Below are 56890 nucleotides of genomic sequence, written 5' to 3'. Positions count from 1 at the left end.
CTCCTTCCCCAGGGTTCGGGCAAGATCATCAACATCGGCGCCGTCGGTGGACGCATGCAGCACCGCGGGCTTGTCGTCTACAACTCGGCCAAAGCCGGTGTCATCGGATTCACCCGCAACCTTGCTCATGAGATGGCGCCGCGCGGTGTCAACGTGCTGGCAGTCGCCCCCGGAATCATGATCAAACCTGATCTGGTCGAGCGCTTCCTCAATCCGCAAAGCGATCAGGACTACGCCGCCCGCGACGCCATCGCCGAAGCACTCGAGACCTACGTCCAGCTCGGTCGCGGCGCACTGCCGGAGGAGGTGGCCAACATGGTTGCGTACCTCGCCACCGACGCCGCCAACTACATGTGCGGCCAGACCATCGACGTCGCAGGCGGACAGTTCATGAATTGACGGGAGATCGACCACTTCCTGTTCTACTCAACTGATTTCAACCCCGGAGGTCACGATGTCTCCCATCGACGACGTAATGGACGCGGCAACCAAGAGCACCGGACTCACCGACTTCGGTGATGACTCTTTCCGCGAGGGTCTCGAAATACTGTTGGCGTCGGTACGCGACGAAGCCAACCTGAACGCGACGGGCGAAGTGTTCATGCGCGACCGCATCGTCGGATATCTCGGCCAGCGGTTGCAGGTTGAGAACTGGTATCGCCGTCACCCCGAGATCGACGAGATCTCCATCGTCACCCCGCTGATCGGGATCGGCCTGCCGCGCACCGGATCGTCGGCACTGTCGAGTTTGCTCTCGCAGGACCCAGACGTGCGGTACATCAGGCGCTGGGAGTCGTCGCAGCCCTGCCCACCGACATCGACTGTTGTCGGGGTTGATCCGCGCATCCCGCCGGGCATCGGCGAGATGCTCGGGTCACGGCATCACGTCCCGAGCGACACCCACGGTCCCATGGAATGCCACGACCTGATGGCGTTGGACTTCAAAACCCACTTCTTCCAGTCGCTGGCCCAGATTCCGACGTACTCGGAATGGTTTGTGAACAAAGCAGATCTCACGTCCACGTTCGAGTACCAGCGCAGAGTGATGAAGCTGATGCAATGGGGTGAGCCCACACGGGAGTGGCGACTCAAGTGCCCGTCGCACATCTTGGTCCTGGACGCCCTGGACAAGGCCTTTCCCGATGCCCGCTACGTCATGACACATCGGGATCCCACCGACGTCATCTTGTCGGTTGCCGACCTTTATGCCGACATCATCACCAGGTTCACAGACACCATCGACAAGCCATACATCGGCAAGCTCAATGTGGATCATTGGTCGCTGGGTATCCAACGTGCCATGCAGTTCCGCCGTGATGGCGCCGACGATCGTTTCTACGACATCGACTTCCGCGCGATGCAAAGCGATCCCGTCGGCGAGGTCAAGGGACTGTACAGCTGGCTCGGAACCCCGGTCAGCGCACAGTTCGAGTCGCAGATGCGAAGTTGGTGGGAAAAAGCGGCCGACCAACGTGAACCGAGTTCACACGCCGACCCGGCCGAGTTCGGCATCGACCTCGCCGAGGTCCGCCCACTGTTCAACGAGTACGTGGCAAGTGCCCAGCACTGGACCAACCATTCCAACCTAAATGTGAAGTGAGAGAAACGATGTCGATTGATCTGACCGGAGGCCTTGATTCAACTCGCGAACACGTCTTCGCCGAGCGGCCCGAAAATCCGGAAATGCGGGATTCGGTGAGTTTCTGGGTGGTCGATGACCGCGGCGAGGTGGGACTGCCGCGCATCGGCGTGGAAGCCGTGTCCTCCAACTGGGATACCCACGACCTGCAGGTGAATGTCACCTTTCCGGATGGCCGCGTGTACCGACTGCGTTCCACCGAACCCGCGGCCTCGCCCATCGGACCCGAAGGCAAACCCACCGTGCTGGGCGCCGGCGGACTGAAGTTCCGTTGCGTCGACGAGTTCGACACCTGGACAATGACATACGACGGAAAGGCCGTACAGACCACGTCCGCCGGACTCATCAAGGGTGACACCGACGGTCCGGTCGTCAACGTCAGCTTCCATGTCGAAGCGAAGATGGCCGTTCCACCATGGATCCAGGGCACCATGGGCAAAGACGCCCAGGAAAAGCTCAAGGACGACGCCATCTCGGGCATGATGGGTGGACCTCGCTATGAGCAGCTGTTCCGGGCCACCGGCCGGGTCAGCATCGACGGAGCCGAAGACCACACCTTCACCGGCTGCGGCCTGAGGATTCGACGTCAGGGCGTCCGCAACCTTGCCGGATTCTGGGGTCATTGCTGGCAGTCCGCTGTCTTCCCGAGCGGCAAGGCCTTTGGCTACATCGCCTATCCTCCGCGCGACGACGGACAGGACACCTTTGCCGAGGGCTTCATCTACAAGGGCAACGGAGATCTCATCCCGGCACGGATCGTGAAGGCTCCCTGGCTGACCCGTCTTGTTCCCAAGGGGGACGACGCAACACTGGTCCTCGAGACCGACACCGAGACCGTGACCATCGAAGGTGAAGTCCTGTTCGGCGCCCACGATGTCTTCCACAAAGACAACGCCTATTCGACAAATGCACTCAAGGCCGAGATGCCTGCCTTCCCCGCTGTGCACCAATCCGGTGTGCGTTATCGGTGGGACGGCGAGGAAACGGTGGGAATGATGGAGCGCTCGAACCCGCTCGACAAGATCGAGCAGGACTCGTGACCACGTCATCGCCAACTGTCTCCTGAAAGGCCACAGCAATGCTGAACACACGCTACGAGCTCTCACACCTGGCCGCGCTCGAAGCGGAATCGGTCTACATCTTCCGCGAGGTGGCCGCCACTGCACAACGCCCGGTGCTGCTGTTCTCTGCAGGCAAGGACTCGGTGGTGATGTTTCACCTGGCACGCAAGGCTTTCTGGCCGGCACCGATCCCCTTCCCGCTCATGCATGTCGACACCGGACACAACTTCGACGAGGTCATCGAGTACCGCGATCGCGTTGTCGAGAAAACCGGTGTCCGACTGATCGTTTCGAGTGTCCAGGACGACATCGATGCGGGACGGGTGGTTGAGCAGACCGGACCGGGAGCCAGTCGCAATCGACTCCAAACCGCCGCGCTGCTCCGCGGCATCGGAGAAAACAAGTTCGACACCGTCTTCGGTGGCGCCCGACGCGATGAGGAAAAGGCCCGCGCCAAGGAACGGGTGTTCAGCTTCCGCGACGAGTTCGGCGCATGGGATCCGCGGGCGCAGCGCCCGGAACTGTGGAATCTCTACAACGGACGCCACCACAAGGGTGAGCACATCCGGATCTTCCCGCTCAGCAACTGGACCGAACTCGACGTCTGGCAGTACATCGCCTCCGAGGAGATCGAACTGCCAAGCATCTATTACTCGCACCGGAGAGAGGTCGTTCCTCGCGACGGAATGCTGCTGGCCAAAACCCGTTTCGTGGACTTGGCACCCGGCGAGGAAGTGATCACCGAGACGGTTCGATTCCGGACAGTGGGCGATGCCACCTGCACCGGATGTGTGCTCAGCGATGCCGTCACCGTGCATCAGGTGATCGACGAGGTCTCCTCGACCCGGATCACCGAGCGCGGCGCCACCCGCGCCGACGACCGGATCTCCGAGTCGGGGATGGAAGACCGCAAGAAGGAAGGCTACTTCTGATGACTCTTGCACGTCCCGCCACCGAATCCACCACGACCGAGAGCAATCACCCCATGCAGACCGGCAAGCAGATGTTGCGCCTGGCGACCGCGGGCAGCGTCGACGACGGCAAGTCGACACTCATCGGAAGGCTGCTCTACGACTCCAAGAGCATCTTCACCGACCAGATGGAGTCCATCGAACGCACCAGCGTCGAGCGCGGAGACGAGTACGCCAACCTCGCGCTGCTCACCGATGGACTCCGTGCCGAGCGCGAACAGGGCATCACGATCGACGTCGCCTACCGCTACTTCGCAACGCCCAAGCGGAAGTTCATCATCGCCGACACACCGGGACACGTTCAATACACCCGAAACATGGTGACCGGCGCCTCCACTGCGGATGTCGCCCTCATCCTCGTCGACGCCCGCAAGGGCGTCCTCGAGCAGACCCGCCGCCACGCGTTTCTGTCATCCCTGTTGGGCATCGCCCATCTGGTGCTGTGTGTGAACAAGATGGACCTGGTCGACTGGTCCGAAGAACGCTTTATCGAGATCCGTGACGAGTTCAGCGCTTTCGCCGGCAAGCTGAACGTCCACGACCTCAGCTTCATACCGGTGTCAGCTCTCCTCGGCGACAACGTGGTGGATGCCTCGCAGCACATGCCCTGGTACACCGGCACCTCGCTTCTCGGGCACCTCGAAGACGTCCACATCTCGTCGGACAAAAACCTGATCGACGCGCGCATGCCCGTGCAGTACGTCATCCGCCCGCAGGTCTCCGATGGCTCCGACCACCGCAGTTACGCCGGGACCATCGCCAGTGGAACGTTCAAGCCCGGTGACGAAGTTGTTGTGCTGCCCAGCGGTTTCACCACCACGGTGTCAGAGATCTGGGGTCCCGGCGGGGCCAAGGTCGACGAGGCGTTCACATCGATGGCCGTCTCGCTCTCATTGGCCGACGACATCGACATCACTCGCGGTGAGATGCTGGCCCGGCCGGGCAACCGCCCACACGTCGGCCGCGACATCGACGCCATGGTCTGCTGGTTCTCCGACGACACCACCCTGGCACCCGGGAACCGCTATACGATCCAGAGCTCGACCCGTGAGTCCAAAGCGGTCATCAGCACACTGACCTACCGGCTCGACGTGAACTCCCTGCACCGCGACGAGGCCTCGGAATCGTTACAGCTCAACGAGATCGGCCGAATCACGCTCCGGACCCAGCAACCGCTGATGTTCGATGCCTATCAGCAGCACCGTCACACCGGCAGCTTCATCCTGATCGACGAGGCCACCAACAAAACTGTGGGTGCCGGGATGATCAACGGCCCGGTCAGCAAAGACTCGCACGTTGTCTGGCACAGCTCATCGGTCACCCGCGAACAGCGCGCCACCACGGGTGCCACCATCTGGATGACGGGACTTTCCGGCTCCGGAAAGTCCTCTATTGCAGCAGAACTCGAGCGGTCCCTGGTCGCTGAGGGACGCCCCGCCTATCTGATGGACGGCGACAATCTACGGCACGGCCTCAACTCCGACCTGGGCTTCGGCGACGACGACCGCCGCGAGAACATACGCCGCACCGCAGAGATTGCCGCGCTCTTCGCCGATTCCGGTTCGGTGGCGATCGTCTCTTTGATCAGTCCTTTTGCGGCAGAACGACAGCGGGCCAGAGAGATCCACGCACAGCGCGGAATCCCCTTCTACGAGATCTTTGTCGACACGCCACTCGAGGTCTGCGAGGAGCGTGACCCCAAAGGCCTCTATGCCAAGGCCCGCACGGGTGAGATTCCCCAGTTCACCGGGATCAGCTCACCGTACGAGCCTCCAACCGCGGCCGATATCGTCATCACGCCCAGCGACAGTCCCCTGCCGCGCGTCGCCGAAGCAATCCGCCGCGACCTGGGAATCTGAGCCGTGAGCTTCGATGATGCGGACACCGCGCTTGCCGCCGAGTTGGCCACTGCCGCCGGAGAGTTCCTGCTCGAACTGCGGGCCACATCCGGTCTGGCAGGCAAGGATCTCGGCAAGGCAGGCGACCTGGGCTCGAACGAGTTCCTCCTGAAGGAACTCGCTCGCCTGCGGCCCGACGATGCGGTCTTGTCCGAGGAATCCTCCGACGACCTGGCCCGACTCGACGCTCCTCGGGTCTGGATCATCGACCCGGTGGACGGCACCAAGGAATATGGACTCGGTCGCAGCGACTGGGCAGTTCACGTGGCACTGTGGGAGCGCAACCGGCGAGGTGATGGGGGCGGCCTGACGGTCGGCGCGGTGGCGTTACCCGGGCTGTCGGCCACCTACGTCAGCGACGGTGCCGCGGTTGAACCCGCGACCGGACTGGTCGCAACACCACGTGGCTCCAACGCACGCGTTGTGGTCAGCGGCTCGCGGCCACCGGCATTCTCGGAGGCGGTGGCCTCGGCGCTCGGCGGAGAGTTGTTGCCGATGGGTTCGGCCGGTGCGAAAGCGATGGCGGTGGTCCGCGGCGAGGCCGATGCATATGTGCACGCCGGTGGTCAGTACGAGTGGGATTCGGCCGCCCCGGTGGCCGTGGCCAGATCACAGGGATTGTGGTGCAGCAGGATTCATGGCGATGCCCTGCGCTACAACCAGCGCGATGTCTACCTACCGGACCTTGTCATCTGCCGACCCGAACTCGCTCCGACAATTCTGGCGGTCATCTCAGATGCCGACCGCGCCGCCGAACGACCGAACAGCCGTACCGTCTTGAGCTAGGTGGCAGACTGGGACCGTTATGGATACCCATCGCCTCAAGTACTTCCTGCGCATCGCCGACGAGGGGTCGATGACGCGTGCGGCAACTGTCCTTGGGATCGCCCAGCCTGCCCTGAGTCGTCAAATCCACCGTCTGGAGGAAGAACTCGGCGTAACGCTGTTTCGCCGCACGTCACGCGGCATGGAGTTGACGGAGGAAGGCGAACAGCTCCGAGCAAGTACGGCCGCGCCACTGCGCCAGCTCGAGCTCGCCGTCCAGTATGCCGGCTCGCCACTTGCACGACTCGAGCGGGGATTTCGCCTCGGTCTCCTGGAGACGACCGTGGACTTGTTGGCCAAACCACTACTCGGCAGCCTCGCGTCGGCGTTCCCGAAAATGAGTTTCGATATCACAGCCGCGAATACCGACCTTCTCATCGAGAGCCTACTGAAGGGAACACTCGACACCGCCATCATCAATCCGATACCTGATGATCGCTTGTTCTCCAGCGACTTACTGATCGAAGACCTTGTTGTCATGGGCGGGGCGACAAGCGATTTCACTCCAGATCGGCCAATGCGTTTCATCGACATAGCCGAGCTTCCGCTGGTGATGCCCAGTACCCCAACCGGCCTCGCCAGCACCATCGAGAACGCAGCACTGCGACTCCAGATCCACTTGCGGTCCCGGTTTGCCACCGACTCACTGCAAGTCGCGAAAAGTCTCATCCGGGCCGGAACCGCCTACGGCATCCTGCCGATGTCCGCGTGCACCGCAGAGATCGAATCAGGACGGATTCGTTGGGCTCCATTGACAGAGCCCACCGTCAGTCAAAAGCTGATCATGGCGTCCACCGGCCGGCTCGAGTTGCCCCGCGGATTGGCCATCCGAATCGGCAACATCATCCACGACGAAATTGCCCAGCTGATCAACTCCGGCAGCTGGCCGGCGCAGATCCTCCACTCGCGCCACACGCATGAGTCCAAAGGCCGGTCGGGCGTCTAGTGCGGCGGCGACGCGAGCCGCGCTTCCGCCGACACGGTGGTGACGCCATCGGCAACGATCGCCCCTTGCACCTGCCGCCCGGACAGGTCGCTTCGCTCCGCCGAGATGTGTAACTCCGTGAGCAATGGGGTCGGCCGGTGATAGCGCACCGACAATTCCTGCACCACAGCCGGTTCTCCCTGCACCGCGCCGGCCGCTGCCAGGACATGACTGAGCATCAGCGCCGACATACCGCCATGCACCAACGCTTTCGGTCCCTGATACTGCAGCCCGAGAAGACCAGTCGCCGAGACGTTTCCGTCGTCGTCGACGTCCATGTCAAGTGGCGGCGCGAGCGCATTGCCGGTACCCGACACCGGATCCCGATCGCCGGTCACCCCGGCGCAGTCGTCCATCACCTGCGCGATCCGGTCGAGTTCTTCGGTGACCGCGCGCAGCCCCGGGTCCTCAGCTTCGACCCGAAGGAGCAGATCGGTGAGCCGGCGCAACCCCGCGGCAGCCGACTCGATGCCATCGGACTGTTCAACACCGTCAGTTCGCATGCGGCATCCGCTTTCTCGAGGCGATGAACAACCCGTCGGCGCTCACGCACAGTTCGTCATTCAGCCAGATCTCTGCGCTCGAGTAGGCCTTCCGGCCGTCGACGCGATCGTGTCGCGATCTGATCGTCAGCTCCCGCCCGGACGGCACCGGCCGGTGGAACCGAATGTTGAGTTGCGCCGTCATCCCCGCCGCTCCGGCCACCGCGTTTGCGTTGGCCAGCGCCACGTCGAGGATCATCGCCACGGCGCCCTCGTGAACCACACCGGGAGCGCGCTCGTAGGCGACCGAAAACGTCACCACGCCATTCGCACCATCGTCGGTCGCCCCCAAGTCGACGGGTGGAGCGATCGCGTTGTGCGCACCCACCACCGGACTGTAGAGCGACCCCCTACCCTCACGCTCCATCGCTTGTATCCGATCGCGTGGCGACGGCGCGCGCGTCTCGAGATCATCGGCGAGGGCGTGGACCCGGCGGGCGATTTCCGAGAGATCCGCCGCACCGCGAGCAGCGCCCGTCAGCGCCACCGTGGCCCGGCGCACGGCCGCGACCGCCTGCGCAGTCAGATCGCCGCCCTCGCCATCACCGTGGTCGACGTGGCGTTCCGCATCGGCGGTGTAAGTCACGTTTGATCCCCTCCTCGACACACGTCTGCGGGCCGTTGAAGTGAAACGCTACCCGGCAGCGGCCAGGTCGCGGAGCAGGTCTCGGCTGCGCCGCATCGACCCACGAGGGTCGGGACCCACCGGGGTGATCGCCGCCCAGACATCGGTTGCGCCCGCATCGATGAGGTTCTGCAGCTGCAGGCGTACCGATTCTTCGTTGCCGACAATGGCGATATCAGCCGCATCGGTGGCACCACCGGCACTGATGACGCGCTGGTAGTTGGGCATACCGGCATACATGCCCGACGTTGCGGCAACCGCGGCGCGCGCCTCGTCGACGTCGTCGTGCACTGCCACCGGCAACCCCGCCACGATCCGGGGAGTCGGACGGCCCGCCTGCGCGGCCGCGGCGTGAATGGCTGGGGCGATCTGTGATTCGATGACCTTCGCCGAAGCCATCCACAGCACGGTTCCGTCGGCGAATTGTCCTGCCACCCGCAGCATCCGGGGCGACATGGCGGAAAGAAGCACTGGCACCTGGTGTTTGACCGCTGTCATCCGGCCTGCACTCTTGGTGGTCCAGTCCTGTCCGTGGAAATCGACGTCCTCGCCGTGCAGCAGCGCCGTGATGATCTGGATGTACTCCTCGGTGTTGCGGCCGGGCCGCTCGTACGAAAGCCCATATACATCTTCGATGAGGGGCCCGTGGGAAGGACCCAAACCGAGCGTGAAGCCGGGCCGTCCCATCGCCTCTGCGACTGCGGCGGCCCTATTGGCCTGCAGCAGCGGATGAACGGGATAGGTCTGCAGGACGGCAGTTCCCAGCTCGATCGTTGAGGTGGCCCGGCCCGCCACCGCAAGTGCGGCAAGCGGGTCACCCGCGACCGTGCTGGCGTACCAGAGCGAGGTGAATCCGTCGGCCTCGGCGCGCTCGGCCTGCTGGACGATCTTGTCGGTCGACGAAGCGCCGCCGGTCAATCCGATTCGCATGTTGCAGTTCGCCCTGTCTTCGTATGTATGGTTGTTCATGCAGCCTATACGACTGTATGGCAATACGGATCAGCGTAATGAGGGAGCGACCATGTTCGACACCGCCACACCGATCACACCGTCGATCGGCATCGAAGTCACCGGCGTCTCCGGCAGCCGCCTCGCGGAAGCGGACGCGGCGACATGGTGCCGAACCGCACTCGAACGACACGGTGTGGTCCTGTTCCGGGAATGCCATATCAGCGACAGCGACCTGGTGGCGTTGAGCCGCCTACTCGGAGAGGTCGTGGTCCCTCCGATGGGCGGACAAAAGGATCATCCCGAGGTTTCAGCGATCAGCCTCGATCCCGCGAAGACAGTCCTGGCCTCGTACAACACCGGCACATTCCACTGGCATATCGACGGTGCCACCGACGCCATCCCACAGATGGGCACCCTGCTGACGGCACTCGAGGTCTCTGCCGAAGGTGGCGACACAGAGTTCGCCAACACCTACGCCGCCTATGACGCCCTGTCCGATGAGGACAAAGCTCTGGTCGCAGACCTGCAGGTGGTCCACAGCTTCAGCACGGCGCAACTGCTGGCCAATCCGGACCCCACAGACAAGCAGCGGGCAGCGTGGGCCCGGGTTCCCACCCGAGTCCACCCGCTGGTGTGGACACGCCGGACCGGACGCAAGTCCCTGCTGATCGGGGCCACCGCGGGTGAGGTGGTCGGGATGTCACCCGAGGAAGGACGGGCACTGATCAGCCGCCTGCTCGAATGGTCGACGCAGCCGCGATTCGCCTTGCGCCACCACTGGCATCGCGGCGATCTGGTCCTATGGGACAACACCGGCATGCTCCATCGGGCGATCCCCTACACCGCCACCTCACGCCGGCTCATGCACCGGACCACTCTGATCGGCGAAGAAGCAGTCGCCTGAACCCTCGCGGGTAGATTCGTGGCATGAACGGCAAGGCGATGTGGCAGTGACAGCGACAGACACTTCCACCCAGGACAGCACCGACGACGCACCACTGGTCCTTTTTCCTCGACTGCTCCCCTGGATCCTGGGTATCTGCGGCGTCATCGGCCTGGCGGCGTCGTTCACCTTGACCGTCGAGAAGTTCGAACTGGCGGAGAACCCGGACTATGTGACCAGTTGCGATATCAGCCCGGTATTGAACTGCGGTTCGATCATGGACACGTCCCAGGCGGCGCTCTTCGGATTTCCGAATTCGCTGATCGGACTCGTCGGTTTCTCGGCCCTGCTGGCGATCGCCGTCATGATGGGACGCAGACCTTCTGCGCTGATCATGCTCGGCATGCAGGTCGGGCTGACCGCCGGCATCGTCTTCATACACTGGTTGATTTTCCAGAGCCTTTACCGCATCGATGCGTTGTGCCCGTATTGCATGGTTGTCTGGGTCGTGACCATTGTCGCGTTCTGCTACGTGAGCCTGCGCAATGCCGACGACTACATCACGGGCGGTTTCCCACGGAAGATGATGAACGCGGCCCTGAGCATCCATTCCCTGATTCCGGTGGTGTGGATTCTCGTGATCGCCGGCCTGATCGGACAGCATTTCTGGTGGTACTGGTCGACGCTCATCTGACACCGAGCGGTCAGTCGACGTCTCCACCAATACCCGCCTGCAACCTGGGCCTCAAGACCAACGAACCCTTTGTTCGCGATCGCAAAGCCGTTATGCTCGATACCAATCTGTGTCGGGCAAGCCCAGGAGGACGGCAAAATGCACACCACGGATAATTCACCTCACCCATTGGTCACCGCGTCGGACGTCCACAAGGTTGCTTTCCGCAAGCCCCCGCTGGGCAAACGCGGCTACAACGAAGACGACGTCGACAGCTTCCTCGACGAGGTGGAGGAAACACTCCGCCAACTACACAACCGCCTCGCCCGCTACGAAGACCCCACCCGCTGAGAGCACCGATCAGGCCACCACCGCGATCGCGTCCACGGTGGAGAACAACGGCGAGCGCGTGATCGCAACCTAGACTCGGACAGATGACGGGTCACGGCAACGCTGCGGAGAAGGAACTCGGACCGCGGATTCCAGACAAGCCGAATGGGCGTGCGGCACAGCGCCTCGAGACACGTCGACGCATCTTCGATGCCGCGGTGGCCGAATTCAAACGAACTGGCGTGGCCGACGCCGATGTCGGTGCCATCGTAGCTGCAGCAGGTGTCGCACGCGGTACGTTCTACTTCCATTTCCCCAGCAAAGAGCACGTCCTCATCGAGATCGAGAACGCCGAGGTCGCCAGAGCCGCAAGAGATCTTGAGCGATTCATCGCCAAGTCACCCGGTTTGGCCGACGTGCTCTCCGAGACTGTCCGCCTGACAAAATCAGCAAAGCGCAGGCTCGGAAGGAATCTGTTCCGGGATGTCCTGGCCCTGTATTTCTCGCCCACCCGACCACAGCTCGATCTCACCCCCGCCAAAGGTCTATCCGTCATCGAACTCGTCGTCACCCAGATCGAACAGGCCCGCGATCGCGGTGAGATCTACGCCGACGTCGACCCCGCGCACAGTGCGCTCTTCTTCTTCCTCGGTCTCTATGCCTACCTGACCGTGAGCCACGAAGGACCACAAGATCCGCATGCTCTCGATCAATACGTGGCCGGCGTGATGCGAGGCTTGGAACCCCGCTGACCGGTTGCAGGATTGCACGACGTGCGCAACACGTTCCTCCACAGGGAGTTTAGTTCGGACAGAGCCCCAAACCATTACTCGAACAAACATTCGACACACCGTGTTATCCGGAGTATTCTGGTTGAAAGATTTCAATCAGATGTGCTGGGGGGCATGATGACTGACGATCCATCTGATGAAGTTGGGGTTGATTCTTCTTCGGCGCCGGTGTTGGTGCGTAAGTACCTCGAGTTGGAGTTGCTCGTTGCCGATATCGCAGACTGCGCCGATTCAGCATGTCTGGGGCGGAAGTCAATGAGCTTGTGCGGGTGCATGAACGGATAGTGCGCAAGCTTGAGTTCACCGGGTTGCGGCACCTGTTGCGGGTTTCGGATCGGTCATCGTTTACCGAAGCCGGGTACTCGTCACTGTTCAGTTTCACCCGCAGCGAGTTGCGGCTGACCAAAGGACAAACCTTCTCCCGGATCCGCGGGTTGGAGGCGGTCGGCCGATTCCACACGATGCAGGGTGAGGAGTTGGCGCCGAAATGCCCTGCCGCCGAACAGGCCTGGGCTCACGGGCTGATCGGGGCCGCGCATATGGATGTGATGTTGGATGTGCGCAAACACATTCCGTCCGCGGCTGATCCGGCGGTGTATGACGTGGCCGATCACTGGATGACCGAAGAAGCCGTCAGCCAAGACCCGACGCAGTTGGCGGCATCGGGTCGTGCGGTGTTGGCCCGGGTTGATCCCGATGGCCGGCTGACCGATGATTCGGATCGGGCCCGCAAACGTTCGGTGGGGATCGGTGGTCAGGGTGTGGATCTGATGGCCAAGATCTCGGGCACCCTGGATCCGGAAACGTTGGCGTTGTTCAAGACGGTGATGGATGTGTGGGCGGCGCCGGGGATGAACAACCCGGCCGACCCCAACTCGCCGACCGGGGCCTCCGATGATCCGAAACAGGATGCTGAACTGGTCAAGGCTGCCGCTGAGCGTGATACCCGCTCGAAGGGCCAACAATGCCACGACGCGCTCAAGGCGATCCTGACAACGATTCTGGAATGCAACCTGCTCGGCAAGTCCCATCGGGGTTTGCCGGCGCAGTTGATCATCACGATGACCAAAGAGCAGCTCGACGACTGTGCGGGGATCGCCAGAACGGCGTCGGGAGTGGATATTCCAGTCAAAGAGGCCCTGCACCTGGCAGCCCGGTCCGACAAATATTTGGCCGTGTTCGCCGACCACTCCGCGGAGGTGTTGTATCTGGCCCGGACCAAACGGACCGCGCAGAAGGGCCAGCGGCTCGCGTTGTTCGTCCGGGATCGGGGTTGTTCGCATCCAGGCTGCACCAATCCAGCGACCTGGGTCGAGGCCCATCACCTACTTGCATGGATCAACGGTGGTCTGACCGACATCGATCTGATGGGGTCAGCGTGCCCGCCGCACCACAAACTCATCGGTGATGGCCCACATCAGTGGCGGACAATCATGATCACCGAAGGCCCCGACACGGGTCGAGTCGGCTGGATACCGCCGGCGTCGGTTGATCCAGAACGCACACCGCGGGTCAACCGCGCCCAGCACGTCAACGAAACCTTCGCAGCGGCCTGGCAAAAAGTCCTCGCCGACCGGCAAGCGGCACTGGCCGAAAAGTTGGCGGAACTGACCGGCGACGAATCTGACATCCCACCGGATCCCGGCATCGACGATCCCGAGCGCGACGAATAGCCCTCATGGAACACATGTTTCGGGCAGACAGGCAGTCAATCGCCGAGTCAGAAATAGGGCCACCGCGATGGCGGGCGCGCACTGCGCCTGATACCGCCCACTCAACTCATTGACAGATTTCATTGACAGCAGTCAGTGAATGGGTCTAGAACTGACATATCCGCCGACATCGAGATGGGGTCCTGGATATGTGGCTGGACATTCTGCGGCTGGTGGTCGCGTGGAGCGCGATGGGTGCCGTGATCGCGTTCTGGTATTGGGTCATGAAGAACATCGGTACATTCTGATGACCATCCTTGCCGGAGCGAACGTCGCTGGCAACGTGAGTGTTTCACGTTGAACGCGACGCCGATCCCGGCTGCGCTCACCGTCGAGCGCAGCTGCGGCCTGACTGCCGTCGCCTTCTCCGGGCGGCGACGGAGCGGTGCCCGACTGATGACAGGCGAGCATCGAACGTTCGGACTCAACAACCTTCAGAACATTGTCCAGGTACCCTATCCAGCGATCTCGACGGATTGGACAACACGAACACTGACCTGCGGTGTTGCGCTGCAGTGTTCGCCATCCAAAGACGACATCGGACGCTATCCGCTGCAGCAACTCTCGCCTCGTGAGCTGGCGGCGTTGACCGTCGTCGAGGCGGGGGTCGCGCTGCGTTGGATCGCCGATCACTGGCCTGGCCTGATACCGGAACTCGATCGCCTCCTGACTGGACTTCCGTTTGCAGACAGCGGTTTCGACGCCACCGACATGCTCCGGCGTGCGGACATGATGGCCAAATCCCGCGAGAGAATCGACCCGCACCCGCTTCTCGGACAACTACCACTGCAGGCTCCGCCAGGCCGCGGCCTGGCTGCCGCGGTCAAGCGGGTGTACAGCCGGATGCCGTGGACTTCCCCCCGCAGCGATGCCCAGCGCCTGTTGTCCATCCCGGTCGGAGGGGAAGGCGGAGTGCGTAATTCGAACCTTCCGCCACCGAGTCGACCCGAAGACGAAGACATCGAGATCCGGCCGGACCAGCGGGCGGGCATCCCATACCCCGAGTGGAACGCATGGCGTGAGAGCTTCCTCATCGACCACGTTGCGGTGCTGGAGCGAAAGCATCGGGGATCTGGTCGGGCGGGTCCACCGGTGTCGACAGATCTGCGGAAATGGTTCGCCGAGCACACCCACCGCTCGACCAAGAACCGCCTGGAGGACGGGTCCGATCTCGACGTCGACTCATACGTCAACCACCACATCGACCTGATCACCGGAGAAGCCGCCGAACCCCGGGTGTTTCGGGAGCTGTTACCCATGTCGCGGGACGTGACCACCGCCTTGCTCCTCGATGGCAGCTCCTCACTCGGCATCCGCCGCGGCGAGGTCTTCGAGCTGGAACTGGCCTGTGCTGACGCACTTTCGCGCGCGATGACGCTCACCCGCGAGCGCCACGGAGTGTTTGTCTTCAGTGGCAACACCCGCCATCGGGTGGAGGTGAACTGCCTCAAGGACTTCGACGACACACATCTGGTCGTTCCGAGTGGTTCCGGCCTGGCAACCGGTGGCTATACCCGGCTCGGTGCCCCTATTCGGCACCTGACAAGCCGTCTGCTGGCCCAGCCCTGTGAACGACGACTGCTCATCGTCATCGGCGACGGACTGATATCCGACGAGGGCTACGAAGGGCGTTATGCCTGGGCCGACGTCGCCCACGCTCTCGAAGAAGCCGACGATGCCGGGATATCTGTCTACTACATCGGCGTCGGTCCGGCCCGCGTCGATCCGCTGCCCGAGGTTTTCGGCCCCCGACGTTCTCAGCGAATCCGGCAGGTCGAACAACTCCCCCGAGTGCTGGCTCATGTTCACCGAGAACTCGTCAGCACCTGACCAATTGGAGCACAAACACCTTGACCACCGACCTCTACCTCCCCACGGGCAGCGAAATCGAGATGTTCGAGCGGGCCTTTCACCAGCAGCTTCCGGTGATGCTGACCGGTCCGACCGGTTGCGGAAAGACCCGGTTCGTAGAGCACATGGGCGAACTGCTGGGCACTGACGTCGTCACCATCAGCTGCCACGACGATCTCACCAGCTCGGATCTCGTCGGGCGGTTCATGGTCACCGGCGGTGACGTCCGGTGGACCGACGGCCCACTGACCCGCGCGGTGAAGAACGGGGCAATCTGCTATCTCGACGAAGTGGTGGAAGCCCGCCACGATTCACTCGCGCTCCTGCATTCGCTCACCGACCATCGACGGGCCCTGTATCTCGATCGCGCCGATGAGGTGGTCCGGGCGCCGGAGTCGTTCATGGTCGTCTGCTCCTACAATCCGGCATACCGTAGCTCGCTCAAGGAACTCAAACCCTCTTTCCGGCAACGGTTTGTGACCCTGCCGATGCACTATCTGCCACCCGACCGCGAAGCCGCCGTCCTGATGGCCGAAGCCGACATCGACATTGCCGTGGCCAACCGACTTGTCCGCTGCGCCATCAGCATCCGCGAGGCCGACGAGGTGTACCACTTCGAACCACCGTCGACGCGTGTGCTGGTGACCGCAGCGAGACTCATCGCCGCGGGCGCGTCCGAGATGCAGGCCGCCGAGGCTTCGATCCTGGCACCACTGAGCACCGACGGTGCCATCAGCAGCGGTCTGAAGGAAGTCGCCGCGGCAAGTCTGCAGGCCACCGAATACCAAGAATCACAATCACATTGATCGAAGGGAGCGGCTCATGAACGAACAGGACAGGCGGCGCAAACGGGCGCTGATCGTCTTCCAGATCTTCGCGTACGGCTTCCTGCTGTCGCAGTTCTTGATCCAGCTCTACATGTACACCGCTCGGGATTGGTAGGCAGGCCATGAATCTCCCTTCGATCAACCTACGGCGAGACAAGAGCGCCGGTAACACCTCCGCCTCCTACGACGAACATCAGGACGACTCGCGCCGCGCACAACGTGAAGCCGACTGGTGGCTCACCATCGGGACGCTGCTGATGGGAACGTTGGTCCTCGGAATCGTCGGTCTGCCCATCTTCCTGCGCGGCGTGTGGCTCCAGCGCCGGGCAGGACTCGAAGGCCTGTCGGTCCGGCCCATCCTCGTCACACTCATCGGCTACCTGGTGATCCTCGACGCCGCGCTCAACAGCCTCGGCTGGGCGCTGGACCTCATCGCGAACCACACCCTGATCAACCGCGTGATCCTCACCGCCTGGGGAAACATGTTCGACGCGGGCTACTTCTGGCACTACAACGAACTGTGGATCGGCGGCGCGGGCGGTCCGGGCGAAAAGGGTTGGGAGGTGGCCCTGATGCTCACCGTCTTCCCAATGCGCATCGCGGCCGGCATCGCCTTCCTGCAGATGAAGCGCTGGGGCCACCAGTGGATGATCGTCACCTGCTGGTTCGGCGTGGTCATCTGGATCGGTTACACGTTCAACATGACGATGTACGCCGATGTGCGTTACTCGGGCGTGGTGCTCCCGGTGATCGGCTGGTGGTTGTACGACATCTTCTACATCACCCCATTTCTGGCGATCCCCTACCTACACACGGTGAATCGAGAGATCTTCACCGACTGATCGCCGCCCATCCAACCGGCAAAGGAGGACATCATGTCCGCAGAGTCACCGAAATCTCCGTCGGTGGACGAGTCACCCGACGAGGACCTGCCACTGGGTACAACACCCCCGTATGCCCGCATGCACAGGTTCATCAAACGAGGGGTGTTCATCTGCCTCTTCGCCCTCGTCATCGAAGGTGCGTTCACCGTTCCGGCACTGGCGATCTGGTACGGCTACCCCACGCTGTCGTTCCAGGAGATCTGCAGCGAGATGCTGAAGGTCCGCTACTCCGACGACACCCTCGAGTGTGAATATCCATACCCGCTGTTCGGACCACCCGAAGGCGCGGGCCAACAGACCGCCGAAGACGAATGGGGCGTGCAGCCGAAGCCCGGCTGGGACCCGATAGGCTTCCGCGAACTCGTCCGAAACCACGAAGAACGCGAAGCGCGCGAGTCCGCCGGAAACTAGTGGCCGCCGTTGCCAGCCAACACGGATTGATGCTGGGTCGCCTGGAACCCCAGATGCCGCTCGGGAACCGCCGCAACATCACCGGCATGTGATCAACAGCAGAAAACCTGTGGCGTGACGGACAGAAGAGTGGTTGGCACTCAATCGGTCTCCGCGAGACGGCGCTACTCGACGGGTTGCCGGTTCCCGGTCTTCGCTCGCATCTCCACTATGTCGTCGTCGAGTTCCACCCCCACTGAATTGAACATCCAGGAAGTCACCTCATAAGCCCCAACCGTGAAGATGACATCGAGAATCTGCTGGGTATCAAGCTCGCCGGCGAGTGCCTCCCAGGTTTCCGGGCCGATCTTGCCATCGAGGACCAATTCGTCGACGGCGCGTAACAGAGTCGCGTCCGAGTCAGACCAGAACGGCGCGGATGGCCCCCAGCCAATCCGGGAGATCTCCTCGTCGTCGATACCGGCGTCATGCGCCATGTAGACGTGTTGCGCCCACTGATAGGCCGAATTGCGAAGAACTGCAACCCTCATCACCAACAGTTCACGTTGCCGAGCTGTCAGAGTTGTCGACATCAGGATGTGTCCGTTGAAGGTGAACCAGGCCCGGGCGAGCGCGGGATGATGCGCGAGCGTGCCCATCGTGTTTTTTCCTTTGGGCCGGTCAGATCGGGTCTGGACCACATAACGCGCCGACGGTGGAGTCATCGCCTTCAACGCATCGCGCATCTCGGTCGACCACTCTTTGGGCGGCAGGGGTTCAATACGTGCCATCGGTAGGTTTCCTTCCACCAGCGTTCTATTGGGATACCGCGATCGCACCGACGTGGTCGGTCGAACAATACAGTCGTACAGGGCTCGCGAGGTTCAAATCAAGAACAATTGAAAATTCCGGCTCGGCGACGCCACCGGGCGGCCAGGCCGGCATCGACCCGGTACTGACAGTTGGGTCACTGATGCGGCATACTTGCACAGCACGGCCCGAAATCCGAATGGGATCCTGCAGCACAACAGGGGGTTTCACATGTCTGCAGCGTCCCGGCGCACCGGCGTCGAGATGTCGAAGACTCGAGACGCTCTGCTCGACTGCGTCGAACGCCTCATGCTGGAAGAGGGTTATCCGCGGGTCACGTATCGCGCACTGGCCGCCAAAGCGAACGCAACCCCCAGCCTTGTCCAATATTACTTTCCAACAATTGATTCCGTCTTCGTCGCCGCGATACAGCGACGTACCGAACAGAATCTCGATCGTTTGACGAAAGCACTCGAGGCGCACCCCAACCAACCACTTCGCGCCATCTGGGACTACAGCTGGGAAGAGGCCAGCGGGCCGCTCATGACCGAGTTCATGGCCCTTGGAAACCACCGCGAGTCCGTCGGCGCTGAGCTCGCGGTCGTGACAGAGAGACTTCGCAGCATCCAACTCGACGCCCTGGCGGATCGGCTGATCTCCAGCTCGGTGATGAACCAAAAACTCTCCACCGGCGCGCTTGTGCTGTTGATGTCCAACATCCCGAAGATGCTGAATCTCGAGAAGGGCGTCGGAGTCGCGACCTCGCACGACGAACTCATCGAGACGTTCGAGGCATACGTCAACGCTCTCGAACCGCCCGATGGCGACCAGCCGCGCACCTCCGTAGCCCCAGATGACAGTGCCGATCCGGAACTCGAGCAACTTCGCGCCGAAAACAGAGCACTCAAGCTCCTACTCGCCGAAGCCGAGCTGGAGAAGCATGCGTTGCGGAAAGCGACCGCCCGCAAGGAATGAGTGCGTCCGCGGCACCTGGTATCGACCGCGAAGAACCGCTCAGCATGGCAGCGGTTCTGTGCTGCGCCATGAAGCCCGATAACGCCTAGCCCGGCAAATCCACGACACCCCTCGGCACACTCGTCGGTGATCCGATATTTCGCCAGTTCTCCACAAAGACCCATCAGCGAGACTATACAAGTGTATGGTTTCCGCTGTACGACTGTATTGCGACTCCAATCATCCGGGTCTTCGTGAACTGAGGCAACCCGATACGACCCCGGGACTGCCGCCCCGAATTCGCCGGCACGGCACCCGCGCGACGAAAGAGGAATCATGAACAACGTTGAACAACAACCTTTTCCAGACTCCACGGTGGGGTCTACGAAAGGCCCTGGGGTACCGTCTGCCGCCACGGTCGACGTCACGAGTGCCGACTTCTTCACCGATCAGAAGTTGGCGGTCGACCCGTACGAGTACTTTGACGCAATGCGGGCGAAGTGCCCGGTGCAATCGGTGCCGCACCCCGGGGTCATGGCTGTGACGGGGTATGCCGAGGCAGTGGAAGTGTACCGGGATCAAGCGGCCTTCTCCTCGTGCAACGCAGTCGGTGGCCCTTTCCCGCCCCTACATGTATCCCCTGATGTCGATGACATCACCGAGGCGATCGAACAGAACCGAAATCAGTGGCCGATGGCAGAATTCCTCGTCACCATGGATGGTGACACCCATCAATCCGAACGCACCCTGCTCAAACGCCTCATGACCCCGACGAGGCTACGAGAGAACGAGTCGGCAATGGCCGAGATCGCCGACGCCTGCATCGATTCCTTCATCGACCGCGGTGCGTGCGAGTTCATCGCCGACTACGGCAAGCCCTTCACCACCCTGGTCATCGCTGACCTTCTCGGGGTCCCCGAGGACGATCGCGAAGACTTCCGTAATGCACTGGCCGGTAGCACCATTGGCACGGTCGGCGACGATTCTGCTTTGACGGACAACCCACTCGAGTACATGTTCAAGAAGTTCACAGCGTACGTTGAAGACCGGCGCGCCCGTCCACACGAGGACGTTTTGACGCAACTCGCGCAAGCGACGTACCCCGACGGTTCAATTCCCCCGGTGAACGCGATCGTTCGCATGGCGACCTTCCTCTTCGGGGCAGGTCAGGACACCTCGGCACGGATGATCAGCTCTGCCTTGCGGATCCTCGCACAGGACAAAGCGATTCAGAATCACCTTCGATCCGAACGCGGTGACATACCCGCGTTCATCGAAGAAACACTCCGCTTGGAGAGCCCGACCATGAGTGACTTTCGACTCGCCCGTCATTCGACCACCATCGGTGGTGTCGACATCCCGGCGGGAACCACGATCATGATCCATCCGGGCGCGGCCAATCGCGATGAGCGTCAGTTCGACGAACCCGGCGAATGTCAGATCGATCGCTATAACGTCAAGGAACACATCGCTTTTGGTCGTGGCGCACATTCATGCCCGGGCGGTCCGCTCGCTCGCGCCGAGGGTCGGGTCACCATTGAGCGACTCCTCGAACGCACGACAGATATTTCGCTTTCCGACTCCCACCACGGGCCCGCCGGCGACCGCCGCTACGAGTACGACCCCACGTACATCATTCGCGGCCTGAGCAACCTTCATCTCACCTTCTCCTGAACGACCACCACCACTCGGAAAGAAGACTCCTGTGAACAAAGTTGCCGTAGTAACCGGCGGAGCCTCGGGCATCGGTCTGGCCATCACTGAACGGCTGGCTCGCAATGGGTACAAAGTCGCAGCATTGGACGTCCAGAAAGTGGCGCTCGACACCCATGTCACCGCCATGCAGGCCGATGGACTCCAGGTCAGCGGGCATCACGTCGACGTCTGCGACCGCCAGGCCGTCGACTCCGCGATCGCCGCGGTCCGAAAGGAATTCGGCGCGATCCAGGTCATGGTCACCAGCGCCGGCATCACATCCTTCGAACCGTTCACCGAGATCAGCGTGGAACAGTGGAAGCACACCCTCGACGTCAACCTCAACGGGACGTTCCACAGCATTCAGGCCGTGATCGACGACATGGTCGAAACCGGATGGGGTCGAATCGTGACGATCTCGTCAACTGCCGCGCAGACCGGAGCGCCAAGTCGCGCGGACTACGTGGCCTCCAAAGGTGGCGTCATCGCACTGACAAAGGCGCTGGCTTACGAGTATGCAGGAAACGGCATCACGGTCAACACAATTCCACCGTCGCTGGTAGACACTCCACTCGCCCGCAACGCCGAAGCCGCGGGCAAACTGCCCCCGGTCGAAGACCTGGCCGCCATGACACTGGTCAAGAGAGCCGGCACCGGCAATGACATCGCCGCAGCGTGCCAGTTCTTGTGCTCAGAAGACGCCGGCTACATCACCGGCCAACAGATCAACGTCAACGGAGGCTGGTACATGTGACCGACCAACGAATGCGAGTTCGCGTCGATGTGCAGGCATGCGAGGGGCACTCGTTGTGCATCGACCTCGCGCCAGAGCTTTTCGAACTCGACGACGATGACATCGTGACCGTCCTCGATGAAACGCCAGGCCTCGAACACCGGGAATCCCTTCGAAAAGCTGTGGCCGCGTGCCCCCGCCAAGCGATAGCCATGTCATTGCAGTCCAATACCTAACCCACACTCCAAACAGCCAGATACCCCTAGGATGCCCGATGAAATCCGTTCACGTGCTCATATTGGCACTGACAACAACGTTGTTGATAGCAGGTTGCAGCGACCGCGGTAGCAGTAGCGAGGATTCAGCGACAACCGGCAACAGCGCAAGTGCCGACACCAAGCTCGACTCCTTCGGCGATCTCGACAAAATCTGCCAATCCGGCTCAGGCGAAACCGGTTCCAGCTCCCAGGGTGTGACAGCCGACGAGATCCAGCTCGGCGTGTTCACGGACGTCGGGTTCACGAAGAACCCAGAGTTCGTCGATACCGCGAAGGTGTTCACGTCCTGGTGCAACGATCTCGGAGGCATCAACGGCCGGAAACTCGTTGCCAATACCAGGGATACAAATCTCATGGACGTGCGCAAGCAAATGGTCACCGCCTGCCGAGACGACTTCGCGCTGGTGGGCGGCGGATCAGGACTCGACGGCCTCGGGGTCGAAGAGCGACTCAAATGCGCACTCCCGAGCTTTGTTGCACAAGTAGCTCAACTCAACGCGCTGGGCGCAGATCTCGAGATCAGTGCCGACCCCAGTCAGACCACGGGGTTCGACCCCTACTTCCAGTTCCGCTCCTGGCTCTTGGGGACCTACCCAGAATCGGCCAATGCCGTCGGTATCATCAACGGCGATTCTCCGGTCACCAAACTCCTGGGGCAACAGGCCGTCGAGTCCACCGAAGCGGCCGGCGCCACCTTCATCTACAACGACGTATATCCCGCAATGGGAGTTGCCGATTGGACGCCCTACGCCCAGTCGATCAAGAGCAAAGGTGTCCGCGGTCTGATCTTCTACGGCGAGTTCCGGCAGTTGCCGAAGCTCGAAGCAGCACTGACAGACATGGACTACAAGCTGGACTGGATCGACACCAACAACAGCGCGTACGGCAGTGAGTTCATCGAACTCGCAGGAGAATCAGCAGAGTCCCAGAACAACTTCTTGGACCTCGGCGGAAATGCCCCGGTCGACAGCGGTGACACAGTTCAGGCAGTCGCAGATCTCACCGCACTGTACGAGAAATACGCGCCAGACGCTCAGATCACCCTCCCTTCGATCCGTGCATTCTCCTCGTGGCTGCTGTTCGCGAAATCGGCCGCTAGCTGCGGTGCCGAACTCACCCGTACCTGCGTTCTGGAAGCTGCGACGCAGCAGACCGCATGGACAGGTGGAGGCCTGCACACCTCACACAATCTGGCCCAAACCACGCCCCCATCACCGTGTTTCAATGTTCAGAAGTCAACAGCACAGGGGTGGGTCGCCGCCGACTTCCAGCCGGACCAAGGCCTATACCGCTGCAACATACCGGTTTTCGAGAACACAACCGACTTCGGTACACCGATGACTCTGGCCGATGTCGGCAAGTCGATGGACGACGTCAACTAGACGCCCCCGCTGGCGGCAATTCTCCGGAGCCCTACCCCACCAAGACGATGACGCTGCATCTCGAGTTCGAGGTGCAGCGTCATTGTTTGTCCGGTTCCCCAGAGGCCCACAGTCATCGCTCGGCGGGGCCGACCAGTTCACGGACACCACAAAAAAGTGCCGAGGTGCAGGACCCGAACGGTCCTACACCTCGGCGTCGATCTTGGCTCAGATCCGAACTCAGGCCATCACTCGGAGACCTCAAATCCTTCGTAACTCGTTGCCAGATTGAGCTTCTCGGGGTCGGGCATCGCCATCTGAAGGTAGATGTCCACATGCCAGATCTTGCCTTCGTCATTGAACTCATACACCGACAGTGAATTGACCACATTGGTGAAGTCGTCAAAAATTGCCCGCTCTTCAAGTTCGAGGAAGACGACATTCCCCTTTTCCGTGATCCTCTTGAATGAACATTCCCAGTTCGCGGTTGGCGCCCAGTTACTGAAGAACGTTCGGTACTCGGGCCAGGTCATCACCTCTTTGAAGTTGCCGACCCGTTCAAAATCATCGACCGCAAGCAGTTCTGCCAGGGGCGCAAGACTCTCTTCCGAGACCTCGGTCCCCTGCGTATTGTCAACGATGCCCTTCACGATCAAGCCGTAGTCGAGCACCTTTCGGGAGAGCCCGGTGTAGTTTCCCACAATATCTTCCACGTTCTCCAAAGCGATACGCCACCTTCCAATTTCGAGTGATCGACCGGGATTCGGGAGGGAATTTCCCTCCCCATCCATGCCTGTACAGCTGTACAGCATACGACTGTATTGTAGGACGGCGTAGCAGCTTTCGGACCATTACCCAGATGTTTGCCCCGTCGCACCACAACGCTGAGACCGCGCCTCCGCCACTACCCCAAACTCAGCAGTATCGCGGTCGGGAAGAATATGGCCACATAGCCCGCAAAACATCGCAGGTGATCAGGGCGCACGACAATGCGTTCGAGAAAGAGGAACGTACCCACCAGCAGGCTGATCACCAGCGGATGACCGAGCAACACCACGGCGATCATCGCCGGACCACAAGAGTCGATACATGTCTTGCCCTGGTACACACCGAATCTCAGGCAAGAACGGTCCGCCGCCTGGCCGGCGAACCGGATCGGCCGGGTCCGATGACACCTCTGCAGCGCGATCCGTTTGAGTGGTGTGAGTTCGTAGAATCCGGCGAGGGTCAGAGCAACGACCCCAACCCATCGATACTCCACCACAGGCAGCGCCGTCGGAAGGACGAGCAATCCAAAGGCCGACCAGACGGCAAGGTAGCCCACCACAAACATGCCGACTGCACGCTGCCGGCGTCGTTTCCGGCTGGAAAATGCCACGTATCGCGCCGATGGAATGGTCGACGGCAACATCATCGCTGCGGCCATCAGCAACCACATACATCCGGAGCTGACCGCCAGGCCTATCGAAAACGTGTGGGCTCCTGCATGTTCAGCGTGGCCTTCGGCCCCTGAAGGGGACCACATGAGGAAGCACCACGCAGCCCATGCGGCCAGGACAACGGCGACCACCGACCACTCCGGCCGAGCCCGGAGAACCGCGACATCATGGGGGCTCACCATGTGCGCCATCGGGTCATCCGAACAGGATGCTGACCGAACCGACCTCGACCTCACCGACGCCGACACTGTCCTCGTCGATTTCACCGACCGGCGCAAAGCGCAACGCCAGACTGGACGGATCCCACTGTCCGGTCGCCAGCAACGACTGAACGGTGTCAGTGATGTCGAAGGTGAAGCTCAGTCCGTGTTCACCGTCGGCACGCATGGATTCGGTGAGACCGAACAGCGGCAGATTGCCGACCCAGATGTCCTCCGGGTCAGGTCCCGACGCTATGTAGACGCCAAACGTTGTGGTGGGCGGATTCTCGGCAACAAAGTGCTCAACCGACAGCAGCACCCGACCCGTCTCGCTCACCCGGGCAACTTCGAGATCGGGGATGTCCACCTCGACCTCTTGGGACACCCCGTTGGAGAGGACCAGCGGCTGGTCGACGGCGCCGATACGTTGCGGTGGAACGTTTTCAGACACGATCAGCTCCTCCTCGCGGGGCGACACACCAGCCGAGGCCGGAATCGACAGGTCTTCATAGGTGTGCGGGCGCAGACCCGGATCGACCACACTGCTGACGGCGACGTTCTGCGCACCACCCCCGACATCGGCAAAGGCGAACTCTTGATCCAGGAATGCCGACGCGGATTCATCCGCTCCCGAGCCCGAACTCGCTCGCCACACCTCCCACAATCGGTCGATGTTGGCGTGGTGCAGCCAGAAGATCGGGTCGCCCGCGGCCTGGTCGAAGTCGCTCATCTTTCCGGCGGCACCCCCCACGGCAACGTGCACCGTGCCGTGTGGCGTGCCCTCCACACTGCCTGCGACAGCAGCACCCGATTCGTTGAGATGGTGGAAGCCGGTCACCGGCCCACCGAAACTCGGCTGAGGCGACGGTGCCGCGTATCTCGTCTGCGCAAACCAACCGCGGGCCGTGGTCTCTGTCGGCAGCAACACCTTCGGGTTTGCCAGGTCGTTGATCCGCGGTGCGCGTTCCGGTTCGAACAACGGATTGGGCTGCCCGGCCAGCTGCGGCATCCGGAAGATCGGCGGCAACGAGTTGCTGTCAGTCCGGTCGTAGTCCCAGTACGGCAGTGCCCATGACTGCCGGACGTCGATGGGGGTCAGCAGATCGGCTGCGATGATCTCCTGGCAGATCGCCTCGAATCGATCGAGATAGATGCGGTGCCATGGCAAGAAGAACCAGGAGAAGTGCTGGCACTGATTGCGCAATCCGTCGCGCGGGTCCGGCGTCATGCCGTGCACCTGTGTGTGGTGTGACCACCACTTTCGAGGGTCGGGACCGCTGTTGAGCTTGAGTACCCCCACCGCCCTTGCGTAGGCGGCGAGTACCGGATGACAGACGTTGGTCGCCGACAGGTTCCAGGCATCCAGACGGACCGATTGAGCCGACGGCGGAGGAATCCGACTCTCTGCCAGCGACCTGATCTCGTCGAGTCTGCGGACCGTTCGCGGCCCGACGTCGTCGATGATCTGCCCGTCGGGAACCAGTAGTTCATCACGTTTGAACCGGTGGATCGCGGCCGATGTCTCACCACCGTAGACACCATCCGAACCGAATCGGGGCAATGCACCCTGATCCCAATCCAGCAGCGCCAGTTGCACCCTCGCAACAGCTGGATCAGTCCGGTTCGTAGTGGTCGAGATACGCTGAGGCCCGTCGGCAGCGATCGCCTCCAACAGCGGATCGTCACCGAAAAGACTGGAGACGAGCATCGTGAGACCTCCGGTTCAGATGAACAGATCGGCCGATACCGTGAACGCCCAGTTCTGACCCGAACCGCAACACCCACTGCCAGCGACCATACGTTGATCGCAACAGTCCGTGGCCCACCTTGGCACGAGTAGTCCGCTACCTGTCCTCACCGGGGAGTTGTGCAGTGTTTCGCGAGGTCAGTCGCCACCAACACGAGCAGTTCGTGGCTCAGTGCCCGAACACCAGCTTCAGCGCGACAATGACCATGGCCAACGTCCCCAGACCAATCGCAGTCCAATGCGTTTTGGAGGTGACCTCCTCCTTGCGGATCCGCACGATGACGTAACTGATCGTCGCGATGCGCAGAACCATGAACAGTTCAGCGATCAGTTGTGCGGTCCTGGGTTCGAACAGACCCACCACAGCAAGCGCGAGGATCAGGCTCGGGATCACGGCGGCGACCAGAATCGGCAGGCTGTCGCGCAGCTCCGCCATCCGCGCCTCGCGGGTGGCAACCGTGTGTTCACGAACAGACCGGCCGACGAGTTCGGCAAAATAATGTGCAATGAAGGTCGTGACGGCCGCACCGACGATCACTGCGATGCCGAACCTGTCGTGCGACTCCGTGACCGGGATCAGCGCCGCCAGCACCAGAATGTTGCCGTAGATGTAGGCGCTGATCCGGCTCGCCATCTGCTCGCGCGTCAGGGAATTGCCGCCACCGAACGGCGCGCGGTTGACCAGCCGAAGAAATCTTTCCTCCATAACGGGAAAGCATGGCATAGTTCGAGAATTGCGGGCCCGCCAGACACGAAACTCATTGCGGTACATTCTCTTCACCCCATAGCACCCTGCGTTCCACAGATTCCACGCCTGCGCGTTGGGGACGCGACGGCACCAACCAGCACATCAGTGCCGATGTTTGACTTTCGCCGCCCGGCAATTTCATCCGGAACGGGTGAGGACTTACCGTCTGCGCCCGCGCAAAATCGTCTCTGCAGAAGTCCCCTGTGCACTGACGAACTCCGAACGGAGACCCGACCATGACCGAACTCGATTTCGATGACCTCGGCCCAGTTGACTATCTGGTGATCGAGTTCCCTGCCGACCGCAATCCCGATGGCTCAGCGCTTCCGCTGCTCGTCGATCTCGTGGAGCGCGATGTGATCCGGGTGCTGGATCTGACGTTCGTCCGTAAAGAACTCGACGGGTCGGTCAGCGGCGTGGCCATCGAGGACTTCGGGCTGACCGGTGACTTCGACGTCACCCTTTTCGCCGAGGCGACGTCCGGACTCATCGACCGCACCGACCTCGACGAGGCTGCCTCGGTCTTGCAACCGGGATGTTCAGGCGCCGTACTGATCTACGAAAACCGTTGGGCCGCACCCTTCGCCGCCAAGTTGCGAAACAACGGAGCGCAATTGGTCGCCTCCGGACGTATCCCGACTCAAGCCATCCTCGCGTCCCTCGACGCACTGGAAATCTGAAAACGAAAGGCCAAGGAACCACGCATGCCCGGACTACTTCGCGGGGTCGCCCGCACTGCCGTCATCGCCGGAACCGCAACCTCGGTGTCCAACCGGGTCTCACGACGCCAAGGTCAGCGCTGGGCCGAACAAGCCCAGCCGCAGGCTCCGCAACAGCAGCAATATGCGCCGCCACCGGCTCCGCCCGCTGCACCTCCTGTCGACCGGATCGGCGCCCTGCAGCAACTCGGCGAACTCAAGGCCCAGGGAGTCCTCACCGATGCCGAATTCGAGGCCGAAAAGGCGAAGATCCTCAACAGCTGACCACCGCACGCTCATCCTCGATCAGTCGACGAGCGACTCCCGATGATTCCGGTTTGCCACAATGAGCTCGTCGAGTGAGTCACGTGCCCTAATGAGGTCGTCGATGTGAGCGGTGATGCGATCCCGCTCCTGGATCATCCGGTCGAACGCGCCGTCGCTGTTCTCTTCGCTGGGTGATTCAACGCAGGGCATGACCTCCGCGATGGTCCGACTGGAGAGTCCGGCGGTGTAGAGCCGCTGGATGAACACGACGTGGTCGACGTCGTTGTCCACGTAGTGTCGCTGTCCGCTCGGACTTCTGGTGCTGGACAGAAGGCCCTGCTCCTCGTAGTAGCGCAGCGAGCGCACGCTCACGTTCGTCTGCGCGGCCAGTTCGCCGATCCTCATCGAGTGTTCTACCTCTCAGGCACTTGCCCCTCACATCAATGTCAGGTTTTAACGTACTCCTCGGGCCCATCACCGGGCCGATGAACACGAGGAGACGCCCATGAACACCTTGTTCGATCGTCACGAACTTGCCGGCCTGACCCTGCCCAACCGGGTGGTGATGGCGCCGATGTCGCGGGTCCGCGCGACGGCGGACGGACTGGCGACGTCGTCGATGGCGGCGTACTACGCGCAACGTGCCACGGCCGGCCTGATCCTCACCGAAGGTGTGCAACCAAACGTTGTGGGGCAATCGAATCCGGGTACGCCGGGGCTGCACACCGACGAGCAGGTCGAGTCGTGGCGTCGGGTCACCGATGCAGTCCACGTCAACGGCGGACGGATTTTCGCTCAGCTCATGCATGGTGGCCGGGTGTCCCACCCCGACACCACCGGTCTGCAGCCGGTGGCCCCTTCTGCGGTTGCCTCCCCCGGCGAGGTCTTCACCCCAACCGGACCACAACCCGCGCCGATCCCGCGCGCGCTCACACTGCACGAGATCCCCGAGCAAGCTCGCTCTTACGCCGACGCTGCCGTGCGCGCGATCGATGCAGGATTCGACGGCGTCGAGCTGCATGGCGCCAACGGGTACCTGATTTCGCAGTTCCTCTCACCAGAATCCAACCTGCGCAACGACTCCTACGGCGGGTCGATCGCCAACCGGATCCGGTTCGCCGTCGAGGCGGCCGCGGCGACCGTGCAAGCAATTGGCAGCGCCCGCACCGGCATTCGGCTCTCCCCCGGTGCCGGCCTCGCCGGCACCGGCGAAACGAACATCCCGGAGGTCTACTCTGCGCTGCTCACCGAACTCGCAGATCTCGACATCGCCTATGTCCATCTCGAGGCAACCACCGACGAGGACACACTCATTGCGTTGCGACAGGCCTGGCCGGGCACATTGATCGTCAATCCCGTTTTCCCGATGGGACCCGAGCAGGCCGACAAGACAGCCGGTGATCACTGGCTCGGACTCGGCGCCGATCTGATCAGTTTCGGCCGGGCATTCATCTCCAATCCAGATCTCGTCGAGCGCCTGCGGACGAATCTTCCTATCGCCCCGCACGATCCCGACACCTGGTACACCGGAGGCGATACCGGCTACCTCACCTATCCCGCGTTTCAGTACAGCGCGTAACCCCCAAATCCTCCGGCGTCGCGTGACCCCTCATCGCAAGCTCGGCGCGCCCTCGCGCCTCCACACGCAATGGAGGTAACCGGTCAGTACGGCGAGGTCCGCGACCTCTGTGGGCGTCGCCGTCTGCCCGTTCGTCTTTCGCAGCAGCTTGTTGTAGCCCTCCACTGCTGCTGCCTGCTGTTCCGGATTCCACTTCGACCACGGGCGTTGCTCGTTGTGCGCTGCGCGCCAGTTGTAGGCGTCCCCGCGGCCACCGCCACGCAGAGCCGCTCGCAACTGGGCGGTCAAACTCCGCGGAATGTAAGCCAATCCGCCGTTCTGGTACTGCCAGACGTGTGCCATCTCGTGGATGAGTGTGTGCCTGCCTCGCTGGGTCAGGTCCAACCCGTCGCCATCGAAAAGTCCCCACGCCGCCTTGAAGTGAATCGTCGCACCCAGGGTGACCGGTGAACCGATCGCAAACACGCTGCCGCGCGTGATGCGGATCGCGGTGTAGTCGACACTGTCGGCGAAGATGTCGCGCGCATAGTCGAGCTCAACGGCGGTCAGCGCCCGTTTCCTCGGTCTGAGGGCATCTGCCAGCAAGCCTGGGTCGAGGTGCCCACGAAGGGCACCAAAACGCCTGGTGAAGCACACCCGCATGGAGGTCTGGCGTTTTTCCTTCTTGCTGCGCACGCGCCCCATTATCCGGACCGGCGGACGACTTCCGAACCCCGCGCCGAATCACCCGCGCGCTCGGATAGCGTGGACAACAGCCACCAACAACACCGACGGCGCCTGAGGCGTCGGACGAGGAGACAGTCATGCAGCTCACCGGGGTAGGCATATGGAGTTCACAGTTGCGTTACGGCGATCCCGCCGAATCAGCAGAGGCCGCGTCTGAACTGGAGGAACTGGGATACACCGCGCTCTGGTTCCCCGACGTCGGCGGCCCGGTATTCGACTCGGTCGGCAATCTCTTGCAGGCGACCAAGACAGCCGTGGTGGCCACCGGCATCCTCAACCTCTGGATGCACGAGCCTGCGGACGTGGCCGCCAACTACCACCGTCTGGTCACCGAGTACGGCGATCGTCTTCTGCTCGGTATCGGTGTCAGTCACGCGCCGCTCGTCGACGCCGGCGAACCCGGGCGATACAAGAAGCCACTGGCGGCGACCAAGGCATTTCTCGATGCCATCGATGCAACCGAACAGCCCGTGCCCGTCGACCGGCGAGTACTCGCCGCCTTGGGACCAAAGATGCTGCACCTCTCCGCGACTCGCGCCAGCGGATCCCACCCGTACCTGGTCACACCGGAGTTCACCGCGCAGGCCCGAGAAGCACTCGGCACCGGCCTTCTGCTCCTTCCCGAGCAGACCGCCATCCTGACCACAGATCGCGATCAGGCCCGGATCATCGGCACCGAATGGCTCCGCAACTACCTCAAACTCCCGAACTACGCCAACAACCTCCTGCGGTCGGGGTTCACCCAAGAAGACCTCGACACCGTCAGTGACCGGGTCTTCGACGCGATCATTGTCTGGGGTGACGAGGACGCAATCCTCGGAAGAGTCCGGGAACACCACGCCGCCGGCGCCGACCACGTGTGCGTGCAGGTCCTCGGCGCCGACGCGGCCGCCTATCCCCGCGAGCAGTGGCGTCGACTGGCTGCCGCCCTGAACTGACAGACCGTCGGGTCATGGGCGATCCGAACAACCTGGTGTCGAATGCGCACCGTTGGGTACTCGCGGCATGCCCAACAACCAGGAGGTCAGTGTGAATCTCACCGAACAAGAACTCGAACTCTTTCAGAGCGCCTTCGATTGGGCTCGACAGGGCGACCACGCAGCGCTGCAGTCATTTCTCGACATCGGTGGTCCGGTGAATCTGACCAACGACCGCGGCGACACGTTGCTGATCTTGGCTTCCTACTACGGCCATATCGAGGCCGTCCGAGTGCTGCTCGCAGCTGACGCAGACGTAGAACGCGTCAACGACAACGGCCAAACTGCGTTGGGATCAGCAGTCTTTCGCCGAAGTGAAGTCGTCGTGCGGGCACTGCTCGCTGCGGGGGCGGACCCACACGGAGGGGCTCGATCAGCCACGGCCGTTGCCGAGTTCTTTCAACTCGACGATATGGCCGCAGTGCTGATCGAGCCCTGACGCCTCCGGGGCTACTTCTTCTTCGCTTGCCGCTTCTGTTCCGGCCGATCCGGAACAGACGGCGGCACTGCAGAACTCATGACGGCAGGGGCACGATCCCAGGCACGGTGCAGACCAACCGCGGCCAACAGCGACTCGTTGAACGCCTTGACCGCCGAATCACCAACCACCACACCGGGATCATCCAGCGCGATGCCCGAGGCCTCGAGTATCGCGCCGCCGTCACCCCAGGCTCCGATCGCCTTGCAGTGCCGGAACGCCTCCTGCAGCAGCAGGACCAACTTGATGTCGGCAGAAGGCGTGGTGCCTCCGGCGACAACCAGCGCATCGAACTCGATGGACCGGACGGTCAGGAATGTCCGCTCGACGACCTGCTTTCGCGCTGCCTTGCCGAGCACGCCGCCAACGGGGGCGATGACGTGCACGGTCGCGCCTTTGCTTTCGGCAGCAGTTCGCAGTTTGTCTATTCCGCTCAGATCAGAGTTCTGATCTGCGATGACACCGATCTTGCGTCCGGCGATCGGCCCAGGCGCGAGGATCACCTGCGACAGGGCGGGCGAGGTGATGACGTCGGGAACAGGTTCGCCCTTGGGTGCAGGCAAACCCAGTCCTGCAGCGACACGTTCGCAGAGATCTGTGTCGACGTTCGCCAGCACCTGCAGCTCGCGTTCCTTGATGGACTGCTCGAACACCTTGCCCAGCTCAAACGTGAACGCCTCGACGATATGGTCCTGTTCGATCGGGGTGAGGCTGCGATAGAACATCGCCGGCTGCGTGAAATGGTCGTCGAACGACACCGGATTGGCGCGTACGGCACGACCTTCGATCACCCGTTCGGTCTGGACGTAGCCACCTTCATCGAGTCCGGCGAAGACCGGTTCGTCGTCGTCGATGCTGTTGTCGCGGTACGGCGCAAGTCCGGTGTGCACAGCGGTTTGATGGAATCCGTCGCGATGCATGTCATTGACCGGCGCGTGCGGCCTGTTGATGGGCAACTGCGCGAAGTTCGGTCCACCAAGCCGGGTGAGCTGGGTGTCGAGGTACGAGAACAACCTCGCCTGCATCAACGGATCGTTGGTGACCTCGATTCCGGGCACGAGATGGCCGGTGTGGAAGGCGACCTGCTCGGTTTCGGCGAAGAAATTGGTGGGATTGGCGTCGAGTGTCAGCTTGCCGATCATCTGCACCGGAGCGAGCTCTTCGGGCACCAGTTTGGTGGGGTCGAGCAGGTCGATGCCCTCGAAGGTCTCGGTGCCGTCGTCGGGCATCACCTGGATCCCGAGCTCGTATTCGAGGGGCGCGCCTGCCTTGATGCCGTCGGCCATGTCGCGTCGATGGAAGTCGGGGTCGACGCCGGCTGCGATCTGCGCTTCTTCCCACACCAGCGAATGCACACCGGCGACCGGCTTCCAATGGAACTTCACCAGGCTGGTGGTGCCATCGGCAGCGACAAGCCGGAAAGTATGGACGCCAAAGCCTTCCATCGTCCGGTATGAACGCGGGATACCGCGATCACTCATGTTCCACATGACGTGGTGGGTGGCCTCGGTGTGCAGGGACACGAAGTCCCAGAACCCATCGTGAGCCGACTGCGCCTGCGGCAACTCGATGTCGGGTTGGGGCTTGCCGGCATGGATGATGTCGGGGAACTTGATTCCGTCCTGGATGAAGAAGACGGGGATGTTGTTCGCGACCAGGTCGAAGGTGCCCTCATCGGTGTAGAACTTGGTGGCAAATCCACGAGTATCACGGACGGTGTCCGCCGAGCCTCGCGATCCCAACACTGTCGAGAAGCGTACGAAGACGTCCGTCTTACGGTTCTTATCCGCGAGGAAACCCGCCTTCGTCACCGATTTGGCAGTGCCGTACGACTGGAAAGTTCCGTGCGCGGCCGCGCCCCGGGCGTGCACGACCCGCTCTGGGATGCGCTCGTGGTCGAAATGCGTGATCTTCTCGCGCAGATGAAAGTCTTCGAGGAGGGTGGGTCCGCGTTCTCCGGCCTTGAGCGAATGATGCGTATCGGGTAACCGCAGGCCCTGGGCGGTGGTGAGAAACTCGCCTTCTTGTGCGCGGGTATCCGAGGCGCCGGTCGGACCGATCGGTGCTGGTGATGATTGATCCGGACGGGGTGAAGGAGGCATGTCCACTCTGCTTTCTTCGAAGTCTGTACGGGCTGTTCTCGGAGAGAAAGTCGTTGACGTGCAAAGTGCAAACACCCGCACGACAACGACCGCCGGCTACCATTTCTGAACCGTGCAGATCCCGTGTACCCAAGCGCCCCAATTCTTAAGCGCACCCGGGTTTGTGGCAGCCACCGTTTACGCGGGGGCCACCGATCCGGCGTCACCGGACAGCAAACCCCGGGAGGCGCTGCGTGTCCTCGATGACCGAGAAGTGCGATGCGTCGCCTTTGATGACGCGGCTGGTGTTGCCATGGACATCGACGGGCAGGTCGCCGGCGAGGGTCACCCGGTGCACACTGCGGGCCTGGTTGCCATAGTCGGAGATCCCGTAGTGCTGTGTGGAACGGTTGTCCCAGATCGCCAGGTCACCGGGCTCCCATGCCCAGCGAACGGTGTTCTCGAGCTTGGTGATCCGCGCCTGCAGCAACTGGAAGAGCGCGGTGGTCTCTGATGGCTTGAGGCCGACGAATTCTTTGACAAAATGTCCGAGCAGCAGCGTCTTCGCCCCTGTTTCGGGATGCACGCGGACCACCGGATGCTCGGTTTCGTAGATCTCGCGGGTGAAGTCGCCGTAATTGCTGGCACCAGTGGCGGGCACCTTGATGTTCTGGGAAGCCTCGGCGTAGTCGTACGCGTTGGTGTGGACGGCACGCAGGTTCTCGACCAGGTGCACCAGCGATTCCGGGAGCTGGTTGTACGCCGCTGTGGTCGACGCCCAGGTGGTCGCGCCGCCGTATTCGGGAATGGTGGTGGCGCGAAGGATCGACGCCTTCGGGATCCGGTCGATGAACGTGACGTCGGTGTGCCAACTGCTGGCCGCGCCGTCGATGATCAACATCTTGTTCTCGGCCGAGGTCAGGGTGGGATGCGTGGTGGTCTGGAGGCCCAGGGTGCCTGCGAACTCGTATTGAAGGGCGTCATCGAGATGATCTTGCCCCCGGAAGAACACGACACTGTTGGTTGCGAGTGCATAGCGGATCGCCAAGGCGGTCTCTGCGGACAGATCGCCGGAGAGGTGAACGCCCTCGATTCGGGCTCCGATGTGTTCACCCACCTTGTGGACGGTGATCCCACCGGCCGCATAGATCTCCTCGGCACTGGTTGCTGCGGTGGTCCGGTCGAACTCGGCTACTGCGGTCATGACAATCCTTTCCTTGTTGGACAGAAGGTTTCGAAAAGTTGGACTGGTCGAACATTTCTCAGATCACGGCTGCGAGGGGCTTTGAAACGACGATGTCGGCACGACGTTCGCGTTGCCGGACGGGGTCTGGAATGGGGACAGCAGCAACCAACTCGCGTGTGTATCCGTGCGTGGGGTTGCCGAAAACCTGCTCGGCGCTTCCCAATTCCACGATTTCACCTCCCCGCATCACCGCGACCCGATCAGACACCTGGTGCACAACGGCGAGATCGTGACTGATGAACAAGCACGCGAATCCGTGCTCGGCGCGGAGCTCGGCGAACAACTCGAGTATCTCGGCCTGCACAGACACGTCGAGCGCGCTCGTGGGTTCGTCGGCCACGAGCAACCGGGGTGCCAGTGCCAACGCCCGCGCGAGGGCGACGCGTTGGCGCTGACCGCCGGAGAGTTCACCGGGCTTGCGTTGCGCATACGATCTCGGCAGCTTCACAGAGTCGAGTAGGTCACCCACCCGCGCAGTCAATTTCGACCCCGAGACCACCCGATGGACCTCGAGTGGTTCGCCGATACTGGCACCCACCGAGCGACGCGGATCGAGTGACGCGGCAGGGTCCTGATGTACCAGGGCCATACCCCGGCGACTCCTGCGCAGTTCCGAACCGGACAATTTTGCCAGGTCCCGGCCATCGAGCAGCACCTCACCGGCGGCGACGGAGGTGATGCCGAGTGCAGTCCGTCCCAATGTCGTCTTACCTGAGCCGGATTCACCGACCAGGCCCAGAACCTCTCCGGGATGCAGATCGAGGGATACACCGTCCACAGCCCGGAACTCGGGGTTGCCGTGCCGGGCCGGGAAGACCACGGACACTTTGCGCAGTGACAACACGGCGTCGGTATCGGAGATCGGTGTGGTGGATTCGGCAACCTCACCGGCTTCGGGGAGCCTGGGGACCGCGGCCAGCAGCGCCTTGGTGTACTCGTGACGAGGCGCCGAGAAGAGGCTTGTCACAGAGCTTTCCTCGACGATCTGGCCGCGTTTGAGGACCACCACGCGGTCGGCGATATCTGCCACGACGCCCATGTTGTGTGTGATCAGGAGAATGGCGGTCCCGGACCGATCGCGCAGCCGTCGCAACAGTGCCAGTATTTCTTCCTGCACGGTCACATCGAGCGCGGTGGTCGGTTCGTCCGCGATCAACAGTGCCGGTTCGCCCGAGAGTGCCAGGGCGATGACAACCCGCTGCTTCTGACCGCCCGACAGTTGGTGCGGATACCAGTCCACCCGAACCTCGGGCTCGGGGATCTCGACCATCCGCAACAGTTCCACCGCTCGGGCCCGGGCGGCGTTTCGGGACACCTTGCCGTGCGCCCGAAGGGCCTGCGCGATTTGCCATCCCACTTTGCGGACCGGATTGAGCGCGGTCTGCGGTTCCTGGAAAACCATCGCGGCGCGGGTTCCGCGCCACTGGTTGAGAGAGCGTTCCGTTGCGCCGATCACCTGGTCGCCGGCCAAGACGATGGAACCGTGCGCCTGTGCGCCCTGCGGGAGCAGCCCAAGGGCGGCACGGGCAGTCATCGATTTGCCCGAGCCGGATTCGCCGACCAGCGCCACGATTTCGCCGCGCTCCACGCTCAGATTGACGTGGTCGACCACGGGGGCCACCCCACTGTCAGCGTCGCCGAACCTGATGACGAGGTCGTGGATCGACAGCAGGGTGGCCGTGTGTGAAGTGGTCATGATCAATCCTTCGGTCCGCGACTGGCTACTGTCAGATTCGGCGGGCATGGTTCAACCCCTGGGCGATGAGGAGGAAACTCAGGACCATCGCCGACACGACGATCAGGGGTCCAACAGCATAGGCCGGGTTGGCGTCGAGGTTCGGCACCGATGCGGCGATGATCGATCCCAGCGAGGGGTTTGGTGGCCGCACTCCGATGCCGAGGAAGCTCATCGCACTTTCGGCGAACACACCCGCCGACATCGACAGTGCCAGTTGCACACCCAACGGTTCTGCGGCATTGGGAAGAACGTGCTTACGCAGCACCCACCAACGGCCTGCGCCGATCACTTCTGCCGCCTCCACGTATGGCAGCTCGCGCACCTTCAACAGTGTCGTTCGCAGCAGCCGCCCGAAGATGGGGATCTCAGCCGCCACGATCACCGCCACGACCGGCCACACTCCCGGTCCGGTGATGGCGACAAGTGTGATGGCCAGGATCAACAGCGGGAAAGCAAGGATCACATCGAACACTCGCTGCGTGACCACGTCGGCGACCGTGTTCAGACTCGACAACAGTCCGAACAGGGCACCCAGAACAGCGCCGAGCGGAACCGCGACCACGATGATCAGCACGTTGGTGCGGATGCCGTACAGAGTTCGGGTGAACACGTCACGATTCACCTCGTCGGTGCCGAACCAGTGATCGGCACTCGGCCCCAACAGGTTGGCGCCTTCGATCTGTTCGTTCGGCGAGAACGAGGTGAGCCACGGCGCCAGCACACCGGCGGCAATGATCACGCTCAGGATGATGACGCCGACGAGTCCTTGACCGGACAGCAGTGCGCCGAGCATCGGATTGCGACGCCGATCGCTGTTGTCGGAATCGGCGGTATGTCCATCGATGCCGGGCTCTATTTCGATGACGCTCATGCCTGTCCTCCGATCCGGATCCGTGGGTCGAGGTAGGCGTGAAGGATGTCGGTGAGCAACTGGATGAGCACGAAGATCGTGACCGACAGCAACAGCAACACCTGCACCACCGGATAGTCGCGCCGACCGATGCCCTGCTCGATGAGTTGACCGATGCCCGGCCAGGCAAAGATCGCTTCCACCAGCACCGCACCGCCCAACAGATGACCGGTCTGAATGCCGACGACGGTGAGGATGGTCGGTACGGCGTTGCGTAGCGCTGTGCGGGTCACCAGATTCCACCGCGACACCCCGGCGGCGCGCGCGGTGATCACATACTGCTGGCCCATCTCGGTACGCAACGACTCGCTCAGAAACCTCGTCAGGGAGGCGGCCACCGGCAGTGCCAGACACACCGCGGGCATCAGCAGGTACTGCACTGTGATATCGGGTTGCGCCCAGAATCCCTCTGGCGGAACACCACCCGACGGCAGTACCGGAAAGATCACCGCGAAGACCAAAACGAGCAACACGCCCGTGACGAAGTTCGGGAGAGCAACAGAGACAGTGTTGATGCTGTTCACCGTCGCGGTCAGCCATCGATTCGGCCAGGCGACCACTGCGATGCTCAATGCCAGACTCATGATCACCGCGAGGAGAAGCGCGGTTCCGGCCAGGACCGCCGTGTTCCCGAGACCGGCGAGTACCAGATCAGCGATCTCACCACCGAGCACATACGACCGCCCCAGATCGAAGGTCAGAACGTCACCGATCCACGAAAAATATTGCGCAACCATGGATTTGTCGAGCCCGAGTGAATGCCGGATCGAGTCGATCGACTCCGGGGTGGCGTCCGGTCCGGCCAACACCACAGCCGGATCACCCGGCACCATTCGCATGGTGAAGAAAATCAGTAAGGATGCCAGGAACAGGACCACCAGCGCGGAGGGCAGGCGTCCGATCAGATAGCGAAACATGTGTCGTCCGATCTCTCAGGCAACGTAGGCGTCAGTCAGCAGGGTCTGCCTGGATTTGGTCCACGCCACGTCGTGCACCCTCGTGGCGGCGGTCGGTTGTGGGATCTGCACCGCGATCTCGACGAGGAACACGTCGCGCAACAGCAGATCACTGATCTGCGCGTAGTGTTCGACCGCCGTTCCGTCGACTCCGTCACGGGTTTCCCACGCAGCGCCTGCCGCTTCGGTGTACTCGGGTGATGAGTACCGAGATGCGTTGTGGGCAGCGTTGAACGGGTATGCACTGACGGTGAGAGTGGACGGAACATATTGGGCAAATGTGTGGCCGTAGAGCCACAGTCCGCGGAACTCGGCAGCTATCAGCGTCTTGAGGAAGACCGATTGTTCGATCGGATCGAGTTCCACCGTGATTCCCACGTCGGCGAGATTTGCTTGCACGATCTGCGCGATGGCCTCGAAGTCGCCACCCCCTCCGGGGTACGTGAGCGGAATGGTCGGCAGTTGGCCCACCTCGGCGACCAGCGACCTGGCCTTGTCGACATCTCTTGTGTACGTGTTGTTTTTCGCCTCGTCGTACGCCACCGAGTGTTTCGGCCACGGCAGGTTGACGGCATAGCCCGAGTCGCGGAGCACTTCGGTGACGATGCGATCACGATCAATCGCGTACGCCAGTGCTTTCCGGACACGGACATCAGCGAGCGCAGGCGCGGTGACGCTCACTCCGAGATACGACTGTGTCTCCGCGCCCTCCAACCCGGTGACGTTGAAACCGTCTGTGTCGCGGAGGGTTTGTGCATCCCGTCCGGCCAGCTCGCCGGCGTAGTCGATCCGTCCCGACTTGAGTGCACTGAGCCTGCCCTGCGCGTCCGGGATGATCAGGGCTTCCACACGGTCGAGGTACGGCCGATCGGGCACCCGGTAGTTCGCGTTGCGCTCGAAAGTGATCTGACTGTTGGGACTTCGCGACGTGAACACGAACGGTCCGGTGCCGATGAAGGTTTCACCATTCTGCAGCTGACCGAATGTCTCGCTGTCGAAGATCGGAGCAAGTTCGAAGACATCGAACAGGTTCCCGACCGGGTGTGCGAGCGTCAGAACCAATGTCTGTGGATCACTCGTATCGTAACCGGTGATGATCGCAGCAGTGCTGCGGAGCTGGGCAGAGAACCGGGGATCGGTATAGGTACGCAACGAGAACTCGGCGTCCTTCGCGGTGAACTGTCTGCCGCTGTGGAAATAGACGTCATCACGCAAGTGCACGGTGTACGTCAAGCCATCCGCCGATTGCTCCCAGGACTTCGCCAGCAGCGGCTGGGGTTCGATGGAATCGACGGGATACCGGGTCAACGTCTCGAAGACCAAGCCCAACATGAGGGTTCCGGCCAGGCTTCCACCCGTCAACAACAGCGGCGGGTTGATGTCATCGGTGACTCCGACTTTCAGGCTGCCGCCGCGTACCGGCTGCGCCGATGCATCACCGGCTTCGCGCTGCTCACCGACCGCCGAGGAACACGCGGCCAGGGACCCCGCACCCAGTACCGCAAAGGCGGTGAGTCCGGCACCACGAAGGAAGCCGCGTCGGCTGACGGCAGCCGTTGAAATAGACGAGCGCATGGATTTACGTCTTTCAGGATCAAGAGGGACAGAGGGAGTCGATCGGCGTGAACCCGTGCGGGGGTGACAGCTCAGCCGACGGCGGGAATCGGCACCTCGGGCGCCACTTCGATGCGATGGATACGCCGGTTGCCGTCGCCGTAGTCGTAGATGGCGTTGTGCTGGACAAAATGGTTGTCCCAGATCGCGATATCGCCGACCTGCCAGCGTCTGCGGCACGTGAACTCGGGCCGTATCGACTCTGCTCTGAGGAGATTGATGATCGCATCGCTCTCGGACTTCGACAATCCGTTGATGTCCGGGGTGAACAGATTGTTCACGAACAGCGACAGCTTGCCGGTCTGCGGGTGGCGGATGACCACGGGATGACGAATATCTGTTGGCTGGGCGGGCGTGTTCGGAAAGCGGTGCGAAGCGCTCAGGCCGAGAAGCAGCTGCCGGATGGGTTCCGACAGCGCCTCGTAAGCGGCGATCTGACTCGACCACATGGTGTCGCCGCCGAACGCCGGCAGCTGCTGCATGTGCAGAACGCTGAACCGTGAAGGCCTCGGCTTCCACGACACATCGGTGTGCCACTGATTCGCCTGGTACGCGTTCTCGTTCTCGGTGGAGATCACCGAGATCTCCGGATACCCTTCGTCGCCGAGGTTCTGAAGATGCACGTGGGGGTGTTCGATCGGTCCGAAATGTTTCGCGAATGCGGTGTGGACATCGGGATCGAGTCCCTGGGCGGGAAAGAACAGCACACCGTGCCGGTACAGCTCATCCTTGATCCACTCCACCTGCGCGCCATCAAGGTTTCCGACTGCTGCACCGTGGATCTCGGCACCGATCATTCCCGAAATCGGGTGCACCGACAGTGACGTTTTGGTCTCGAGAGTCGTCATGGATCTCCTTGAATCGCGCTGATGTTCGGTGATGGCCGATGCCATCCGAATGTGAATCTAATGCGATCTCATTAACTTGACCCCGTATAGATTTCACTTGCGTCCATCTATTGATTTGCCGGCGCCGAGTTGCTACAGGCAGGCAGTGGTTTCAAATCAGCCCGGCGCGAGGCTAGGTTTGACGCTGTGGCAAACAGCAAAGGGCGGTACGCCTCGGGAGAGGCCACCAGAATACGTCTGATCGAGAGCGCTGAGCGGTTGTTCGCCGAACGAGGCTATGACGCGGTGTCCCTCAACGATATTCGGCAGGCGGCCGGGCAAAACAACGCCTCGGCGATCAGTTACCACTTCGGATCCAAAGCCGATCTCCTGCAGGCGATCTTCGAGTACCGACTGCCCTCGATCAACGCCGATCGCAACGCCGTCGTTTCGACCTTGTACCGCGCCGAGGAGGCACCGTCGACCCGGGCAGTGCTGTGGGCGACGGTGCAGCCTCTCGCCAACACCCTTGGTGAGGGCAACAGATATGTCGGCGTCCTCGACCAACTGATGACCGCCGGGCTGATCGGAGAACACTTCATGGCAATCGACGCCTCGGTCAACGAAAGCGGTCGCGTTGTCGCCGAGTCACTGCGGGCGTCCGTCGGGCACCTGCCGCCTGCGGTGGCCGATCTACGTCTGGAGCTCGTCTTCACAAGCATGGTTCGGCACCTCGCGAACCTCGGGCGAAGCGGGACCGTCCCCACTACCGAGGACCTGACCGACGCGATCGACGCCTGGGAGGGACTTCTCCTGGCCCCCGTCTCCACTCCACGGATCTGACGACATCCGGACCTCGGTGCGTTCACAAAGCGACCGCGCGTCGGGCCTTATGAACTCATTGCGCCTGTGTCAGTGCAGGTCAGTTCCGAATGACTGTCTCCGACCACCCTGCACAGCTCCCAGTTTCGCGGGATTGGCAACATTGTGGATCTCCGCTATCTGACCATCGGAGTTCATCGTGAACGTGAAGGTGCCGATCACCCGCGCGGCCCCGGTGATCAAAACCCCTAGGGCACCATTGATCTCGGTCACGGTGAAAGCCATGTCGGCAATGTCGACGCCCTCGTAGGGTCGCTGCGACACCCCCGCCAGCCAGGCCGATACCGCAGTGGCGCCAGAGATCGGCCGCCGCGCCTGTCGAACCTTGCCTCCACCGTCTGTCCACAAGGTCACCTCTGGAGCGAGGAGTTCCATCAATGCGTTGATGTCGCCACCGCCGGCCGCGGCGAGAAACCGATCGACCACGTCGCGGCTGTGGCGTGGCCCCACGTCGAACCGTGGGCGGCGGGCCTGCACGTGCGCTCTGGCGCGCCGACCTGTCTGGCGCACAGCAGTTTCCGTTCGCTCGAGCGTGGTGGCGATTTCGGTGTAGCTGAAGCCGAATACCTCTTTGAGCACAAAGATCGCCCGCTCCAACGGGCTCAGGCTCTCCAGGACCACCAGCATCGCGACCGACACCGATTCAGCCTGCGAACCTTGATCAGCGGCTTGATCAAGTTCGGTCAGGATCGGCTCGGGCAACCACGGGCCGACGTAAACCTCGCGTCGACGTTGGGATGAGCGGAGACGATCCAGGGCGACATTGCAGACCATCCGCACAAGATAGGACTTGGGTTCGGCCACCTGTTCCATGTCGACCCGCGACCATTTGAACCAGGTGTCCTGCACCGCGTCCTCGGCATCTACTGCGGTGCCGAGGACCCGGTAGGCGGCTGAGAACAGCAGGCCGCGGTTGTCGTCAAAGATCTGTTGCGCATCCACTACTCACGTCATCTCGCCGTCGTCGCACGGCCCCCGTGTCGCCACGGAATCGCGCCTGGGAAATTCTTCATCACCCCGAATGCCTTCCAGGGACTGCTACTCACCGTCTCCTTGTACATGGTGGCCGATCTACCTGTGAGTACATAGCGATTCGGCGAATCGTCGGGCCGGGTGAACTGGACAACGGCATCGGACCTGCCGAGGCTGAGTGGTTGATGCATGTACGCGAACCGAAATGGTTTGGGCTCTTTACCTTTGAGCTCGCGGACAATCGAGGCTGCGGCGTGTGTTCCCGACGGCATCCCGCTCTGACAGGTGCCGTGGATGATGCCGTAGTTCTGGCGGATGGCCGCCACGTCGCCCACCGCGTACACGTTCGGGTGGGACAGCGATCGTAACGTCGTGTCGGTCACGACCCGGCCGGCGTCGTCGACGGAAAATCCTGCCGTGGCCACCACGTCCGGAGCTTTGACGCCCGCGGTCCACAACACCGCATCGGCAGCCACCTGCTCACCGCCGACGAGATCGACGCCGTCAGGCAACACTTTGGCGATATCGACGCCATCGCGCACGGTCACGCCGAGGCGAGCCAGGGAATCCGCCACGTATTCCTGGCCCCTCGGCCCCATCTGAGATGCCGGCGGCCGGCGGCTCAGCAATGTCACATCGAGGTGGGGGTGCTGTTCGGCCAGTTCGGCCGCGGCCTCGACACCGGTCAAACCGCCACCTGCAACCACCACTGCACCACCGTCCACGATGCGCTCGATTCGGTCGGCAAGCCCTGCGGCACTTTGGACATCGTCCAAGGTGTACGCATGTTGCGCCACGCCCGGAACCGCCGAGGCTGCGACACTACCGAGCGCGCAGACCAAGATGTCGTAGCGAATACGGGACCTGTCGCCGAGCCGTACCGACTGGCCTTCCGGATCGATCTCGTCGACCCACCCACACCGGAAGTCGATACCGGTTCCGTCCAGCATCTCTTCGATGTCATAGAACTCGAGCTCCTCACCGGCTGCCACCTGATGCATGCGCAACCGCTCGGTGAACCTCGTGCGAGGGTTCACCAAGGTGACATGGGTCGGACCGGATGCCCAGGAACGTCCTCGGGCGCGCCGAGCGACTCCGATGGCCGTGGTCATTCCTGCGTAGCCGGCACCGAGTATCACTATCTCTGTCATGACTGGCGTCCTTTCTCTCGTCGGTATCCATAAGACGCAGCTCAAGGTCCAAGACGTGACATCGACGACGTTTGCATCGGGCTGTGCGATCAGCTGATGACTGCCGGGGAGAGATCGTTGCCCGCCCCCGTGGCAACCCCGGGACACTGACCGGGCCCTGGTTCATCTCCCTCATCAGAGCGATGTTTGAAGAACGCCGTTACCGGATATACCCCTATACGGTCCGGTTGAAGTCGCAGCCCGCCAACCAACGCTCGCGGCGTTATCGCCTCGAGTACCGACGCGCTGGGATCCCCGGCGCCGAAGAAGGGCATTCATGAGCTGGAGTTGCGACACCTGTGGGCGGAATCTGAAGATGCCGTACATCACCGACCACCTCGCCGAGGTTCACGCCGGGTACACCAGCGGATGGGCAATCACCGCGGACATGGCCATGTGCCCTGCCTGTGCCACAGCATTGATGGCGCCGAAGCTGGATGACAGCAGCGTGGTGGGCTGACCCCCCAACGGGCGGTTCCCCCGGGCCCTCGGGCCTGGGGAATGCCACTTTGCCGGCCATCGGCACCATCGAATGCCATCGGCTGGGCCGGGCCGAACTAGTCACTCGTCGTCTGACGACCGGTACGCACTTCGATAGCGAGCGCGGCGAAGTCGAGCCATCCGACTTTGTAACACCGAATTCCGGCCCTTTTTTCTGCTCGATGAGAACAAAGCAAATACGGCGCCAGCGAATAGGATCGCGGCAACCGCGGCGATAATCGCTCCGATCGCCGACCCATTGGCCCAGAAGACCAGGGCCACACAAATAGACGCGACGGTGGCCAGGACGCAGAGAAAACCAGCCCAGCCCGCGGCATGCATCTTTCCGACTTCACGCTGAATAGGTGTATTTCTGGGCATCAATCGCTCCTCTGGTACATCACCCTGGCGCGAGTTCTCTTGAACAACTCATCTGCCGCGAAAAGTACCCACAACCGAATGGGGTAAACGCCGCGAGCGGCAGAAGTCAGGGGTTGCAGCGCCCCGCCATCAACAGCATCGCGGGATCTACTGCCTACAGTCGGGGCGTACTCACACCATCACCATGGCCAGTCCGACGACACATATGGCCATGACAGCGCACAACACCGCGGTCAGCGCGGCACTGACCACCAATCCGACCACCAAGACCACGCCACCGAGCGCGAGTGCGAACGCCGCCACCAGTGCGAGCGTTGACCCGCGCTTCTCACCGAGATCGTCCCAGATCTCCTGGTCCGAAATCCTCACGTCCGGAACCGCAGCTCCAGCGTTGTCATTGTCAAAGATTCTGCGAGAGAACATTTCCACTCCTCTGCCCGCAGCACCCGTACTCGCTCGTCGTTGCGCAGATAAAAGATCTGCCGTCGATGAACAAAGTAAATACTGGGTATGCGAGGTAACCGAGTTTCGAACAACCGGAAAGAATGATCACGACATTTCGAAAGCCCGGATGACGACCAATGTCGATTGTGCGGCTGGGTGGTGAACCGTCCAACAAGGATAATCCGCAGTATCTCGTAAAAGCAACACGTCCCCGATCAGCGTGGGGGTTCCGATGCGCCCGTTCTGGGTACCCCGTTGCAGAGAAGCGGATGGCGCGATTTTTTGCGTACAACGACGGGAGCACCGATCATGACCACGAAGACCAGCGCCTCACCAAAGTATTCACATGAGTGACACGCATGACCGCGGGACGGATCCAGAGAACCTGCCGGGGATGGAGGGCGCCCATGGGGTCGAGCCCGGCGCCACACCACCGGAGGCCGCGCAGACGTCCGGGCTCTCTGCTTCCGAACCCCGCACCTCGCGGCATTTCCCGCCGACTGGAGTGGCCACGATCATCGTTGTGGTCCTGATAGCGATCCTCTTTCTTGCCGCTGCGATCGGGATCATCGTTCAGATGGTCTCCTGACCCAGGAGTCAGCGATCGAATCCGGCTCTGCCAACCGCCGCGGCGGACTCCGCCTGCCGCAGGTTTCAGGCGGTCGGTGTCCGGCTACCCAGAGACATGCAGAACACCAACTCCTTGCTGCTGCGGTCCCGAGGCATCTGATGGTCTCTGACGCAGTTGTCATCGGTGGTGGCCATAACGGCCTGGTCGCCGCTGCCACGCTCGCCGACGCCGGATGGGATGTCACCGTGCTCGAGGCCCAGCCCGAACCGGGAGGGGCGGTACGGAGCGCGGAACTGACGTCTGGCTACGAGAGCGACCTGTTCAGCGCGTTTCACCCACTGGCAGCAGTGTCACCGGCGTTTCGCGAACTCGATCTCGAGTCGCACGGTCTCCGGTGGAGTCACGCACCGGATCCGTACGGGCATCCCAGTCACCCCGACGACGACAACGCGGTGATCATCCACCGGGACCCCGCCGAGAACGCTGCGCAGTTCGCCCGGTACGACGAACGGGACGGGCGCACATGGCTGGCGCTGACCGAGCAGTGGCAATTGTTGAAACCGGCACTACTCGAGACGTTGTTCGGCCCGTTTCCGCCCCTGCGCGGCCCCCTGTCGATCCTCCGCAGGCTGGGTATCGGTGATTCGACCCGGCTCGCGCGGTTTCTGCTGCTGCCGGCAAATCGGATGGTCACCGAGTTGTTTCACACTGAACGTGCGCGTTTGCCGATGCTCGGCAACGCGATGCACGCCGACGTGCCGCTCGACGCGCCGGGCAGCGGAGTCATGGGCTACCTGCTGACCATGCTTGCCCAGGACACCGGCTTTCCGGTCCCGGTCGGCGGGGCGGGTGCGCTGACGGAGGCGCTGGTGCGGCGGTGCGAATCGGTGGGAGTGCAGATAGTGTGCAATTCTCCGGTCACCGGCATCGAGACCAACTCCGGCCGAGCTCGCGCAGTGCGGACAGCCGACGGGACGTCATGGAAGGCCACACGGGCCATCATCGCGAACACGTCCGCGCCGAACCTCTACAAGAATCTTCTGCCCAAGGGCGATGTCCCCGTACGGGTCCTCGACGACCTGGAGAACTTCGAATGGGATGCACCGGTCGTCAAGGTGAATTACGCGGTGCGCGAGCCCATTCCGTGGAACTCGAAGAACCTGGGCCGGGCCGGAACCGTCCACGTCGGAGCAGACAGGCACGGTTTGATGCGTTGGATGACCGACATCAACACCGGGGTGGTCCCCGCACATCCGTTCTTGCTCGTCGGGCAGATGACAACCGCCGACCCGACACGATCACCAGCCGGGACCGAAAGTGCCTGGGCCTATTCGCATCTGCCGAGAGGCATTGACGATGATTCCGCCGCACTGCAACTCGCTGCGCGGATGGACGCGGTGATGGAGGCTCACGCTCCGGGATTCGGGGACCTGCTCGTCGGCCGACACGTACAGACCCCGGCCGACTTGACGGCCGCCGACGCCAACCTTCACGCCGGCGCCGTCAACGGCGGCACGTCCCAGCTGCATCAACAGTTGATCTTCCGGCCGACGCCAGGACTGGGACGGGCGGAGACGCCTGTGGAGCGCTTGTATCTCGGAAGCGCCTCGGCCCATCCCGGCGGTGGAGTGCACGGTGCGTGCGGACGTAACGCGGGGCGAGCCGCACTCTCTGCCGACGGCGTCAAAGGGCTCCCGCGTCGCTTTCTGACGCGCAAGACCATCGATCTGTTCACCAGATAGAAGAAGGAGAGGCTCGCTCGAGGCGACTATCCGGTCTCCACCAGTTTCCGCGCCACCTCTGCAAGCGGCACATTGCTGTCCTGAGACAGCTTGCGTAACAGTTCGAAGGCCTGCACCGCATCGACGGAAAACCGCTCCATGATCATGCCCTTGGCCTGCCCGATGATGTCGCGACTCGCCAGTGCACTGTTGAACTGTATTTCCTGGCGCGCCCGGAACAGGGCCAGGGCGGCGTGGGTGGCGTAGACGAAACCCAGCTCTTCGGACTCCCTGGTGAACGCGTTCACCTCCTCGGAGAACAGGTTCAGCGCTCCCATCGCACCTTCATGGGTGAACAACTGAAATGACAGGCTCGATCTGACGGCAGTTTCGCTGATCGCCCGTGCGGCGAACGCGGGAAAGCGCTGCTCGTCGCAGAAATTGTTCATCCACACCGTCGGCTGCTCCCACGCGGCTTCAAGGCATGGACCCTCTCCGACCTGCTTCTGAATCTGATCGAGCTGCTCCACCACCGGATCCGTGACACCGAGCGATTCGAACTCATTCTTCTTCTTGACCAACAGGACGCCTGCGAATTGAGCCCCCGGCACGTGTGTGACCGCGCCTGATGAGATCGAACCGATCAGTGTATCGATGTTGTCCTGCGCCGACGACAGTTTGTGCATGTCTCGCACCAGTTCGGCAATGGTCGTGTGCACTTCGGCGTCCATCCAACCCACCGTTCTATCCAACGCTCACGGCGGCTTCTTCCACCGACTCGCCGGTCAGTATACGCACGAGACGGGTGGCCAACGGGCCGATGCTGTGCAGGACGCGCATCTTCTGAAGGGAATTGGGTACAGCGTGGTGGAACCCGGAAGGAGCCACCATGCGTCAATCCATTGTTGATCAAACCGAACAACAACTTGCGGGTGTGCACAGCGTACTGGTCAGACAGAAGCGTGATCACATCGAAGTCGACCGTCTTCTGCTATCGCTCGATACCGCACATGGACACCAACGGGAAGAATTGCTGAATTCGTTGTGCCGCCTGGTTTTCCCTCATGCGTTCGCCGAGGAAGCGATCTTGTGGCCATACATCCGCCGCCGCGTTCCCGACGGCGAAGACCTCACCCTCGAAATCGAACAAGAGCACCAGCAGATCAACGAACTCTTCACCGAGCTCGAGACGCTTGACGTCGATTGCGTGCCTCACCACACCGTGTTCGACGAGATCACCCGACTACTGCGTGAAGACGTCCGGGATGAAGAAGACCACCTGCCGCCACTGTTGCAGGACAATTCGTCCGACCGCACACTGGTTCGTCTCGGCTACGCCTGGGAGGCCGTGCGCGGTATCGCACCGACGCGTCCCCACCCCGTGGTCGCCCGCGGTGACGATCCCTCGACCCATCGAAGCTGACGGGGCGAAACCGACCGGGGCCGGCCTGGCATTCGGCCCGGATCGGCGCTCGATGTCGACACTGTCCCCGCAAGTACCCTGAAACGACGCGCAGGCTCTGGCCGTTCCCGCCGATGCCCCTTACGTCGAATTGCTCTACACCCCATCCCCTTTCGGACCAGCAACAGAGCGCAGCGCGCGGCGGGACGGCCGATGGGGTTGCAAAGCCGGTCGATGACTGCGACTATTGGTCCAGGTTAAATGACTAGCCATGCTCTGCGTCGGCAGTCCCCTCATGCCAACGTTTCCCAATTGTGTTCAGGGAGCGATTGTGAAGTCAGAATCCAAATTTGCCGAATACTCCAGCGTGGCTGCGTCCGCGTGTGGCCAATTCTCCATTTCCACGATCCCTTGCCACGACCTTTTTGTTCTGAGTGTGCGGGGCGACCTCGACTTGATGACGGGCGCTCAGCTGAGCGAGACCATCGACGAAGCCCTCGCCTCGGGCGCGAAAAGCCTGGTCATCGACATGACGATGACCGACTTCCTCGGCGCCGCCGGCCTCACCGCCCTCGACTACGGACGCCGACGAACCGAGACTGCGGGCGGCCGATTTGCCGTGGTGGCTGCCGGCCGCGCGACAGCCCGCCCTATCACGGCGCTGGGACTGGGCGAGTCGCTGAATATGCACCGCAGCATCGATGAGGCGATGGCTGCTTGCGGCCGAGGTGGCCCGGCGAGCCGCCGCCTCGTAACCGACGCAATCGGCGTGCAGGGCCTGACCAGACCTGCATGAACCGGCTACGCCATCCCGAAGACACCGGGGTGGCACGGTGCATTCAGCTGTTCCGATTGCCAGATGTACGGCAGATTACGGTTCGAACTCGGTGCCGGTGATCTGGGATGACAAGACTCTCCGCACGCAGACACCCATGGTGTCGCCGCATCACCAGTTGTTGAAACAAATTGCGATGCAACCTTTTCCACCGCGTTTGTCTCGCTTGTTTCGCCAGTTGTCACCTTGCGGCGCCCTGCCACGGAAGGTCGAACACCTGCGATGTCTATAAACGACTGGATTCCAATATGTTTCGTCACACCGACTACCTGCAATTCGATGTCAAGCCGGAGACTCCCGACCCCGTCTACGCCCGAAAGCTACAGGAGCTACTCGGCGGCGCGTTCGGTGAAATGACCGTCACCATGCAGTATCTGTTCCAAGGATGGAACTGCAGGATGCCCGGCAAGTACAAAGACATGATCATGGACATCGCGACCGAAGAGATCGGTCACGTCGAGATGATCGCAACGATGGTGGCCCGACTTCTGGAGGGCGCACCGGCAACCGAGTCGAGCAAGGCCGCCGGTGGAGATCCGGTGACCGCGGCTGTGCTCGGTGGAATGGATCCGCAGCAGGCCATTGTTGCCGGCGGAGGTGCCCTCCTCGCCGACAGCAACGGGGTCCCGTGGAACGGCCGCTACATCATCGCCAGCGGCAATCTCCTTGCAGACTTTCGTGCGAACGTCACCGCGGAGGCCCAGGGCCGTTTGCAGACAGCTCGCCTGTACCACATGACCGACGACCCCGGCGTGAAGAACATGTTGAAGTTCAACCTTGCCCGAGACACCCACCATCAAAACCTCTGGCTCGCCGGGATCGAAGAACTCAAGGCCGACGGTCTCGAGGAGACCATCGCACCGAACGCGTTGCTGGACGAGGAGTACTCCGAACACGCCGAGAACCTCTGGCATCTCTCCGACGGTGTGCACTCGGCCGAAGGTGGCTGGGCGAACCGGGTGGCCCCGGACGGTAGGCGCAGCATGGGGATTCTCACGGATCCGCAGCCACTGGGCGGCAAAGGCCAAGCGCCGGCACCGGATCCCAAGCTCTACGCCACCTACGACGGCTCACTTGGGACGCCGAAATCGGCGGCACTCGGTACCGAAAAGGGTCTCATGGGCAAGGTGAAAGATGCCCTTGATCCCGACTCGTCACAAGACAAGGCCTAAAAGCGGAGCACCCGTGTGCACTCTGGCACGTCAGTCGCGATCAGAGGCGGCGAGTTTCTCCAGATAGGCGTCGAGCACCGCAGGGACGATCAGCGCGGACAGCTCATGGTGCAGCTGAGCCCGGATGTAGCTGTCCACCGTGAACTTCGGAGCGAAATGCCAGTGCTTGAGAGCCCAGCCATGCGCCAGCATCATCAGATCGAAGACCACCAGGTCGACATCGACGGGCTTCATCAACCCGAGTTCGATGCCGGCCTCGATGGCACCGCGCATCGGTGCGGAGGTCTCGACCTCTAGGTCCTTGATCTGCTCGCGACCGGCAGCATCCAGGGTTCGACTCTCGCGATACGTGAGGATCACCGCATCGCGATTCTCGTCGACGATGGTTGTGTAGCGAGCGAATCCGGCTACCAGCCGGTCGACCGGGTCGTCACCGGCACTGTCCATCGCGGGCTTGAGCTGGTCGCGGAACGTCTCCAGGATGTCGACGATCGTGGCCAGCAGGATGTCTTCTTTGTTGCCGAAGTACTTGTAGATCAGGCCGACGCTCACCTCGGCCTCATCGGCCAGTGCCTGCATGGACATCTGGTGAAAGCCGGTGCGCTGCATGACGGTCACCGCCGCATCGAGCACCTGACGCCGCCGGGAGGAGACCCGTACCGCACGGACTGCCTCGTCGACGGTCAACTGCGCGTCTGACTTGGCCATGCGGTCCTCCTCTTCCACTCGATGAACATTGATTCATCACCGTAGCGGATCGTCACATCTGCAGATCTTTGGCGATGATCGTCTTCATGATCTCGGTGGTGCCGCCGTAGATGGTCTGAATCCGGGCATCGACAAAAGCCCGTGCCACCGGGTACTCCCGCATGTAGCCGTAACCGCCGTGCAGCTGCAGGCAGCGGTCCGCGGTACGCACCTGCAATTCGGTGGTCCACCACTTGAGTTTCGCCGCGCGGGTGGCGCTCAGCTCCCCCTTCGCGTGCGCGGCGATGCAATCGTCGAGATAGGTTCGGGCGATGTCGATCTCGGTCGACAGTTCGGCCATGACGAACTGGGTGTTCTGGAACCCGGAGACCGGCCGGCCGAACGCGGACCGCTCGCGCACGTACTCGAGAGTTCGGGCGAACACACCCTCCGCCGCCGCGACCGCACCCACCGCGAGTGACAGCCGCTCCTGCGGAAGGTTGTGCACCAGTTGGTAGAAACCCTGCCCCTCTTCACCGAGCAGGCTCGCCGCCGGCACACGCATATCCGTGAAGGCGAGTTCGGAAGTGTCCTGGGCGTGTAACCCGATCTTGTCGAGATTACGGCCACGCGTGAATCCCGGGGTCTCGGCGTCGACGACGAGCAACGACAACCCCTTGTGACGATCCGGAGATGTGCGTACGGCGACGACGAACAGGTTTCCGTTCTGCCCGTTCGAGATGAATGTCTTCGCGCCGTTCACAACGTAGTGGTCGCCGTCGCGTACAGCCGAGGTGCTGATACCGGTCAGATCACTGCCGGTACCCGGCTCGGTCATGGCGATGCCCAGCACGGTGTCGCCGGTGACGACCCCGGGCAGCCACTCCGCCTTCTGCTCGGGGGTGGTCATGTCGGTGAGGTACGGCAGCACCACATCGTTCTGCAGGGAGAACGCGATCGCTTCGGAGGCGGCCCCGGTGCGGGCCGTCTCATCGATGACTATCGCGTTGTACCGGAAGTCGTCGACGCCGGGACCGCCATACTCTTCGGCGACCGTGAACCCCAGTAACCCTTGCTTACCCGCATCCGTGAACAGGGAGCGGTCCAGCATCTTGTCGTCCTCCCACTTCTCGTGGGCGGGGACGATGCGCTCGGCCACGAATCCGGCGACGGCAGCACGGAAGTCCAGGTGTTCGACGTCGTGTGTCAGTGCGCTCATGTCGGTACTCCTTCGCCGCGTGTCAACGGAATGCGTTCTGACCGGTGAGGGCCTGTCCGAGGACCAGCTGGTGCATCTCGGGGGTGCCCTCATAGGTGAGCACCGATTCGAGGTTCACCATGTGCCTGATGACCGGATATTCGAGGGATATGCCATTGCCGCCCAGTATCGTTCGTGCCGTGCGGCAGATCTTGATGGCCTCGCGGGTGTTGTTGAGTTTGCCGAAGCTGACCTGATCGGGACGCAGGCCGACGCTGTCCTTGAGACGGCCCAGGTGCAGGGCCAGGAGCTGGCCTTTGTGCAGTTCGACGGCCATGTCGGCGAGCTTGCCCTGGGTCATCTGGAATCCGGCGATCGGCCTGCCGAACTGCGTGCGCTGTGTCGAATAGTCCAGTGCGGCCTCAAAAGCTGATCGTGCTGCGCCGATCGACCCCCAGATGATGCCGTAGCGGGCCTCGGTGAGGCTGCTGAGCGGGGCCTTGACGCCTCGACCGCCACGCAGATCTGTGCTGGGCATCAATGCCGATTCGGGTAGACGGACGTTGTCGAGAACGATCTCCCCGGTGGCCGAGGCGCGCAGTGACAGTTTGTGTTTGATCTCGGGGGTACTCACACCCGGAGTATCGGTCGGCACGATGAAACCACGTATTCCGCTCTCCCCCTGCCCATCGTCGGTCTGGGCCCACACCACCGCCACGTCGGCGATCGGCGAGTTGGTGATCCACATCTTGCTGCCGTCCAGGATCCAGTCAGAACCGTCCTTACGTGCCCGGGTCTTCATCGCAGACGGATCCGATCCGGCATCCGGTTCGGTCAGTCCGAAGCAGCCGATGATGTTGCCTTCGGCCATCTGCGGCAACCACTGCTGCTTCTGCTCTTCGCTTCCGTTGTTCCAGATCGAGAACATCGCCAGGGATCCCTGCACCGACACCATCGATCGGATACCGGAGTCACAGGCTTCCAGTTCAAGACTCGCCAACCCGTAGTGGACGGAGGTCGATCCGCCACAGCCATAACCCTCGAGATGCATTCCGAGGACACCGAGTGATCCGAACTCTTTGAAGAGTTCACGCGCATGTGGAATGCCGCCTTGCTCAAACCATTCGGCGATGTTCGGCGCGACGTGCTCGTTCAGGAAGCCTCGGACGCTGTCACGGACGGCAAGTTCGTCGTCGGAGTACGACAGATCCAGGCCCAGGAGGTCGGTGCGGTCGAAGGTCGGTGCTTTTTTGGTACTCAAGATCCGGCTCCTTGTGTTTCGGGCGTCGGGCGGTGAAAGTGGCCGTCGGCCATGTCGGTACGCGCGGTCTCAGCCGCTTTGTAGTGAAGCTTCTTGCCGGTTGCCGACAGTGGCAGGGTGTCGACGAGTCGGTAAGCGCGAGGACGTTTGAAGGTCGACAACATGGGGTGGTCGCGACAGTACCGGTCGAGTTCGTCTGCGCCGAGTGCCGGATCGGATGTGACCACGTAGGCAACCACGACCTGGCCCCAACGGTCATCCGGTACCCCGACCACAAGACAATCCGTGACGCCGGGGTGGCCGTTCAGCGCCTCTTCGATCTGCACGGGGTGGACGTTCTCGCCACCGGAGATCAGCATGTCGTCTTTGCGCCCGACGATGGTGACGAACTCATTTTTGTCCCAGGTCGCCAGGTCACCGATGTGCAGCCAACTGCCCGAATACTTCGCCGCTTCCTGCTCGGGCGATTTGTAGTAGGCCATCGCACTTTTCGGCGACCGCACGATGATTTCCCCGACCTCGGAGCCGTCGCGTGCGACGGTCTGATCCGGACCGGCGAGTGAGCCGTCATCGAGGATCTTCACCACGGCGACGTCGTCGTCGATACAGGCCCGACCGGCCGTCCCCGCCATCGCCGGCAGGTCGGTCGGACGCAGAAAGGTGTTCCAGAAACCTTCGGTGCTGCCGTAGCCGTTGAAGATCCGGGGTGTGAGCACCCGCTGGTAGAGCAGTGCCGCGTCTCGTTCCAGCGGTGCGCCCATCGTGACGATGCCACGCAGGGACGACAGGTCTCGAGGTCGGTCCTGCTGTGCCTTCGCGAGCATCCCGAGGTTGGTGGGTGCCCCGATGAGGAAGGTCAACCCGAACTCCTCGACGCGATCGAGAGTGAGATCGGCATCGAATGTGCGTTGCGGCACCAGCGATGAACCGAGGTAGAACGTCGGATTCGGTCCTGCACAATATAATCCGCCGCGATGGAACCAGGGTGTCATGTTGAGCGTGCGATCTTCCGGTGCCAGCGGGAAATGCATGATGACGTCGTGTGCGCTGAAGATCTCGATGGCACTGTTGAGCGGCACGGCTTTTGGCATGCCGGTGGTACCGGACGTGTAGAGACGGGAGGTCTCATCGAAGACGCCGCGGGTGACGGTCGGCGGGGCGGCGGGTCCGGTGGTGAGGTCGTCGAACCTGATCGAGGTGTGCCCGGCGACCGGCTCCCCCGGACCGACTGCCACCAGCAGTTCCGGTACGTGCGCGGCCCGCTGGAGGGCGTCGGCCACCATGGGCGACAGGTCCGCGTCGTAGATGAAGACACGGGGCCTGCTGATGTCGATGATGGTGGCGGTTTCACCGGCCGCGAGACGATAGTTCAGCGGCGACCCGACCGCCCCGGCCGCCTGGGTTGCGAGATAGAGCTGCGCGAACTCCGGGCCGTTGAACAGTTGGTAGGCAACAACATCCCCGGGGTGCACCCCGGCCGCGGCCAACGCGGTGGCGATGCGGTCCACCCGGTCGCCCAACTCGGCGTAGGTCCACTGCACCCCGGTGACCGGGTCGATCATCGCGACGCGGTCGGCGTAGCGATGGACGTTGCGTCGAAAACCGTTGAGATAGGTGAACTCGGTTTCGAAATACGCCCGATAGGCGTGGGCGTCGTACTCTGCGGGTGTGCCGGCGTCGCTCATGATGCTATCCCGCCATGGTCAGGCCGCCGCTGACACTGATCACCTGTCCGGTGATGAATGACGCGGCGGACGAGGAGAAGAACAGGACTGGCGCGGCGACCTCATCGGG

At 62.3% G+C, this 56890-nt stretch carries 59 protein-coding genes (2 of these 59 only partly in view); 33 read left to right on the top strand and 26 right to left on the bottom strand.

Annotated features, from left to right (window positions below; all coding sequences use genetic code 11):
* The 7 genes in view from AC1D75_RS21985 to AC1D75_RS21955 are tightly spaced (at most 55 nt apart) and all read left to right on the top strand, a layout consistent with a single transcriptional unit that may run on beyond the window.
* Window positions 1-399: the end of an SDR family NAD(P)-dependent oxidoreductase gene (locus tag AC1D75_RS21985; protein ID WP_495517680.1), read on the top strand. 441 nt of this gene lie to the left of the window's left edge; 399 of the gene's 840 nt are visible here — the last part of the coding sequence; its start codon lies off the left edge, out of view; its stop codon occupies window positions 397-399.
* Between the two features lie 55 nt (window positions 400-454).
* Entirely contained in the window at window positions 455-1600 is a 1146-nt protein-coding gene (locus AC1D75_RS21980) for a sulfotransferase family protein (protein ID WP_495517435.1), read from the top strand.
* 8 nt (window positions 1601-1608) lie between these two features.
* Window positions 1609-2679 carry a DUF7064 domain-containing protein gene (locus AC1D75_RS21975; RefSeq protein ID WP_495517434.1) on the top strand — a complete coding sequence of 357 codons (1071 nt, stop codon included), beginning with the start codon at window positions 1609-1611 and terminating at the stop codon, window positions 2677-2679.
* 38 nt (window positions 2680-2717) lie between these two features.
* On the top strand, window positions 2718-3632 hold the full coding sequence (gene cysD / locus AC1D75_RS21970) for a sulfate adenylyltransferase subunit CysD (RefSeq protein ID WP_495517433.1): 915 nt from the start codon (window positions 2718-2720) through the stop codon (window positions 3630-3632).
* Window positions 3632-5530: an adenylyl-sulfate kinase gene (gene cysC / locus AC1D75_RS21965; RefSeq protein ID WP_495517432.1), complete on the top strand. Its 1899-nt coding sequence runs from the start codon at window positions 3632-3634 to the stop codon at window positions 5528-5530. Before cysD ends, cysC begins: the two co-directional genes overlap by 1 nt.
* A gap of 3 nt (window positions 5531-5533) precedes the next feature.
* Window positions 5534-6355 carry a 3'(2'),5'-bisphosphate nucleotidase CysQ gene (locus AC1D75_RS21960; RefSeq protein ID WP_495517431.1) on the top strand — a complete coding sequence of 274 codons (822 nt, stop codon included), beginning with the start codon at window positions 5534-5536 and terminating at the stop codon, window positions 6353-6355.
* Window positions 6356-6374: 19 nt separating this feature from the next.
* Window positions 6375-7340, top strand: coding sequence for a LysR family transcriptional regulator (locus AC1D75_RS21955; protein ID WP_495517430.1), 966 nt, complete (start codon window positions 6375-6377; stop codon window positions 7338-7340).
* Here the strand turns inward: AC1D75_RS21955 and AC1D75_RS21950 are convergent.
* Genes AC1D75_RS21950 through AC1D75_RS21940 form a run of 3 tightly spaced genes read right to left on the bottom strand, consistent with a single transcriptional unit; the run spans window position 7337 to window position 9476 of the window.
* A complete protein-coding gene (locus AC1D75_RS21950; RefSeq protein ID WP_495517429.1) occupies window positions 7337-7882 on the bottom strand; it encodes a PaaI family thioesterase in 546 nt (181 codons plus the stop codon). The two genes, AC1D75_RS21955 and AC1D75_RS21950, sit on opposite strands and share 4 nt — an antisense overlap.
* Window positions 7872-8507, bottom strand: a complete 636-nt coding sequence (locus AC1D75_RS21945; RefSeq protein ID WP_495517428.1) for a PaaI family thioesterase — start codon at window positions 8505-8507, stop codon at window positions 7872-7874. The genes AC1D75_RS21950 and AC1D75_RS21945 overlap by 11 nt, the downstream gene beginning before the upstream one ends.
* Window positions 8508-8555: 48 nt before the next feature.
* On the bottom strand, window positions 8556-9476 hold the full coding sequence (locus tag AC1D75_RS21940; RefSeq protein ID WP_495517679.1) for a TIGR03564 family F420-dependent LLM class oxidoreductase: 921 nt from the start codon (window positions 9474-9476) through the stop codon (window positions 8556-8558).
* Window positions 9477-9567: 91 nt separating this feature from the next.
* On the opposite strand from AC1D75_RS21940, the gene AC1D75_RS21935 reads away from it, so the two are divergent.
* From AC1D75_RS21935 to AC1D75_RS21895, 9 genes are all read left to right on the top strand, one after another.
* Window positions 9568-10401 (top strand): TauD/TfdA dioxygenase family protein, encoded by an 834-nt coding sequence (locus AC1D75_RS21935; protein WP_495517427.1) that lies wholly within the window; start codon window positions 9568-9570, stop codon window positions 10399-10401.
* A gap of 46 nt (window positions 10402-10447) precedes the next feature.
* Window positions 10448-11074, top strand: coding sequence for a vitamin K epoxide reductase family protein (locus tag AC1D75_RS21930; protein ID WP_495517426.1), 627 nt, complete (start codon window positions 10448-10450; stop codon window positions 11072-11074).
* A gap of 138 nt (window positions 11075-11212) precedes the next feature.
* Window positions 11213-11404 (top strand): DivIVA domain-containing protein, encoded by a 192-nt coding sequence (locus AC1D75_RS21925; protein ID WP_482140434.1) that lies wholly within the window; start codon window positions 11213-11215, stop codon window positions 11402-11404.
* Between the two features lie 83 nt (window positions 11405-11487).
* Window positions 11488-12135, top strand: a complete 648-nt coding sequence (locus AC1D75_RS21920; protein WP_495517425.1) for a TetR family transcriptional regulator — start codon at window positions 11488-11490, stop codon at window positions 12133-12135.
* 323 nt (window positions 12136-12458) lie between these two features.
* A complete protein-coding gene (locus tag AC1D75_RS21915) occupies window positions 12459-13847 on the top strand; it encodes an HNH endonuclease signature motif containing protein (RefSeq protein WP_495517424.1) in 1389 nt (462 codons plus the stop codon).
* A gap of 336 nt (window positions 13848-14183) precedes the next feature.
* Complete coding sequence (locus AC1D75_RS21910) at window positions 14184-15716, top strand: nitric oxide reductase activation protein NorD (RefSeq protein WP_495517423.1); 1533 nt, start codon at window positions 14184-14186, stop codon at window positions 15714-15716.
* Between the two features lie 20 nt (window positions 15717-15736).
* Window positions 15737-16543 (top strand): CbbQ/NirQ/NorQ/GpvN family protein, encoded by an 807-nt coding sequence (locus tag AC1D75_RS21905; protein WP_495517422.1) that lies wholly within the window; start codon window positions 15737-15739, stop codon window positions 16541-16543.
* Window positions 16544-16686: 143 nt separating this feature from the next.
* Window positions 16687-17406, top strand: a complete 720-nt coding sequence (locus tag AC1D75_RS21900; RefSeq protein ID WP_482140444.1) for a hypothetical protein — start codon at window positions 16687-16689, stop codon at window positions 17404-17406.
* Window positions 17407-17439: 33 nt separating this feature from the next.
* Entirely contained in the window at window positions 17440-17859 is a 420-nt protein-coding gene (locus AC1D75_RS21895; protein ID WP_495517421.1) for a hypothetical protein, read from the top strand.
* Window positions 17860-18023: 164 nt separating this feature from the next.
* Here AC1D75_RS21895 and AC1D75_RS21890 read toward each other — a convergent pair whose 3' ends face one another.
* On the bottom strand, window positions 18024-18629 hold the full coding sequence (locus AC1D75_RS21890; protein WP_495517420.1) for a carboxymuconolactone decarboxylase family protein: 606 nt from the start codon (window positions 18627-18629) through the stop codon (window positions 18024-18026).
* A 250-nt stretch (window positions 18630-18879) separates the two neighbouring features.
* Here AC1D75_RS21890 and AC1D75_RS21885 point away from each other — a divergent pair, with 250 nt between their 5' ends.
* The 5 genes from AC1D75_RS21885 to AC1D75_RS21865 all read left to right on the top strand — a co-directional run bounded on the left by AC1D75_RS21885 (window position 18880) and on the right by AC1D75_RS21865 (window position 23690).
* Complete coding sequence (locus tag AC1D75_RS21885; RefSeq protein WP_495517419.1) at window positions 18880-19623, top strand: TetR/AcrR family transcriptional regulator; 744 nt, start codon at window positions 18880-18882, stop codon at window positions 19621-19623.
* 315 nt (window positions 19624-19938) lie between these two features.
* A complete protein-coding gene (locus AC1D75_RS21880) occupies window positions 19939-21276 on the top strand; it encodes a cytochrome P450 (RefSeq protein ID WP_495517418.1) in 1338 nt (445 codons plus the stop codon).
* Window positions 21277-21307: 31 nt separating this feature from the next.
* Window positions 21308-22051: an SDR family NAD(P)-dependent oxidoreductase gene (locus AC1D75_RS21875; RefSeq protein WP_495517417.1), complete on the top strand. Its 744-nt coding sequence runs from the start codon at window positions 21308-21310 to the stop codon at window positions 22049-22051.
* A gap of 11 nt (window positions 22052-22062) precedes the next feature.
* Entirely contained in the window at window positions 22063-22266 is a 204-nt protein-coding gene (locus tag AC1D75_RS21870) for a ferredoxin (RefSeq protein ID WP_482141429.1), read from the top strand.
* Between the two features lie 38 nt (window positions 22267-22304).
* Window positions 22305-23690 (top strand): ABC transporter substrate-binding protein, encoded by a 1386-nt coding sequence (locus tag AC1D75_RS21865; RefSeq protein WP_495517416.1) that lies wholly within the window; start codon window positions 22305-22307, stop codon window positions 23688-23690.
* Between the two features lie 227 nt (window positions 23691-23917).
* Here AC1D75_RS21865 and AC1D75_RS21860 read toward each other — a convergent pair whose 3' ends face one another.
* The 4 genes from AC1D75_RS21860 to AC1D75_RS21845 form a co-directional block, all read right to left on the bottom strand.
* On the bottom strand, window positions 23918-24481 hold the full coding sequence (locus tag AC1D75_RS21860; protein ID WP_495517415.1) for a hypothetical protein: 564 nt from the start codon (window positions 24479-24481) through the stop codon (window positions 23918-23920).
* 92 nt (window positions 24482-24573) lie between these two features.
* Complete coding sequence (locus AC1D75_RS21855) at window positions 24574-25299, bottom strand: copper chaperone (RefSeq protein WP_495517414.1); 726 nt, start codon at window positions 25297-25299, stop codon at window positions 24574-24576.
* Window positions 25300-25303: 4 nt separating this feature from the next.
* Window positions 25304-27016 carry a tyrosinase family protein gene (locus tag AC1D75_RS21850; protein ID WP_495517413.1) on the bottom strand — a complete coding sequence of 571 codons (1713 nt, stop codon included), beginning with the start codon at window positions 27014-27016 and terminating at the stop codon, window positions 25304-25306.
* A 208-nt stretch (window positions 27017-27224) separates the two neighbouring features.
* The gene (locus AC1D75_RS21845) at window positions 27225-27827 is read right to left on the bottom strand and encodes a hypothetical protein (protein ID WP_495517412.1); all 603 of its coding nucleotides are present in this window, start codon (window positions 27825-27827) and stop codon (window positions 27225-27227) included.
* A gap of 212 nt (window positions 27828-28039) precedes the next feature.
* Between AC1D75_RS21845 and AC1D75_RS21840 the strand changes: the two genes are divergently transcribed.
* Window positions 28040-28483 carry a DUF6325 family protein gene (locus AC1D75_RS21840; RefSeq protein ID WP_495517411.1) on the top strand — a complete coding sequence of 148 codons (444 nt, stop codon included), beginning with the start codon at window positions 28040-28042 and terminating at the stop codon, window positions 28481-28483.
* A 24-nt stretch (window positions 28484-28507) separates the two neighbouring features.
* Window positions 28508-28786, top strand: a complete 279-nt coding sequence (locus tag AC1D75_RS21835) for an SHOCT domain-containing protein (RefSeq protein WP_495517410.1) — start codon at window positions 28508-28510, stop codon at window positions 28784-28786.
* 21 nt (window positions 28787-28807) lie between these two features.
* Here the strand turns inward: AC1D75_RS21835 and AC1D75_RS21830 are convergent, their stop codons facing one another.
* The gene (locus tag AC1D75_RS21830; protein ID WP_495517409.1) at window positions 28808-29173 is read right to left on the bottom strand and encodes a MerR family transcriptional regulator; all 366 of its coding nucleotides are present in this window, start codon (window positions 29171-29173) and stop codon (window positions 28808-28810) included.
* 100 nt (window positions 29174-29273) lie between these two features.
* Between AC1D75_RS21830 and AC1D75_RS21825 the strand changes: the two genes are divergently transcribed.
* Window positions 29274-30347, top strand: a complete 1074-nt coding sequence (locus tag AC1D75_RS21825; protein ID WP_495517408.1) for an alkene reductase — start codon at window positions 29274-29276, stop codon at window positions 30345-30347.
* 30 nt (window positions 30348-30377) lie between these two features.
* Here AC1D75_RS21825 and AC1D75_RS21820 read toward each other — a convergent pair whose 3' ends face one another.
* Window positions 30378-31022, bottom strand: coding sequence for an eCIS core domain-containing protein (locus AC1D75_RS21820; RefSeq protein ID WP_495517407.1), 645 nt, complete (start codon window positions 31020-31022; stop codon window positions 30378-30380).
* A gap of 128 nt (window positions 31023-31150) precedes the next feature.
* On the opposite strand from AC1D75_RS21820, the gene AC1D75_RS21815 reads away from it, so the two are divergent.
* Both AC1D75_RS21815 and AC1D75_RS21810 read left to right on the top strand, forming a co-directional pair.
* The gene (locus AC1D75_RS21815) at window positions 31151-32011 is read left to right on the top strand and encodes an LLM class F420-dependent oxidoreductase (protein WP_495517406.1); all 861 of its coding nucleotides are present in this window, start codon (window positions 31151-31153) and stop codon (window positions 32009-32011) included.
* 67 nt (window positions 32012-32078) lie between these two features.
* Window positions 32079-32489, top strand: coding sequence for an ankyrin repeat domain-containing protein (locus AC1D75_RS21810; RefSeq protein ID WP_495517405.1), 411 nt, complete (start codon window positions 32079-32081; stop codon window positions 32487-32489).
* A gap of 11 nt (window positions 32490-32500) precedes the next feature.
* On the opposite strand, the gene AC1D75_RS21805 is transcribed toward AC1D75_RS21810, so the two are convergent.
* The 7 genes from AC1D75_RS21805 to AC1D75_RS21775 form a co-directional block, all read right to left on the bottom strand.
* Window positions 32501-34630 (bottom strand): catalase, encoded by a 2130-nt coding sequence (locus tag AC1D75_RS21805; protein WP_495517404.1) that lies wholly within the window; start codon window positions 34628-34630, stop codon window positions 32501-32503.
* A 202-nt stretch (window positions 34631-34832) separates the two neighbouring features.
* Window positions 34833-35813 carry a TauD/TfdA dioxygenase family protein gene (locus AC1D75_RS21800; RefSeq protein ID WP_495517403.1) on the bottom strand — a complete coding sequence of 327 codons (981 nt, stop codon included), beginning with the start codon at window positions 35811-35813 and terminating at the stop codon, window positions 34833-34835.
* 58 nt (window positions 35814-35871) lie between these two features.
* The gene (locus AC1D75_RS21795) at window positions 35872-37551 is read right to left on the bottom strand and encodes a dipeptide ABC transporter ATP-binding protein (RefSeq protein ID WP_495517402.1); all 1680 of its coding nucleotides are present in this window, start codon (window positions 37549-37551) and stop codon (window positions 35872-35874) included.
* Between the two features lie 31 nt (window positions 37552-37582).
* A complete protein-coding gene (locus tag AC1D75_RS21790; protein ID WP_495517401.1) occupies window positions 37583-38464 on the bottom strand; it encodes an ABC transporter permease in 882 nt (293 codons plus the stop codon).
* Entirely contained in the window at window positions 38461-39420 is a 960-nt protein-coding gene (locus AC1D75_RS21785; RefSeq protein WP_495517400.1) for an ABC transporter permease, read from the bottom strand. The genes AC1D75_RS21790 and AC1D75_RS21785 overlap by 4 nt, the downstream gene beginning before the upstream one ends.
* A 15-nt stretch (window positions 39421-39435) precedes the next feature.
* Window positions 39436-41034 carry an ABC transporter substrate-binding protein gene (locus AC1D75_RS21780; protein ID WP_495517399.1) on the bottom strand — a complete coding sequence of 533 codons (1599 nt, stop codon included), beginning with the start codon at window positions 41032-41034 and terminating at the stop codon, window positions 39436-39438.
* Between the two features lie 71 nt (window positions 41035-41105).
* Window positions 41106-41921 (bottom strand): TauD/TfdA dioxygenase family protein, encoded by an 816-nt coding sequence (locus AC1D75_RS21775; protein WP_495517398.1) that lies wholly within the window; start codon window positions 41919-41921, stop codon window positions 41106-41108.
* A gap of 186 nt (window positions 41922-42107) precedes the next feature.
* On the opposite strand from AC1D75_RS21775, the gene AC1D75_RS21770 reads away from it, so the two are divergent.
* On the top strand, window positions 42108-42743 hold the full coding sequence (locus tag AC1D75_RS21770) for a TetR/AcrR family transcriptional regulator (RefSeq protein ID WP_495517397.1): 636 nt from the start codon (window positions 42108-42110) through the stop codon (window positions 42741-42743).
* Window positions 42744-42812: 69 nt separating this feature from the next.
* On the opposite strand, the gene sigJ is transcribed toward AC1D75_RS21770, so the two are convergent.
* Together sigJ and AC1D75_RS21760 are read right to left on the bottom strand one after the other, a co-directional pair.
* The gene (sigJ, locus tag AC1D75_RS21765; protein WP_495517396.1) at window positions 42813-43724 is read right to left on the bottom strand and encodes an RNA polymerase sigma factor SigJ; all 912 of its coding nucleotides are present in this window, start codon (window positions 43722-43724) and stop codon (window positions 42813-42815) included.
* Between the two features lie 8 nt (window positions 43725-43732).
* A complete protein-coding gene (locus AC1D75_RS21760) occupies window positions 43733-44905 on the bottom strand; it encodes an NAD(P)/FAD-dependent oxidoreductase (RefSeq protein WP_495517395.1) in 1173 nt (390 codons plus the stop codon).
* A gap of 316 nt (window positions 44906-45221) precedes the next feature.
* On the opposite strand from AC1D75_RS21760, the gene AC1D75_RS21755 reads away from it, so the two are divergent.
* Window positions 45222-45404, top strand: coding sequence for a hypothetical protein (locus AC1D75_RS21755; protein WP_495517394.1), 183 nt, complete (start codon window positions 45222-45224; stop codon window positions 45402-45404).
* 572 nt (window positions 45405-45976) lie between these two features.
* On the opposite strand, the gene AC1D75_RS21750 is transcribed toward AC1D75_RS21755, so the two are convergent.
* A complete protein-coding gene (locus tag AC1D75_RS21750; RefSeq protein WP_495517393.1) occupies window positions 45977-46228 on the bottom strand; it encodes a hypothetical protein in 252 nt (83 codons plus the stop codon).
* A gap of 367 nt (window positions 46229-46595) precedes the next feature.
* Between AC1D75_RS21750 and AC1D75_RS21745 the strand changes: the two genes are divergently transcribed.
* Together AC1D75_RS21745 and AC1D75_RS21740 are read left to right on the top strand one after the other, a co-directional pair.
* Window positions 46596-46838 (top strand): DUF6480 family protein, encoded by a 243-nt coding sequence (locus AC1D75_RS21745; RefSeq protein ID WP_495517392.1) that lies wholly within the window; start codon window positions 46596-46598, stop codon window positions 46836-46838.
* Between the two features lie 140 nt (window positions 46839-46978).
* Entirely contained in the window at window positions 46979-48562 is a 1584-nt protein-coding gene (locus tag AC1D75_RS21740) for a phytoene desaturase family protein (protein ID WP_495517391.1), read from the top strand.
* A 26-nt stretch (window positions 48563-48588) separates the two neighbouring features.
* Here the strand turns inward: AC1D75_RS21740 and AC1D75_RS21735 are convergent, their stop codons facing one another.
* Entirely contained in the window at window positions 48589-49272 is a 684-nt protein-coding gene (locus AC1D75_RS21735) for a GAF and ANTAR domain-containing protein (RefSeq protein ID WP_495517390.1), read from the bottom strand.
* A gap of 158 nt (window positions 49273-49430) precedes the next feature.
* Here AC1D75_RS21735 and AC1D75_RS21730 point away from each other — a divergent pair, with 158 nt between their 5' ends.
* From AC1D75_RS21730 to AC1D75_RS21720, 3 genes are all read left to right on the top strand, one after another.
* Window positions 49431-49964 (top strand): hemerythrin domain-containing protein, encoded by a 534-nt coding sequence (locus AC1D75_RS21730; protein WP_495517389.1) that lies wholly within the window; start codon window positions 49431-49433, stop codon window positions 49962-49964.
* Between the two features lie 250 nt (window positions 49965-50214).
* Complete coding sequence (locus tag AC1D75_RS21725) at window positions 50215-50739, top strand: STAS domain-containing protein (RefSeq protein WP_495517388.1); 525 nt, start codon at window positions 50215-50217, stop codon at window positions 50737-50739.
* Between the two features lie 287 nt (window positions 50740-51026).
* Window positions 51027-51950 carry a manganese catalase gene (locus AC1D75_RS21720; protein WP_495517387.1) on the top strand — a complete coding sequence of 308 codons (924 nt, stop codon included), beginning with the start codon at window positions 51027-51029 and terminating at the stop codon, window positions 51948-51950.
* A gap of 30 nt (window positions 51951-51980) precedes the next feature.
* Here AC1D75_RS21720 and AC1D75_RS21715 read toward each other — a convergent pair whose 3' ends face one another.
* The 5 genes in view from AC1D75_RS21715 to AC1D75_RS21695 are tightly spaced (at most 52 nt apart) and all read right to left on the bottom strand, a layout consistent with a single transcriptional unit that may run on beyond the window.
* Window positions 51981-52658, bottom strand: a complete 678-nt coding sequence (locus AC1D75_RS21715; protein ID WP_495517386.1) for a TetR/AcrR family transcriptional regulator — start codon at window positions 52656-52658, stop codon at window positions 51981-51983.
* Window positions 52659-52710: 52 nt separating this feature from the next.
* A complete protein-coding gene (locus AC1D75_RS21710) occupies window positions 52711-53856 on the bottom strand; it encodes an acyl-CoA dehydrogenase family protein (RefSeq protein WP_495517385.1) in 1146 nt (381 codons plus the stop codon).
* Window positions 53857-53878: 22 nt separating this feature from the next.
* Window positions 53879-55096: an acyl-CoA dehydrogenase family protein gene (locus AC1D75_RS21705; RefSeq protein ID WP_495517384.1), complete on the bottom strand. Its 1218-nt coding sequence runs from the start codon at window positions 55094-55096 to the stop codon at window positions 53879-53881.
* The gene (locus AC1D75_RS21700; protein WP_495517383.1) at window positions 55093-56781 is read right to left on the bottom strand and encodes a class I adenylate-forming enzyme family protein; all 1689 of its coding nucleotides are present in this window, start codon (window positions 56779-56781) and stop codon (window positions 55093-55095) included. The genes AC1D75_RS21705 and AC1D75_RS21700 overlap by 4 nt, the downstream gene beginning before the upstream one ends.
* Before the next feature lie 4 nt (window positions 56782-56785).
* Window positions 56786-56890, bottom strand: partial view of an SDR family NAD(P)-dependent oxidoreductase gene (locus AC1D75_RS21695; protein ID WP_495517382.1) — the 3' portion only. The gene runs 648 nt beyond the window's last position; the window shows 105 of its 753 coding nt (coding positions 649-753); its start codon lies off the right edge, out of view — the gene reads right to left on this strand; its stop codon occupies window positions 56786-56788.

The organism is Williamsia sp. Y712, assembly GCF_059445525.1.
Note: the sequence above shows the minus strand (reverse complement) of the source record. Positions and strands in the feature narration are given on the sequence as shown.

Coding starts and splice junctions, on each gene's coding strand:
- AC1D75_RS21980 (WP_495517435.1), top strand. CDS start 455: ATGTCTCCCATCGACGACGTAATGGACGCGGCAACCAAGAGCACCGGA.
- AC1D75_RS21975 (WP_495517434.1), top strand. CDS start 1,609: ATGTCGATTGATCTGACCGGAGGCCTTGATTCAACTCGCGAACACGTC.
- cysD (WP_495517433.1), top strand. CDS start 2,718: ATGCTGAACACACGCTACGAGCTCTCACACCTGGCCGCGCTCGAAGCG.
- cysC (WP_495517432.1), top strand. CDS start 3,632: ATGACTCTTGCACGTCCCGCCACCGAATCCACCACGACCGAGAGCAAT.
- AC1D75_RS21955 (WP_495517430.1), top strand. CDS start 6,375: ATGGATACCCATCGCCTCAAGTACTTCCTGCGCATCGCCGACGAGGGG.
- AC1D75_RS21950 (WP_495517429.1), bottom strand. CDS start 7,882: ATGCGAACTGACGGTGTTGAACAGTCCGATGGCATCGAGTCGGCTGCC.
- AC1D75_RS21940 (WP_495517679.1), bottom strand. CDS start 9,476: ATGCGAATCGGATTGACCGGCGGCGCTTCGTCGACCGACAAGATCGTC.
- AC1D75_RS21935 (WP_495517427.1), top strand. CDS start 9,568: ATGTTCGACACCGCCACACCGATCACACCGTCGATCGGCATCGAAGTC.
- AC1D75_RS21925 (WP_482140434.1), top strand. CDS start 11,213: ATGCACACCACGGATAATTCACCTCACCCATTGGTCACCGCGTCGGAC.
- AC1D75_RS21920 (WP_495517425.1), top strand. CDS start 11,488: ATGACGGGTCACGGCAACGCTGCGGAGAAGGAACTCGGACCGCGGATT.
- AC1D75_RS21900 (WP_482140444.1), top strand. CDS start 16,687: ATGAATCTCCCTTCGATCAACCTACGGCGAGACAAGAGCGCCGGTAAC.
- AC1D75_RS21895 (WP_495517421.1), top strand. CDS start 17,440: ATGTCCGCAGAGTCACCGAAATCTCCGTCGGTGGACGAGTCACCCGAC.
- AC1D75_RS21890 (WP_495517420.1), bottom strand. CDS start 18,629: ATGGCACGTATTGAACCCCTGCCGCCCAAAGAGTGGTCGACCGAGATG.
- AC1D75_RS21885 (WP_495517419.1), top strand. CDS start 18,880: ATGTCTGCAGCGTCCCGGCGCACCGGCGTCGAGATGTCGAAGACTCGA.
- AC1D75_RS21880 (WP_495517418.1), top strand. CDS start 19,939: ATGAACAACGTTGAACAACAACCTTTTCCAGACTCCACGGTGGGGTCT.
- AC1D75_RS21870 (WP_482141429.1), top strand. CDS start 22,063: ATGCGAGTTCGCGTCGATGTGCAGGCATGCGAGGGGCACTCGTTGTGC.
- AC1D75_RS21865 (WP_495517416.1), top strand. CDS start 22,305: ATGAAATCCGTTCACGTGCTCATATTGGCACTGACAACAACGTTGTTG.
- AC1D75_RS21860 (WP_495517415.1), bottom strand. CDS start 24,481: ATGCTGTACAGCTGTACAGGCATGGATGGGGAGGGAAATTCCCTCCCG.
- AC1D75_RS21855 (WP_495517414.1), bottom strand. CDS start 25,299: ATGGCGCACATGGTGAGCCCCCATGATGTCGCGGTTCTCCGGGCTCGG.
- AC1D75_RS21850 (WP_495517413.1), bottom strand. CDS start 27,016: ATGCTCGTCTCCAGTCTTTTCGGTGACGATCCGCTGTTGGAGGCGATC.
- AC1D75_RS21845 (WP_495517412.1), bottom strand. CDS start 27,827: ATGTACCGCAATGAGTTTCGTGTCTGGCGGGCCCGCAATTCTCGAACT.
- AC1D75_RS21840 (WP_495517411.1), top strand. CDS start 28,040: ATGACCGAACTCGATTTCGATGACCTCGGCCCAGTTGACTATCTGGTG.
- AC1D75_RS21835 (WP_495517410.1), top strand. CDS start 28,508: ATGCCCGGACTACTTCGCGGGGTCGCCCGCACTGCCGTCATCGCCGGA.
- AC1D75_RS21830 (WP_495517409.1), bottom strand. CDS start 29,173: ATGAGGATCGGCGAACTGGCCGCGCAGACGAACGTGAGCGTGCGCTCG.
- AC1D75_RS21825 (WP_495517408.1), top strand. CDS start 29,274: ATGAACACCTTGTTCGATCGTCACGAACTTGCCGGCCTGACCCTGCCC.
- AC1D75_RS21815 (WP_495517406.1), top strand. CDS start 31,151: ATGCAGCTCACCGGGGTAGGCATATGGAGTTCACAGTTGCGTTACGGC.
- AC1D75_RS21810 (WP_495517405.1), top strand. CDS start 32,079: ATGCCCAACAACCAGGAGGTCAGTGTGAATCTCACCGAACAAGAACTC.
- AC1D75_RS21805 (WP_495517404.1), bottom strand. CDS start 34,630: ATGCCTCCTTCACCCCGTCCGGATCAATCATCACCAGCACCGATCGGT.
- AC1D75_RS21800 (WP_495517403.1), bottom strand. CDS start 35,813: ATGACCGCAGTAGCCGAGTTCGACCGGACCACCGCAGCAACCAGTGCC.
- AC1D75_RS21795 (WP_495517402.1), bottom strand. CDS start 37,551: ATGACCACTTCACACACGGCCACCCTGCTGTCGATCCACGACCTCGTC.
- AC1D75_RS21790 (WP_495517401.1), bottom strand. CDS start 38,464: ATGAGCGTCATCGAAATAGAGCCCGGCATCGATGGACATACCGCCGAT.
- AC1D75_RS21785 (WP_495517400.1), bottom strand. CDS start 39,420: ATGTTTCGCTATCTGATCGGACGCCTGCCCTCCGCGCTGGTGGTCCTG.
- AC1D75_RS21780 (WP_495517399.1), bottom strand. CDS start 41,034: ATGCGCTCGTCTATTTCAACGGCTGCCGTCAGCCGACGCGGCTTCCTT.
- AC1D75_RS21775 (WP_495517398.1), bottom strand. CDS start 41,921: ATGACGACTCTCGAGACCAAAACGTCACTGTCGGTGCACCCGATTTCG.
- AC1D75_RS21760 (WP_495517395.1), bottom strand. CDS start 44,905: ATGACAGAGATAGTGATACTCGGTGCCGGCTACGCAGGAATGACCACG.
- AC1D75_RS21755 (WP_495517394.1), top strand. CDS start 45,222: ATGAGCTGGAGTTGCGACACCTGTGGGCGGAATCTGAAGATGCCGTAC.
- AC1D75_RS21750 (WP_495517393.1), bottom strand. CDS start 46,228: ATGTTCTCTCGCAGAATCTTTGACAATGACAACGCTGGAGCTGCGGTT.
- AC1D75_RS21745 (WP_495517392.1), top strand. CDS start 46,596: ATGAGTGACACGCATGACCGCGGGACGGATCCAGAGAACCTGCCGGGG.
- AC1D75_RS21740 (WP_495517391.1), top strand. CDS start 46,979: ATGGTCTCTGACGCAGTTGTCATCGGTGGTGGCCATAACGGCCTGGTC.
- AC1D75_RS21735 (WP_495517390.1), bottom strand. CDS start 49,272: ATGGACGCCGAAGTGCACACGACCATTGCCGAACTGGTGCGAGACATG.
- AC1D75_RS21730 (WP_495517389.1), top strand. CDS start 49,431: ATGCGTCAATCCATTGTTGATCAAACCGAACAACAACTTGCGGGTGTG.
- AC1D75_RS21725 (WP_495517388.1), top strand. CDS start 50,215: ATGCTCTGCGTCGGCAGTCCCCTCATGCCAACGTTTCCCAATTGTGTT.
- AC1D75_RS21720 (WP_495517387.1), top strand. CDS start 51,027: ATGTTTCGTCACACCGACTACCTGCAATTCGATGTCAAGCCGGAGACT.
- AC1D75_RS21715 (WP_495517386.1), bottom strand. CDS start 52,658: ATGGCCAAGTCAGACGCGCAGTTGACCGTCGACGAGGCAGTCCGTGCG.
- AC1D75_RS21710 (WP_495517385.1), bottom strand. CDS start 53,856: ATGAGCGCACTGACACACGACGTCGAACACCTGGACTTCCGTGCTGCC.
- AC1D75_RS21700 (WP_495517383.1), bottom strand. CDS start 56,781: ATGAGCGACGCCGGCACACCCGCAGAGTACGACGCCCACGCCTATCGG.